We start from the raw sequence: 57,671 nt of genomic DNA on the forward strand, positions 1-57,671 counted from the left end.
AAAATGAGAGAAATAAGTCGTTATTTGTCATAAAAAAACCTCCGTATAGACAAGTATACACTGAAAATGAATATTTGTTGTGTAAATGAACATTGATATAATTTTCTAATAATTTATTATATTCTGTATAGAAAAAACAGCTTTTTTGAAGTAGTGTGGAGGGAAAGAAAAATGAGTGAACCAATTGTTGCGGCATTATTAATCATATTACTTATTGCGGTAGGAGAAGTTATATCAATTATGTCAAAAGCGAGAATCCCGATGTTATTAATTGTTTTCATGGGATATTTTATTTTATTATGGACAGGTATTTTTCCACCTGAGCTTATTGCCAACTCAGGATTAGGTGCTTTTGGAGCACTGATGATCGCACCGGTTATTGTTCATCTGGGGACGATGATTCCGCTTAGTGTCCTTAAAGGTCAGATAAAAGCAGTGTTTATCGCAATCATAGGAATTGTTTTTGCGGTTATTTTACTTATGATTGTAGCAGTTCCAATTATCGGTTATCCGGCAGTTGTTGCTGGAGCAGGACCTTTAACTGGAGGACTTATATCTGTTGTGGTGACAACGGAGAAGCTACAGGAGCTAGGACTTGTTAGTTTAATTGCAATTCCTGCACTTGTCGTTGGATTACAGAGTTTAATTGGTATGCCCCTTGCTGGAAACCTTTTGAGTCGATATGCAAAAAAACATCTTGCGACACTTGATTTTGCGAACGTTGTAGAAGCGAAAGAAAATGTAGTGGAAGAAACGAAAAAAACGTGGCTACCTGAAAAGTATCAAACTTCTGTTATTTTGCTCTTGCAATTGTTCATAGGTGGTGCCCTTGCCATTGGTTTAGGTAAGTTAACAGGGATTAACTACAGTATATGGGCATTATTAATTGGATTTATTGGCTCATATATTGGTTTTTACCAAAAAAATATGATGGAGCGCGCGAATTCATTTGGCATCAGTATAATGGGGATTATTCTAGTTGTTGTTGCATCGGCGAATAGTGTGACATTTGCATTATTTGTTGAGCATTTGCCAAGTGTCATTGTGATTCTTATTGTTGGTTCAATTGGAATTATCATTGGTGGCTATTTCGCATCAAAATGGGTCAAATGGGATCCACTAAAAGGAGTTCCGGTTGCATTAACAGCTATGTTTGGCTTTCCTGGTGATTATATTATTTGTGAAGAGGTAAGCAGAAGTGAAGGTAAGAATGAGCAGGAGCGTAAAGCGATATTAGATGAAATCCTAACACCAATGCTTGTCGGTGGATTTACGACTGTTACTGCTGCTTCGATTATCATTGCAAGTATACTTGTTCAAACACTTTAATTTATTATATGGGAGACGATTGTTTTGGAAAAGCTATATACATTACTAGATCAGGCATATGATGAAATGGTTGAAGTGCGCCGTTATTTGCATCAATATCCTGAATTATCATTTGAAGAAGTGGAAACACCAAAATATATTGCTGAATATCATAAAAAACTTGGACATGAAGTTCGTGTCGGAGTTGGTGGTAGAGGTGTTGTTGCTACGTTACGAGGCGGGAAACCAGGACAGACAGTTGCATTACGTGCAGATTTTGATGCCTTGCCAATCCATGAAGAAACAGACCTACCGTTTAAATCGACAGTAGACGGGGTTATGCACGCTTGTGGACATGATAGTCACACTGCAACGCTTTTAGTGCTCGCAAAAGTATTAAACTCTATGAAGGAAGAAATCTCAGGGAATGTCGTTTTCATTCACCAGCATGCAGAAGAAGTTTTGCCAGGTGGAGCAATTGCTATGATTGAGGATGGTTGTTTAGATGGGGTCGATGTCATCTTCGGTCAGCACATTTGGTCGCCAACTCCTGTTGGGACAATCGAGTATCGTACTGGCCCTTTAATGGCAGCGGCTGACTTTTTTAAAGTGAAAATTCAAGGTCGAGGCGGGCATGGCTCACAACCACATATGACAAAAGATAGTGTTGTAATTGGATCACAGCTTGTAAGCAATCTGCAGCAAATTGTTTCGCGAAGAGTCGATCCCCTTGATTCAGCGGTTCTTTCGATTGGTTCATTCGAGGCGAAAAATGCACCAAATGTCATTGCAGATACAGCAAAACTTGCTGGCACTGTGAGAACATTCAAAGAAAGCACTCGTGAATACGTAGAACAAGAGATTGAAAGAATTATAAAAGGAACATGTATGACAGGCGATGTGGAATATACATTTGAGTATCAAAAAGGCTACTCTGCTGTCATCAATCCGAAAGAAGAAATTGAATTTGTCATGGATCTAGCTAAATCCGTACCTGGTGTAACAGCTGTAAATGAATGTGAACCGCAAATGGGTGGAGAAGACTTCTGTTATTACTTGCAGCATGTTAAAGGGGCATTCTTCTTTACAGGTGCCCAAAACCCGGAGTGGGAAACAACATATCCTCATCATCATCCAAAGTTTAATATTGATGAAAAAGGAATGCTAATCGCTGCTAAAACATTAGGAGTTGCGACATTAACGTACTTGGAGAAAAATAAATAAGCAGAAATGACCTGACTCATTTTGTGGAAGGTAATTTTTTAAGAGTGTAAATAATCAAGTAAACATAATGAGGAAAATCATTATGTTTACTTGATATTTTTGTTTTTATCAATCTATTATTAATGGTTATAGACGAATTACTTATTCAAATAAAGGGGTTGTACCAACTTGGAAACATTATATCGTTTATTAGATGAAGCATACGACGAAATGGTAGAAATTAGACGTTATTTGCATCAATATCCGGAACTTTCGTTTGAAGAAGTGAAAACGGCTAAATACATTGTTGAATATCATGAAAAATTAGGTCATGAGATTCGCACTGGTGTAGGAGGAAATGGTGTTGTCGCTACCTTACGTGGTGGTAAACCGGGTCAGACGGTTGCCTTAAGAGCAGATTTTGATGCTCTACCGATTCACGAAGAGACTGACTTGCCGTATAAATCGACTGTAGACGGTGTCATGCACGCCTGTGGACATGATAGTCATACAGCAACGCTTCTCGTCCTCGCCAAAGTGTTAAACAGGATGAAGGATGAGATCGAAGGCAATGTCATCTTCATTCATCAACACGCTGAAGAGAAACCACCAGGTGGGGCGATTGGGATGATTGAAGACGGCTGTTTAGATGGAGTTGATGTAATTTTCGGTCAACACATTTGGTCGCCAGCACCTGTTGGGACGATTGAGTATCGCCCTGGTCCCTTAATGGCAGCCGGTGACGCCTTCAAAATAACGATTCAAGGTAGTGGCGGACATGGAGCACAACCGCATACGACAAAGGATAGTGTTGTAATTGGCGCACAGCTCGTTAGCAATCTGCAACAAATTGTTTCACGGAGAATTGATCCCCTTGATACAGCTGTTATCTCAATTGGTTCATTTGAAGCGGTAAATGCGCCGAACGTCATTGCCGATACTGCCATCCTTGAGGGGACAGTACGGACATTTAAAGAAAGCACCCGAAGCTATATTGCTGAAGAGATGGAGCGCGTTATAAAAGGAACATGTTTAGCTGGCGATGTGGAATACACCTACGAATACCAGAAGGCATACCCAGCAGTTATCAATCCAGTAGAAGAAATCGAATTTGTCATGGAGCTTGCTAAATCAGTACCTGGTGTAACAGCTGTAAAGAAAGTCGAACCGCAAATGGGTGGAGAAGATTTCGCCTTTTACTTACAACACATCAAAGGTGCATTTTTCTTTACAGGTGGTCAGAATCCAGAAGTGAACGCTATTTATCCTCATCATCATCCCAAATTTAATATTGATGAAAAAGGAATGTTAATCGCAGCCAAGACGTTGGGGGTCGCTACGTTAACGTATTTGGAGAAAAATAAATAATTGAATCGAGATGTACCGTAATTTGTGAATGCAGTACATGTATAAGAAACGAACATCAAAAAGGATGATGACCCGATTTTGTTCGTTTTTTTTACGGATTGAATAGCTTATCCGCTAGTTCAAAAAGCTATATTTGTATCCATTTTAAGAAAGAATTGATGCAAAAACTTTTTCAATAAGGATCCAAACGATTATAATTTAATGTGTATTGCTAAACGAACGACAGTACGAGAATATGACATTTGGGGGCATCTTGATGAAAAGGTTATTTTCGAAAATGGCAAAGAAAAAACGAAAAGTAGAATTTTGCCAAAAGAATTTGGATCGATTTTTAAAAGAAGAAGATGTTCCCTATTATGAGGAATTCTTTAAGAATCCTATCATTTCTTACAACGAATATCATTGCCAGAGTAAATGCGAAATTTGTACTAAACACCCATATGCAATGGTTAATGGACGAATGATAATCGCAAACTCGACCAAAGAGTTACTAGATAAGATGAGGGAGATTGTTTAATCATAGCTTCATTCTAGTATTTTTGAGAGTTTTTATAGACGGCGCTATAAAATCGTGTATAACTTAATAGATATTTTCTTATTATCATGATATATTTAGTGTGAATATTTAGAATTTTCAAGATTTTTTCGGTTTAAAGTAATATGATTAGGCTTAGTTATAAAAATACATAAAAAAATGAATGAAAGATCACAGAGAGAGATTTGTCATGTCATTTTTATTCATGGGAAGGTGTGTTGTGAGATGGGGAATAGTACAAACGAAACAGTATTTAAAGAAGTAATGGGAAATTACCCTACGGGTGTAACGGTTGTGACAACAGTTGATGAAAACGGAGTACCACTTGGATTAACAGTAAATTCATTTGCTTCCGTCTCATTAGATCCTCTACTAGTTTTATGGTCAATCGATAAAAGAGTGTCAACTTATGACATTTTTACAAAAACGGAAAAATTCGCTGTGCACGTATTAGCTAATGATCAAAGTGATATTTGTTCACTATTTGCAAGTAAAGGTACCGATCGTTTTAAAAATTGTGATTGGAAGCTATCTGAAAACAATCTTCCAATCATTGCAGGTGCTGCCGGAGTGATGCAATGTAAAACGTTCAAAACAATTGAAGCGGGAGATCATACGATTTTGATTGGCGAAATTGTTGATATTCAAAGCGAAAGCAAAGAGCCACTTCTATACCATAAAAGAAAGTTTGGGAAAATACCTGAAGAATTTTATATTTAATCTACTAAATACCTTTCCTTGTTTGAAATCTAGGAAAGGTATTTTTGTTTGCGTTTAGCGCACAATGACCAAAAATAGTGATCAAGGATGACAGTCATCTGATGGCTGCCCCTAAAGGTATTATAAATTAACAGCGAAAGTGTTAAACTGAAGAGACGTTTTGTTATATAATATGTAAGATGACTTAGAGATCTTTGACAACAACAACCAACTCAGTTATCTTTATCTTTTGTAAATATTAATTTAGTAGGTGAACGAATTTTATGGAAGAACAACAATTTCGCGTTTTATTATACTACCAATATGTCACGATAAATAATCCAGAAGAATATACAAAGGAACATCTAAAGTTCTGTACTAATCTTGGCTTAAAGGGAAGAATATTAGTTGCTGAAGAAGGAATTAATGGTACGGTGTCTGGAACGATTGAACAGACAAATAAATATATGAGTTATATGAAGGAAGATCCGCGTTTTAAAGATATGGTCTTTAAAATAGACGAAGCTGATCAACATGCATTTCAAAAAATGCATGTACGTTATAGACCTGAACTAGTCACTTTAAGATTAGAAGATGATGTAAATCCTTTGGAAGTAACCGGTGATTATTATTCTCCAAAAGAATTTTATGATGCGATGCAACAAGAAGATACTGTCATTATCGATGCAAGAAATGATTACGAATTTGATTTAGGCCATTTTCGTCATGCGATTAAGCCAGAAATAAAATCGTTTAAAGAATTACCACAATGGATCCAGAAAAACAGAGAAATGCTAGAGGGTAAAAAAATATTAACCTATTGTACAGGCGGGGTTCGTTGTGAAAAGTTTTCAGGCTGGTTACGAAATGAAGGATTTGAAGATGTTGCACAGCTTCACGGTGGAATCGTAACATATGGGAAAGATCCAGAAGTTCAAGGTGAACTGTGGGATGGCCAATGTTATGTATTCGATGAAAGAATTAGCGTTCCAATTAATAGAGTGAACGCAACTGTTGTAAGTAAAGATTATTTCACGGATGAGCCTTGTGAACGCTACATCAATTGCGCTAATCCTGAATGTGATAAACGAATGTTTTGTTCAGAAGAAAACGAGCATAAATACTTGCGTTCTTGTAGCCATGAGTGTAGAGTACATCCAAGAAACAAATATGTAGCTGAGTATGGATTGACAGAGGAACAAGTAAAGGAAAGATTGCTAGTAGTAAATACAACGAAGTAATGAACCGTGAAAATTGCCCTGAAAGGAGTTAAAAAATATCGGTATTGTAGTAGTTGAAATTTGCGATGGCAGTTTAATCAATTCCCTGGATATAGAGAAAATCATTGAGGGTAAATACCCTGATGTAGCTGTCATTAAAAATGATTGTCTGTCATTTTGTGGAATGTGTGCCAAATTGCCATATGCAATCGTAAATGGTAAACGTATTTTTGCAAAAACGACGGAAGAATGTTTAGAAAAAATAAAAGTAGAAATTGAAGCGGAATTGGCTTTTTATGCGTAAGCTATTGATTGGCAGAACACCCACGTCGTAAAATTTCGAATGTGGGTGTTCTTTTGATTCGTGCTTTTTGAAAAGCATGAAAATGAATGATGTCAAAATGATAAATCGTTTCATAAATTAAGATGACTTATGAATGAAATAAAAAGCTAATTAAATACATGGTATAATCAAACTTACTTTCTCGTTTAAAAGGATGAGCTGCTTTTTTACTTAAAGGGCAATAAGCCTTGTGCATTTTCAATATTACGTATAAGAGGTTGAATAAGGATGAAGGAAAATTTACTAATAATTAATGATTTAAAGAAATTTGTAAACCAAGAATCTATTTTGATATCTGAACCATTATCGAATCATACTTTTACTAAAACAGGTGGAGTCGGTGATATCTTTCTTAAACCAAAGAATATTTCTGAAGTTGAACAAATAGTTCGATATGCATCTTCAAACACGATTCCTTTAACTGTACTTGGGAACGGTTCGAATGTAATTATTCGTAATAAAGGTATTCGTGGAATCATTATGAGCTTAGTTCATCTTAATGACGTTAAGGTGGATGGAACTGTAATTAAGGCAGGAAGTGGAGCGGCACTTATCGATGTTTCAAGAACTGCGTTATCACATCATTTAACAGGGCTGGAATTCGCCTGTGGCATTCCCGGTACGATTGGTGGAGCTTTAGTCATGAATGCTGGTGCATATGGAGGAGAAATATCGTATGTATTAAAAAGTGCACAAGTTCTTACGAATTCTGGAGAATTGATTACGCTCGGTGAGCACGATTTTCAATTCGGATATAGAAGTAGTGTTTTTGCTAAAGAGAGTTATATTATTTTAGAAGCTACCTTCCAGCTTGAAAAATCAGACCATGCTAAAATAAAAGAAGAAATGGATCATTTTACAATGCTTAGAGAATCTAAACAACCGTTAGAATATCCATCCTGTGGCAGTGTTTTTAAACGTCCACCTAATCAATTCGCAGGTAAGTTGATTCAAGATAGTGATCTCCAGGGAACAAGAATTGGTGGGGCAGAGGTGTCAACGAAGCATGCTGGATTTATTGTCAATGTTGATCAGGCAACATCTTCAGACTATATCCAATTAATTCGTCACATCCAAGAGACCGTTAAGCGGAAATTCGATATTGAGTTGGAAACAGAGGTCAAAATAATCGGTGAAGAATAGTAGCGAGTTGTTATTTGCTTAACCGGTATAGTGAGTGCTTCTATTCAAGAAAACGTCAATGCATTCATTTATAATGAACAATCGATTGACTTTTTTGATAAGACTGATGCTGAAGGTCTGGTGTAAACATACACCATATCTTCAGCGTTTTTTATTGATCGCGTTTTCCTTGAAAAAATACATCAAACGATAGAAAGATTTTAAGCACGAAGACCTGTCTACTCTATTTTTCTTGCATCTCGAAGTTAGGGTTTTCCTGCATGGAAAGAATGGGATAAAAGAAGAGGAAGTTATTTCACGAACAAAGTAGTATATTAGATCTAATTTCAATAGGGTAGCAGGAATATAAAATTTAAAATTGAATTATATAGCATAAAAATTAATTTTTTAACATAAAAAAGTCTACAAAGGAAGTGTTAAAGGGAATGCTCAAATACCAAAGGAAAACCTTTCATTCCTTCTTTCATCTACAATCAATCGATCATGTCATGCTAGGTGAGGAAGAAGAACTACCTCTTCAAATAGACTTAACGATCAAAAATAATGAAATCGAACTTCCAGCAACCATCACACTTGATTATTTAGCACAACCGGTATTTTCGATTGAAATTGCCCCCTACATATCCGACTTTGAGCTGCTTTATACGGCAACGACGTGTATTGAAAAAATATCAACAGATGAAAAAGTAATTGAGCTCATGAATTCGAAACGAGTAAAGAAAAAGATTATAAAGCTGAATCAAAAGCTGAAGCAGAAAATCAGAAGCAATAACGAGAATAAAAGCAATATCGAACTATTTTTCGCAAATGTAAAATATAAAATCAATGATGAGTTTTATGGATCGACCGAGCAAATCGACATTATTAAAAACAACGTGAATGAACTATTTTCGAAAATGGATGATGTAAAACAATTGCTAGAACAAATAAATACGTATATTTCAGGTCTTATTGTCCAAGAAGAAACGAAAAGTCTTTACTTTTATTGCATCCAATCTTTCTATGAATGGATGTTTTATATCAAAAGGGAAAACTTTCCTCGTGTCACAGTTGCGGATATCAATGAATATTTAGACGTTTATCAGGCAACGGACTATTATAAAAACCTTGCCATTAAGCAAGTCCTAAAAATACAAGAGATTCGTAGAGAGCGGATTGATATCGGCGGGATTAAGTGGAATGAGGTTTCCAAACCCCCTCATTACTTTTATAAAGAAGCTCAATTACTTGAAGCAGAGATGAAGCTCTTAGACAACCTCGCTAGCCATAGAAGGCAAATTGAAGATTACAATAATTACTTGAGATCAACAGGAATGGAACCACATTCATACAGTCGATTGCGTGACCATATGAGAAACTGGATTTATTTTCGTCTTGCTGCAGAAACTATGCTCAAATCAAAGGAATTAATCGCGCTAAATTTTGAAGATATTGATCTAGATAACTTAAGAATTATCGCAAAAAAACGGAAAGGAAAACAAATTGTAGCGATAACAAAAGATACTGCTACATATCTAGTTAAATATCAAGAATTTAGAAAAGCATATGATGACAAAATTGAAGAAGAAAAATATTATTTTCGTTGGATGTATGGCTCGGTTTTAAAAGATAAGAGTAAAAAGGAAGAGGAGCTAGCGCGAATTAAACCTTTCTTTAATGATTATGAAAGAAAGGAATTCAGTCAACTAGACCATGAATTAGCAACAATCAATGGACAAATAGAATCATTGAGACAGTTATCAAAACGTGAGCAAACGAAGCAATCTCTTTCTTTAGGTGAATTAAGAACAGAACGGAAAGCATTAAATAATAAATTTGCGAAAAAATATGCAGAAGTGAAACGAAAATACAGTGAAAAAGCTGATCAAAGTATGAAAGAGGCTGTCTTTGTTTCTTCTCATTCCAAAAGGGTAAATAGTAATACAATGGAAAAAATATTAAGTAATCTAGATCTAACAACAGAAGGCTTAAGAATGACTAGATACACAAATTTAAAGCGCTTGCAGATAAACGAGCACGCATTAATGAAAACGATGGGATATGAAATTCGACAGAAAATCACAGAACTAATATATGAAAACACATTGAAAAGTATTGAGGAGACGAGAATTAACTACCTTGGTGAGAAGGAAGTTGATAAGAGAATTAAGGGAAAAATTGTGGATAATGTCTATCAGCATCATCTTGAACAATATCCAAAGATTAATAAATCCCGATTAAAACGTGAAGTAATTGAGAGATACAAAGATTACAGCTTTACAAGGCTAGCGCTTTTAAAGGGGGTATTCGAAAGATATTATATTCCATTAGCCATCGAATTAGAAATTCGGGAAAAAGAAGTGGGGAAAACAAATATGTAAAAATGAATTCTTGTTAGAGAATGAAAACAAGTTTAAACGATATTATACTAGTTGTTGAAATGGCCTCACGATTTTGTGATGGCCTTTTCAAATTGGCTATTTTTAAAAATATATAGCATAAAAAATAATTATAAATTTTTATGAAAAATACGTAATTAAAATAATAAATTTCCTATATGACCATTAAGTGTCAATCTAAAGACCTTAATAAAGCGATGATAACATCAGTTAATAATATAAAAAAATTCAAATTGATGTTGGAACAATAATAGTGTATGATGCATAGTATATAGTATAGTGTGTGACACATAGTATAAAGAGATGAGGTGAATCGATGAGTACTTTATTGAATTCATTAACGACGGAGTTGCGGCGGGGAACGTTGACACTAGCTGTTTTAAGTCAATTACGAACGCCACAATATGGATATTCACTTGTCCAGCTATTGGAGAAGTCGGGCATTACAATTGAGCAAAGCACATTATATCCATTGCTTCGCCGATTAGAAAAGCAAGAATTAGTAACAAGTAGTTGGGATACGTCTGAAAGCAGACCACGTAGATACTATGTGTTGAGTGAATACGGCATTGAGATTTTTCAGCAGTTGAAGAAAGAATGGGAAAAGACTTCCGAAGAGCTATACAATTTATTGAAAGGAGAGAGTGAGAATGAATTTGATTGAGGTTTATATCCAGGAAGTAACGCGCAGACTTCCTGAAAAAAATCGAGGTGATATTGCGTTAGAGCTACAGTCGACGATCGAGGATATGTTGCCAGAGAATTATTCGGAGCAAGACGTAAAGGCTGCTTTAGCACAGTTGGGTAGTCCTGCTATGCTAGCGAGTGGTTATCTAGATCGCCCGATGCATCTCATTGGCCCTCGATATTATGATGTCTATATGACGTTGTTAAAAATGATTTTACCGATTGCTGCTGCCATTGCACTCATTACAATGATTTCCATTAATGTCGTGGAATATGATGGGGAAGTAGCGGTTTTAGCTGTTATTATAACGATGATTGGAGAAGGAATCTGGGGAATTCTTAGTACTTCTGTACAAGTGTTTTTTTGGTTAACAATTATTTTTACTATTTTAGAACGTATTGATACTGGAAGAGAACAAACGCCATTAACGACAAATTTCAAAAAATGGTCCCCAGATGACTTGAAAAATATTCTATATATTCCAAAGAAAAAGGCAATCTCAAACGGGGAAGTCTTTGCGAGTTTACTATGGACGGCGATCTGGGCAACGATTTATTTTAATGCAGCTAATCTCTTAGGTGTGTACGAAAAAGGTAAAGAAGGCCTTATGTTTGTGCTTCCTACATTTAATCAAGAAGTATTGAATGCTTATTGGCCATTCGTTGTTGCTGTTACCGTTTTGGAAGTTGGTTTAGCCATTACGAAAATGATTTCAGGACGATGGACGAAAAAGCTTGCAATCTTCAATGTTGTTTATCAACTAGTGGTAGCCATTGTATTTATTATCATGATTAGTGATTTCAATCTATTCAATCCAGACTTTGTAGCTTACTTTTCAAATCTAACCTCTATCACAAATGAATTTCAAAAATGGATCCTTTGGGGAGCAATACCGTTATGGTTGATTTTTGCTGCCATTGATTCATATCAAGGCTTTCGTAAAGCGTCTGCGAAATAGTCGTCATTTACTAAAAGCATGACATAAAAGACGCGTAGTATGCGTCTTTTTGTGTGTCTGCTGTACTCTCGTGATGTGTGCTATCCTTTGATGCTACAACTATTTTAATAGAGATAGAGTCTAGCTTTTGTTATAATGCTTGAGGAAGTAAGATCGATAAGAAGGTGAAAACGATTAATATTATTGAAACTCGGGTAAGGGGCTTTATCGAAGACATTCAACACCCGAAACAAAAAAAGAAAATCAATCTTAATGAAATTGAACATCATATGAGGCAACAAATCGAAGCCTACTTTGATATGGGTGGGTATACTCTTTTCCACGCCGCAATCGAAAAGCTAGAGGAGGAAGGACAACTGACTCCTATTCAAAATAATCAACAAAATGGAAGAACACCAGCCCTTTCCTTATATTACTGGGTAAACATAAAAAAAGAAGAAACAAAATGGGACCGACTCGAGATGATGAAACGCAGCGATCTGTTTGATTTCTCTTACTATGAAAATAATCCCGAATGGCAGACAAAAGAAGAATGGAAACGAATTGAGAAGTTGTACCTTTTTCTCCAGTCTAATGAAGAAAGAAAAACTGTTTCATTAGAAGAAAGAAGTTTGGAACTATTTGGGCATGAAAAATTTCTTACTGATGACTCATTGTTTCCGGAGGGTAAGGGATTTCTAAAACGGATTGGTGTGTCAATTGATCAACTAAAAGGAACAAAATATGGAGAACCATTTGTCTATTGGACAAAGCAAGGAAAGGAAATAAACGACTTTCAACGAGTGTTAATTGTTGAGAATCTATCTTTTTTTCACACATGTGTGCAGTTACTTGAGTCCGATTCACTCGATTATGAACCTGATCTCATTATCTATGGTGAAGGTAAAAAGATTGAGCGGAGCTTTTCGTTTTTCTTTCGTCTTTTTCCAGCAAAACCATACTTGTTTTATTATTGTGGAGACATTGATGCGGAAGGCTATAGTATGTTGCTTCGTCTTATCGATAAATATAGCGATTGTAGTATCCATCCTGCATTGAAGATTTACCGAAAAATGCTTGATTGTGTTGAGCAGGCTAACAATCAAATCAATCAGGTGAAGAATGAGGAGCATCGTGATCGCTTCTTTAGCTGGTTTTCTGATGAAGAACAAGAAGTGCTACAACAACTATGGAAGGCGGAAAAACGCATTCCACAAGAAGTGCTGACCGTCGAAACATGGAGGAGATGGCTATGAACGAGTCATGGGAAGGATTCGCACAGCGAATGAAACGGTTAAATCCTCTATTTGAGCTCGGAAAAGGAATGGAAATTGGGGAATTAAAACCATATATTCAGACCATTCTCATGCACGTCCTACTGACAATTTTCTACCGTGAATTAAATGATGATGATAATCGAAAGAAGTCAGATATTATGTTTATGGTAGAAGATTCCATCAGGCAAATGAAACTAATGGGCGACCAAAAGCAGATTGAACGGATTACAACTGGTCTTTTGCATCAAGGAAAAGAGGAATTTAGTAAACCGTTTGAAGCTCTGTACTATAACGAAGTGAGACATTCATGGGAAACACAGACGTTTCGTTACGTCACAATGGATGAACAGTATACGAATCTCGAACTAGGTGGCTCGATTGTTTATAAGTTAACAGATGTTGCCCAAGAAATGATTTTCATGAGTCGTGAGATTGCAGAGGAGTTCTCCATTACAATTGAACAGCTTTATAGTATGCAGTTGATCAAAAACGGAAATTTCAAAAAAGCGACCCGAAATCTTGACCATCTCATATCACGTGTCAATCGCTTGATGACGAATGAGTATGCCTTCCAAAAAGAAATGATCAATAATCCGAAAATCCTTGTGATTGAACAAGAACGGCAAAGAGAAGATAATCGCGGGGAGATTGAGCAGCAATTCGAAGAAGAAAAAAGTCATTTTCGCACAATCAGCTCGATGATTGAAAAGGTAAGACGAACGGATGAAGAAGATGGATTTGTTCAAACAGAATTGATGCTCCTCCAAGAAAAAATCGAACACACTCGGCAAATACACGACCGTTTTGCTAAGCTTGTCATTCAAAATATATCCTATGAAATGAAGTTAAAAGCAGAGAATCCGTCGTTATTCTGGGAAAATAGCCTCGTTTCGTTCCGCGAACAGATTTACGAAAATTGGTTTATGAAGGAGGGTGTTCGAAACTTTTCGGTCGTTGAACGTATTATTGCACCACTTTTCTCCCCGAAAAATGACTTCATCTTACCACTAGATTGGATATGGGGAGAACAGGACTTGATTGAAAAACAAATTGTAGAGGAAGTAAACGAGGAAAACGAAGAAGAGGAAGTAATGGAAAGACGGATTACGGATTGGTCATCTGTCGTGAATGCGTGGAGTTATGTCTTTGAACATTTGCAGCAATTTGGCGAATTTTCTTTGGCTACGCTAGCGGAATTACCACTTGACGTCCAAGATCAATGGTTTGAAGAAAGTGAAACATTAGATTTATGGATGATGTTTGATAAAAAACCACTAAGCGTACAAGTAGCAAATCGAAAAGAAGAAGCATTGAGCGATGAAAGAGAACGTCTTCTCCATAAACTTATGAATGAATATCCGCAGTTTCAATCATTCGAAGGAACCAAAATCTATACAGAGTTTGACCATCGTGCAGACCCTATTATTTGGAACCGGACCAAAATAACACCCTTTAAAATATGTGTACAGGAGGGGAAATAGATGAACGCAGAAATCATCAAAAAAGCATCTGCCGTGTTCTTTGCCTTGTTGAAAGAAAATGTAATCGACGAATCTAGCGAACAATTCCATGCTTATTACGAGCCGGAAGTGAGACAGACAGTTCTGATGCTTGCGGACGAATCTGGTACATATATCATTGAATCACCAAAACGCATCCATCTTGTTGTACAGCCAACTGGATCGGTCTTTGCGACTAATTTTACTCACATGCGTGACAAGCACAAGCAGGTAGAAAGTAAGAAACACTTTCATCTTCTCAGTGTCATTGTAATGGCGTTTTTAGCAATGATTGATCGTAATCAAGCAGCGAAAATACGCACGAAACGAGAAGGGATCACATACTACGCACTTGAACGACAAGTGAACGAAGTTATTACAACATGGGCGGCCCTTTTAAAAGAGAAGCCAACATTTAGTGAAGAATACATGATTGATATGGATGAAATTGTGACTACTTGGACCTATATGGAGGTCGATACGGATGAGCCTGGTCATAAAAAAGGAAATAAACGAACACGGATTGGGCAAATTGCTAACGCTATGCGATTATTGGAAACAGAAGGAATGATTGTTGTCCTAGATCGAGACGATATACCGAAGGCCTTTCCGAAAACGGAACTATTTGAGCGGATCGAATACCTTTATCATGATTATGATCGTTATGAACAATTAAAAGAATTAATGACGACTAGGGGGGATGAGAATGCCGAAAATCCATCGCATTAGAATTGTTGGCTTGAAATACGACGGAATGCAAAAACAATATAGAGATACGATTTTTGATTTCCATAATGAACAAACTTCAACGAATGGACTTATCGCGATGATGAATGGTGGTGGGAAAGGGGTTTTCTTACAAACGATCTTTCAGGTATTAAAACCTGGGACTTCATGGGGAAAACAAAATAACCGTTATTACCAACAGTTCTTCTTCGATAAAAAAGAACAATTTGTCCCTTATACCTTTCATGTTCTAATTGAATGGGAGTTAGATGGATCAGATCATAGGCATCTTGTAACAGGCGGAATGTTTTCTGCTGAACAACGAATCTCTATGAATGAAGAAACACCAAATGACAATATATCACTAGAACGTGAAGCTAAAATCATTCCGAATATTACGTTTTATACTAGGGAGTTTGAACGGAAAAATGGTGTTGCCCTTGATCATATTCCTCTTTATGAAAATGGAGAAGTAGCTGATACAGAAGAACTAAAAGATTATTTGAAATGGAACGGGTATGATGTGTACCGTGACATGAAAAAACATTACCGCATTTTAGATACTTACGGCATCAGCAGAAAAGACTGGGATATTATGAAAGACATCAATAAAGATGAGGGTGGGGTGGGCAAATATTTTGAAGGTGCTGAAGATGATCATTCCCTTTTTCAAAAACGGATTATCCCAACAGTGAGCCAAGTTTTGCATCGCGCTGAACATCAAAAAAATGACCTCGTAGATATCTTTAAGAGCCAAGCAAGTATTGCAAAAGATCTCCCCGTCCTTTTAAAAAGAGAGCAAGCACACAGAGAATTTTTGGAGGATATTCTGCCATTTGAAGGACAAATTGCAATCGGTGTTGAGCACGAAGAAATTGTCCGAACGAGTACAAAAGAGGGGCAGCAACTTCTTGGTGCGTTAGAACATGTCATCGATATGGAAAAAGATGCACTGTTAGCGCTTGAAGAGGAACTAGAGAAGCTAGATGATCGTTTAAAACTCTTACGCTTTGAAAAAGACAACTTAGAGTATGCAAAAGCATACCGGGAAGTGAGCAAATGGGAAAAACAGCTTGCAGAGGATAAGGAAACGCATCAACAGCTACAAGAAAAGGTCAATGAAAAAAACGAATTGAGAGAAAAGGCAGCTTTTGCGCTTTTGCTGAAAGAATGGAGCGAAATCGAACAAACCATTGTGTCTCTTTCAGAACAAATCAAAAAATTAGAGCAAAACAGTGGGTTGGAACAAGTGAACCAACGCATGGAAGAAATAAAAATTGAGGCGACGAAGCAATGGGAAGAAGTATATCAAGCGCTAAAAGAAGAAAACAAGCAATATCAAGGATATAAACTGTTTATAGAAAACAGAAGAAGAGAGCTCACAACGCAAGATAAACAAAAAACAAAAGAAATCGCACAAACGAGTTCAGAAATAGACGTCTTGCATAGTCAGATCCATGCATTTGAAACGAAGAGAGATGGACTGATTACCCTTTTGGGTGACCGTATGACGTACGACTTAAAAGGATTTATTGAGAGTTTACAACAAAAATGCGAATCCTACCAAATTGAAATGGACAAGTTATCTCAAAGCGAAGAACAATCTCGGGAACTTCAAAACGCACGCTCCATGTCAATAGGGACGATCCGTCAATCTTTAAAGCAAATGGAGGAAAAGTGTAGCGAGTTCAAGGAGGCATATAAAAAGCAACAGCAAAAAGAAGAAAAACTACTTGATAAGCTTCGCTCGATACTAGATGATGCTGTAGGGCCATTCACACAAGCTCTTCTTTCGAAATATGCAACAGGTGTGGAGGAATTAGTAGCACAAAATCATGCGCAAAGTGAACAAATCAAAAAAGAACTGTGGGAAACACAGCTGGACCATTACTTAAATGATGAACAATTTTGGATTGCAAACCAGGATGTTAAGCAATTAAAAGAGTGGATTGACAAAAAAACGGGAATTGATGTTTTTTATGGTACTCAATTTCTCCAATCAATAAACGATGAAGAACGTTTGCGCTATTTAGATGCTTATCCATTGCTTCCATTCGGTCTTGTTGTGAGTCAAAGTCAGTGGCAAAAAATCAATCAGCAGGTTTTAGCAGGGCGACAATTCAAAAGTCCTGTGCCAATTTATATGAGAGAGAAAATGACGGGAGCGGAACAGCTTTCGTTCGTGGTGATCAACGGAGATGAACGTGGATTATTAACAGACAAAAACTCATTTATGAACTGGAAATCATCCATTGCCAAACAAATTGAAGAGAAAAAAGATACGTTAACTGAGTATGAAAAAACTGCAATTTCACTTCAACGTACCCTAAAAGAAATTGATCGAATCCAAGCAGGAGAAATGTGTATCGATATTGAGAAGGCTCTGGAACATGAAGGATCTACTATTCTCCTCACAAAAGCAGAACTAAAGCAGATAATAAAGGAAGAGCAAAAAGAAAAAGAAAATCAAATCCAATTGCGTGACCAAATGGATAAGGCAAAAGCCGTCATTGAAAAGTCGACAAAAGAATTAGAAACATTAATGGAGTTCGAACAAGAAGGAAACCATTATCAAGAAAATGTGCGAGTGAAAGATGAGAAAGAAAAGAAGAAAAATCACTTAATTTTGCAGCAACAAGAAATTGAAAAGGAACAACGCGACATTCAACAAATGCAAGACAAGTGGAATCAGACGTACCTTGAATGGAAACTATCTTTCGAACAAGACATCAAGGAAATTGCCCGATTTGTTGAACAGGCAGTGTTTCCAACAGATGAAAAAAGTGAAAGCAGTGATGAAGTACCGAGTTTATCACCACATCTACTTGATGACATCAAAGGTAGTGTTGAGGAATTAAAGCAGCTTCAAAAATCGAAGGAAGAACAAGCACAAGAGCTATTAGCGATCCAGGCTAGTCGTGAAGCTGAACTAAAACAACAGGTAAAACTGGAGAGGAAACTTCGCACTCAGAACAGTGATTGGAAGGAAATACCGATTGCTGAGGAGCCTATGCGTATTTTGGAAGAAATGCTACAAGCAGCCCAAAAGGAAGCGAAAGAATCGCAAAAAGCGGAACGAGAACAAGGTACAGCTGTGACTGTAGCAGAAACATCCTTAAAGCACGCGAACGACCAATGTGTAAAAGCAGAAAAGAAAGTAGCTAAGCATGAAAAACAAGCGGAAAAATGGGAAGAAATTGATCTTGATGTCAAAGAGGTAGAAATCAAGGATCGTACCAAATTAACTAAAGAGGAACTTAAAAAAACGGAAAAGCAACGAAAAGAAACGGAAACAAGCATATCAGGTTTCGAAGGCGATCTGTTAACATTGTCCGTTATCTTAAAGGAATCGGCCATTACGTTTACAACCTCTGACTTAGAACAGATAAAAAAACAAGGGAAAGCATGTATCTTGAATTGGTGTAACAAACACCAAAATTTACAAGAAGAAGGTCAGGACAAACACGCAAAACTCGAACAGTCATTACGGAATTTGAAGCAAAATATCGAAGGTAAGGACTGGGAATTGCGTTTTAAACATGAAGTGTTAACTACTCTTGATCACATGGATACCCGCCATTATGAGCATATACAAAACATCGTAAAAAACATGAAACGATTCTCAAAAAGTGGATTAGAGCAGTTGGACCGCGACAAAGAACGAGCTGAAAAAGCACAGGACTTCTGGACGAGTCGTGCGAGCATGAAAGTAATGAGTATTGCAGATGCCATTCGATCGATGATTGCAAAAATGAAAATTAAAAATGAACGAGGAGCGTTTCCTCTTGTTCAATTAAAAGAAGACTTCCTACCGAAAAAGGCAGAAGAAGTGGAACCATTATTGAAACAACATTTTGTAGCTGCAATTGATAAAATCACTCGTCAATTTGAGACAATCGATGACAACAACAAAGCATTAGAACAGGAAATCAAACAGTTAATCGGTGATGAACAAATTCTCTTTGTATCGCTTCGAAATCGTTATCCGGAGCTACTTGTGTATAATATGCGCACAGACAATGCTTTTATGTATGGCAGACCACAGAAAGAACATTATTCAACATGGCAAACAATTAACCAAGGCTCGAAAACAAAATCTGATGGCAGCGGGGGACAAAAGCTGTCCGCACGGATGGTTATGATGATGATGCTATTATCTGTTAAAAGTGAAACAGATAATAGCTGGGTTCCACTCGTTTGTGATAATCCATTCGGTCAAGCAGCATCAGCCCATGTACTTGACCCAATCTTCGCTGTCGCAGAAAAACTAAAGTTCCAACTTCTTGTGGTGACACCACCTGAACTTGTCAAAACGGAAATAAGCCAAAGATTTGACGCTTATTATAAACTGGACTTTATCCGTGAAAAAGGAAAAGAAATTGTTACCGATACAGTAGTACCCGCTTATCGTATTTATCAGGATGAAGAAGTTCTAATATAAACTGATTGCACCGATTTTCAACAAATCGGTGTTTTTGGTGCTTCTAGGGACCTTAATATGTATAAAATACATCAGAACAGTGGCAAAATAGGATATGTGAAATTCTTTTTAAGTGACTTTTTTAAATTATAATTGAATTTTTATTCGTATTGTTGTATAAATATAAATATGAATTAGAATTTCTATTTAGAAGGTGAAAAAAGTGAACTACCACATATCAGATAAATTACCGAAGTTTGAACAATTTGCCATTCTCCATGAAGCAAGTGGGTTAATAAAAAGTAAAAAAGGGAGCTACACTAAGGAACAGTTATTTCAAGCAGCAAAGAATAGCTGGTATCATATTTCTATTTATGACAATGATAAACTGATTGCATTTGGCCGAATGATTTCTGATGGTATTTATCAAGCGTTAATTTGTGATGTGATGGTAGATCCAGACTATCAAAAGCAAGGTTTAGGTAAACAAATTATTGAAGAACTCGTGACGAAATGTAAAACAAGTGGAATCCAATCAATTCAACTTTTTTCTGCGAAAGGAAAAAAGCAATTTTATCATAAATTAGGGTTTGAAGAGAGAGAATTAGATGCACCGGGAATGTCTCTGACAATCTGAAAAGCTCAGTGAATATACACACTCACTGAGCTTTTTGTTTTCCTTGCAAATATAGAAAATAGCGCATAAATAATAGTAGCTGTGGAAAAGATATAACGAGGTGATGACGGTGGATCGGTTCCAACAAGTATATGATCAGTATCGAAAACAAACAAATGAAATTGAAGTTAATGAAGCAAGCGGAATCAATCATCATCCAGATCAAGAGAAAATAGTAGCTGTTCGAAAAAATAATGATGGTGATTTGATTGCTTTTCAAACTGAATCAGGGCGAGAGCTGGATTATCTCGAAGCACTCACCGAAGCGAAGGCAGGTAAGCTTGCTCATGTCGATGTATTTCATAAATACGGTCGCGATATCTTACGCAGTGAACCAGACGGAATTAGAGAAAATAATTTAGATGCGTTACCAGAATTTTAAATGAAACGATAAGCTAATTCTACTAATGATTTTTCTTAGCGACTCATTCATAACATACATCGCCATTATTCAAAGTGGAGGCTGAGTAAGTATGGATGGGTTCCATTTTTTATCCTTCACAAATACGCATGATTAGGGATTAACTAAATGCAGAAAAATAGCATGATAACGTCAGAGAATCGTAATTATTTAAATGAAATGATAGAGAAATCGAATTGAAGGTCCTCTTTCTAATGGGTGTTTTTGCGACGGTAAGCGGCATTTTTTGGAGAAGGAGATTTCTTATTTAAAGCAAAAATACTTAATTTTGTTATTTATGGTCTATTTTCGCTGAAAGGATTGACTTTAATAAATAGTACGGTAAAATGTAAAGTTAATGTTAATTTTATATTGAATTCATTGACAAAAAAGAGGTGATATGAATTATGGAAATAGCAGAATATTGTGGAAAAACCGAATCTTCCATTCTCACTTTCATCATTTCCTTTACAGATGATATCCGTGAAAAAATTGCACAAAGGAAGCTGTTTTATAAAGAACAAATCGTACGCTATGTAAAAAAACATATCGATTTCTTCTTCAAAGCATATAAGTTAAAAGAAGCTCTATTGAAGAGTTATAAGCATGAAGTATTTAACACGATTATGTTTAGATTAAAGAATAATTTAAAGGAACATAGGGTCTTTCAATGTATATAAAAACGCGAGCACATCATATGAGAACGATCCTTTTTCTATCATATAGTAAAAGCAGGCGTTCTCTCTTTCTTTTTATCCCACATTTTCTTATACTTATCCCCCGCTAATGGCAGATTTGCAATATAAACGTTCCCTTTTTTATATAATTTTTCGGATGTATTTGATAGAATAATAGAATAGGAGTAAGGAGAATAGTGGCAATGTCTAAGGATATGCTAGCCCTTTTTTTATTGTATAGGAAGCTATAAAATTCTTGTACTGTGGATAAGCGCACGACATCCAGCTCCAGCGCTTTTGTTCTGAAGCGGTAGGTGATGATATGATTGCAAAAGCAGCTAAAGTATTGAAATGGATTGTTACTTGTCTCACGATTTTTTTTGTGGTTGTTGTAATAGGTATTGCTAGTTTAGAATTTTTGACACGTGAAGAAAATACTGAACCTGATCAAGGTGGATTATCTGCTGAAGTATTGGCCTATCAACCTCAAATTGAAACAGAATTACAAAAATATGGATTAGAAAATCTAACACCGATTCTTTTAGGTATTCTTCAACAAGAATCTGGTGGGGTCTTAAGCAAAGATATCTTTCAAGCATCTGAAAGTTTAGGGTTACCTCCTGATACGATTACCGACTCATTATATTCGATTCAAGTAGGGGTAGAATATTTTGCGAATAATTATGAAAGTGGAAAAGCACAAGGTGTTGACATAGAAAGTATTATCCAAAGCTACAATTTTGGTCGTGGTTATATCGATTTTTCTGCATCTAACGGTGGCGTTCATTCAGAAGAACTTGCAAAGGAATTTTCTAGCTTACAAATGGAAAAATACCCAGGACAATACACATGTGGTGGAGATACAAGTAACTTTCGCTATCCATACTGTTATGGTGATTGGAGTTATACAACCAAAGTATTTAGTTATATTCCTACAATTGGTTCACTAGCCACTGACACATCAAAAGAACATGAGCAATCTGGACTTTAATCGACGACGTGTAAATGTATGAAAGATATAGCAAATCGGAACATATAAATAAGATTAGAAACATAGTAAACGAGAGCATCTGTATGTCGGAAAACAGATGCTCTTTCAAGCAGATGGGGATTAGTGATCTTTCTTGCCACTGTGTTTGATTGGTAGATGCAATTCTTAAAGTAGATAAAGTGAGACTACCGTCAGAGCTTTTTATCCCCAAATTATCTTCTTTGTTGCTTTTGTATCTTGAAGTAGGGGTATATTGTCCATTAAGAACGAGGTATAAATGTCGATAAACATAATTCCTAAATATGAAAGCTTTAATTGGGACTAAAGATGAGAATGAAGGGAGATGGAGATGATGAGTGTACTAAAGGAATATATGGTTGTCGGATTAATGTATAAACTTTTTGTGCCGAGTGGATCGGAAAAAGATAGAAGTTTGCCGTTAGTTGTGATGCTCCATGGGTGTAAACAGAATCCTCTTCAATTTGCTGAAGAGACAAGAATGAATCAACTCGCGGAAAAGGAAAACTTTATTGTCCTCTATCCTGCGATGGATCGCTGGTTTAATCCTCTTTTTAACGATCCTGATAAAGTCAATATCGATGGATGCTGGAACTGGTTCTTAGATGAAAATCAGCATCGAGGAGAAGGGCTTCCTGAAAGTATAATTGAAGTGATCAATGATGCACAGGAAAATCTTGAAAACGATCATAACTTGTCTATTGATTGGAACAGAGTCTATGCAGCCGGCTTATCTGCAGGCGGAGCGATGGCCTGCATCCTCGGGGTAACTTATCCTGACATTTTTAGTGGAATTGCCGTATGTTCCGGATTACCTTACGATGCTGTAAATACGAATTTGTGGATGGAGCCATGGACTCGGACTGCCGAATATGCCTTGAAAAATGGGGTAACAGATCCCTATGAATGCGGAAACAAAGCGTTTGACGAAATGGAAAAAGCATTTAAGGAAACAGGAGTAAAAAGAAAAATACCTGTCATTGTTTTTCATGGCGTTTCTGATACGAGAGTCCATCCGATTAACGGGGAACAAGTTGTTACGCAATGGGCACAAACCAATTATCGGATTGAAGGTGGCCAAGGTAAAGTAGATGTTACACCATCTCTTATAAAAGCAGATAGGATCAAAAATGGAAGAAGTTATACTAAACATGTCTATCATGACAAAAACAATGTTCCGTTCATGGAATTTTGGCTAATCCATGGAATGAATCATACGTGGTCCGGTGGAAGAAAAAATGGAAAATTTACTGACCCACTTGGTCCAGATGCCACATCAATTATATGGGATTTCTTTAAGCGTGTATCGCTACCGTAATTAAGGGATGCCATTTTTAATGGTCAGCTAAGACAAGAGTAGGTCCTTTGATTCTTACTAGTTAAAGTCCCAATAAGGTAAAGCCATTGGGACTTTTTCGATTTTGCGTTGACTCTCTGATTCTGACACCTTGGAAACCAGTTCTGACAAGTTTTTTTCAATTGTTACGGGAAAATGAGTTTATAGCATTTACGATTCAAATTCAGCTTGCTAATCATTTTCACTCTTAATATATTGTGAAGGTGTTAACGATGTAAACTTCTTAAAAACTCTACTAAAATAATTTAGATCATTGAACCCTACCATAAATGCAATTTCTGTAATCGAACTATTTCCTCTTTGTAGATAGAGCTTTGCTTCTTCAACCCTCTTTTGATTAATGTAATCAATCATATTCATTTTCGTTTCATTCTTAAATTTCCTTGAGAGATGTGAAGGATTCACGTGGATTATAGCGGAAATTTCCTTTAGTGTTAATGACTCTTCTAAATTCAACTCAATATAGTTAACGGCCTTTTTCACAATAGGACTATAATTTTGTGTGGAAAATTGGTTTACAACATCGCAATATTCGTGAATCATGACGACACCTAATTTTTTAAAATGCGGTAGATTCGGTGCTCGTTCAATCAAAAGGGCAAATTTTTCTGATACGTTATGTATATGAATTGGATGAATTCCACCTTTTTCAGCGGCAAATCTACATAATGTGTTCAAGACCAATAATAAATTTTTAGCAGATCGAATTGGACTTTCAGGGATTCGATCGGAAAGATTTAAGACACTATTCGTTTCCTTTGATATACGAGCTATTTCCTCTTTGTCTCCCTTTGTTATAGCATTCATTAGTTTCTTTTCATAATGATACCGGAACTCGATAATGTCGTTACTCTCAGCAATCGTCGTTTTACGTTGTGCTTTGTTTTGTTGTTGTATGAGAATTTCAGAAGTTATTAATTGTGAATCAATATGATTATATGTGCACAGGTTAACTAACAATTCACCAATGCTGTTCGAATCGTTACTTCCAATAACGGATAATGATTTATAGAATTGTTGCAGCTGTTTTCTTTCACTAACAGGGAGCTTATTAGTAGAGATTATATCACTTATAAAATCAATAGTAGGAATACTCGATAGAAAAGGTCCAATTAAAATAAATCCATAAAAGGAGCTGTTTTTCCAAAGACCAGCTGCAATATATTCAAGACCATAAGAATTGATAAAGTAATAATAGTTAATAGAGAGATTTTTTCTTAACGTATTATTAATGTTCAGAAACTCATTGTCGAAGTTTTGTAATACAGCCGGAATGGTATGATTAACTAGTTGGAGAACAGCATTCCCATCCTTGTCAATTAACCTTACATCCATTTTAGTAACGGTATTTAAGATTATACATTTTTTATGAAAGCCATTAAAATCGAATTTATCTTTTTCTTTCATGAATTCACCATTCCTTCTTGTTTGTTTCCTATTATAACGGTTAATCGTTAATAAATTGCAATATATGTGCTAATTGAGTCGGATTTGTATGATGATTATTAGAAATAATATACTATACTTAAAAAGTATTCAAATGCTTTAAATAAAAAGGAAAAAAGTTTCTATACCATTTAGCGGTTTTGTTACGCTTAGGATCCGTATTTAATGCGAGTGATCAATTTAGGAGGTAGAAAAATGAGAAAGATAATAAACATTAATCAAGGATGGAAATTTATAAAGCAAGATGAAGTTAATGCAATGGCGAAAGTATTCGATGATGAAAAATGGGAAGTAGTTCAAGTACCTCATACGTGGAATGCGATTGATGGTGCTAATGGATTTGATTTTTATAAAGGTGCATGTTGGTATCGAAAAGAGTTTGTTTTAGATCGTTCGGCACAAGGAAACAAAGTATTTATTGAATTCGAAGGTTCTAACAGCATTACTGATGTCTATGTGAATGGTCACCATATGGGACAACATCGCGGTGGCTACTCGACGTTTAGATTTGATATTAGTGACGTTGTTGAGTTTGGCTCAAAAAACACATTATCTGTCAAAGTTGACAATACAGTTGTTGATGATGTCTATCCACAAATGGCCGATTTTACATTTTATGGTGGGATCTATCGTGATGTAAACATTGTGATTGCTAATCATGTTCATTTTGATTTAATGGACTATGGTTCACAAGGAATCTATATCGTTCAAGAGGAAGTTTCAAATGAAAAAGCAAATGTAACAATTAAATCAAGGCTAGTTAATGACGAAGCGGAAGAGAAAAAAGTAAGACTTTGGGCAGATCTAGTGGATGCAGAAGGCAAAAATGTAGCATACGCGGCGAAAGAAATCGTACTAGCTGCTGGTGAAACGAAAGAAGTAGAGATGCCAATTGTTATAAAAGACCCAACACTGTGGAATGGCATAAAAAACCCTTATATGTATGTAGCGAACGTGTCTTTACAGAGCTATAACGATACAGTTGATGAGCTTACAATTCCTTTCGGCGTAAGATATTTTGAAGTAGATGCGGATAAAGGATTCTTCTTAAATGGTGAACATCTTGCTCTAAATGGTGTTTCAAGACATCAAGATAGAAAAGATATGGGCTGGGCGATTACGGAAAAAGAGCAAGAGGAAGATATGGAATTAATTAAAGAAGTTGGCGCAACTTCAATTCGATTAGCTCACTATCAACATAACCAATATTTCTATGATTTATGTGATAAAGAAGGGATGGTTATTTGGGCTGAAATTCCGTTTATTTCAGTCATGTCAAAAACTGAATTAGAAGGAATAAATGCAAAACAACAAATGATGGAATTAATTAAACAAAACTTTAATCATCCATCTATCATATTCTGGGGTGTTCAAAATGAAATCCAAATTAGTGGCGAAAGACCAGAGCTAAGAAAACTTGTCAAAGAATTAAATGAATTAACGAAAAAAGAAGATCCTTCAAGATTAACAACAATGGCAAATGTTATGTTTGTGAAAGATGAAGATGAATATAACTATATGACAGATACTGTTGGCTATAACAAATATTTTGGTTGGTATAATGGGGAAGCGGAAGATTTTGCTGGGTGGCTTGATGGCTTCCATAAGACAAATCCTAAGGTGAAATTAAGTATTTCAGAATACGGTGCGGAAGGTATTATTCAATATCATAGTAATGATCCAAAAGTGAAAGACTATACGGAGGAATATCATGCACTCTATCATGAAAAAGTGTGGAACATTTTTTCAAAACGACCGTTCCTTTGGGCAACATATGTATGGAATATGTTTGATTTCGGGGCAAATATACGCGATGAAGGCGGCGTAAAAGGAAGAAATAATAAAGGCTTAATCACTTACGATCGAAAGATTAAAAAGGATGCTTTTTATATGTATAAAGCAAATTGGTCAGATGAAAAATTTGTCCATATCACGAGCAAACGATTTGTTGACCGAGCGGATGCTGAAATCAATGTGAAAATATATTCTAACTGTGATGAAGTCACACTTTATGTAAATGATTCTGAGGTCGTAACTAAAACGAGTGATGATCGAGTCTTTACTTTTGAACATATTGCGTTAAAGGATGGCGTAAATGAAGTCAAAGCGATTGGGAACCATGAAGGTGATATTTTTACAGATGTAGCTAGATTCAATAAGGTGAAAGAACCGAATGAAAGCTATAAAGCTCCTGAAGACGAAGGTGGTCCAGTAGCAAACTGGTTTGAAATGCCAGACCTAGATGACGTAGTAGTTGAAGAGCTGACGATTACTGATGATGTGTACTCAACACGTTGTACCTTTGGGCAACTTTTCGAAAATGAAGAATCTAAATCGGTGCTTAAAAAGTATTTAGGTAATATGGAAGAACACCCAATGTTCGGAATGGCACAAGGATTTATCGTTGAGGATATGGCTCAAATCGCACCTGAACAATTTAATGCAAAATTGTTGTATACACTTAATAAAGAATTAACGAAAATAAGAAAATCATAAGTGATGAGGAAGGGGCTGTTTTATTCAAACAGCCCCTTTATTTTCATACATCAGAATTTGTAAGTTTTGGCTTTGAGAAATGCCAAACAAAAACGTTTAGAAAATAATTTTTCTGAGCGTTGATTTTAATCTCTCACTAATCTAGTTAAAACACCTATTACCTTGACTGAATCAGATTATCACCCGGCTTTTATTGCATCTCCTAGATGAAGGTTGATTCCTCTTTAAGAAAGGGAGAAAATCGCAGACTTTTTGTGATTAGGTAAATTTCTTTTTATTTTCAATCATGTATTGAAATCCATATAAGAAAAAAGCTTTGTAAAAGAAATAGAAGAAAAATTGAACATTATTTATTCTAACCAATTTAATAACTTTTAATTTTTTCATTAAACTCATAAGAATAAAAGCAAAAAAAGCATGGGAAATCGCATTAAGTAAGAGGAACTGTTTGAAATTTCCATAAGACCACTTTAATACCCACATCGAAAATGCAAAAAACGGACCAACATTAAAAGGCAATTCCCCTGTAACATATGATTTTGGCTTATTATAAAAAGGCCACCATCTTCGTTTTTTTCCAATTTGAACATTAAAAGCTTCTAAACAAAGAACAAGCAACGTTGCGGGTAGGAATTTTTTAATATTATGCCAGCCAAAAAAAGATAATGATAACCATGAAAATACAATCATTGCAAAATTAAGCAACCACTGATTTTTTAAAGACATAATGATTTAATCCCCTCTTTTACCATAGAGTTTCCTTTGTATTATCAACTATTCATTTAGTGTCAGTTCATTTCATGATCACATTAGTATAAGAAAAAACAGCCTTTTTTAAATTAATTCCATTTTTTGTTGACATTGATATTCATTATCAATTAAAATAATAGTGGACAGATGATAATCATTTTCATTTGTATGCAAATGTCTAGGAATATGTAGGAAACTGTTCGTCCCCATTTTCGCTAAAAGTTTTATTCCATTCTAAACGGGCATTAAAACACTTGTTAATGAGCGAAATCCAAAAAGTTTAGGAAATGAGCGAAGTGAGGACAGAAAGTTAAATAATAAAGAATAAGTATCAAATAATACAGGTAATACTTGCACTTGCCATTGAATGAAAAAAATAAGGGGGAGAAAACAATCATATTCATAACCTGTGAACAGTGCGGCTTTATTAAGGATGAAGAAATGGTTGATCAGCAAATTTCTTACGAATGTCCATGTTGTGGTTTATATGAAATAGAAGTAAGTGAGAACTAATTAATTAAATTTTGGAGGAGATACTTATGAAATCATTACTTATCGTAGGTGCAGATCATTTAGGAGTTATTACAGAAAAATTATCATCTGTTGGGTTTGATAAAATCTTACATATTAACGGAAGAAAAGCGCAAATGGTGAAGAGAGGTATACCAGAGAATATTAACTGTATTCTTATCTTAACGGATTTTGTTAATCATAATCTATCTACTGTCATAAAACAGCGCGCTAAAAATCAATCGATCCCGATCTTATATGCTAAGCGTTCTTGGAGTTCGATTAATAATGCCCTTAAGGGAGTAGTATAGTAGCGGATTCCTTTCTTTCTTTTTTTTTTTTTTTTTTGAGAATGATTATCATTATTGTTTTTAAGTAATCGATCGAAAAGGAAGGGAAAACCTGTTTCACTTGTAAAGTTAAGAGATATATTTAACAATAATTTCTAAAAGTTGGCCATCAAAAGGAGAGAAGAGTATGTTTCGACATTTTATCGCATTAAAAACGTTTGTACATCAAATTGACTGTTTTTGTCCAGATGGTGAACACGCGGATTATATTACAATTAACAAAGGTGATGTTATCGAGGTTACGAAAGAGCGCAATTTTACTGAGGGAAGCGGATGGTATTTTTTAATTGGAATCAATGATCAATGTTTCTTCTATATAGCTATTGAAGAAATGGAGCAATATGTTGCGAAAGAACGAGTAATATCGATAGTAGACATTAATCTGAAGATGAACTATTTACAATTTAAGATTAATCAATCGCTTGATTCATTAGATGAAGCATCATTTGTGAATTATACAAACCAATTAAATGAAGTAAGTGATTTAAAGGAGACATTGGATCAGTATTTATATACTGTATCCGTATAATGTCAAAAGCTTAAATGAAGTTAGCCTTTTCAGTGAAGATATTTTTTCATCCGAGTGTTTATACGACCGCTCATCTAGAAACCAACAAAAAAGCCTGCCAAAAGCCTTCCATTTACAAAGGTTTTTGACAGGTTTCATTTTTGGATTAAATTTTCATTACTCCACCAGTGTTTGCTGATGTAACTAGCTTAGAGTAACGTGCTAAGTAACCTTTTTTAACTTTAGGTTCGAAGCCTTTCCAGTTAGCTCTACGTTTTTCAAATTCTTCATCTGAAATTTCTAGTTGAATTGTACGATTATTTAAGTCAAGTTCAATAATGTCACCATTTTCAACAAATGCGATCGGACCGCCTTCTGCTGCTTCTGGAGAAATATGACCGATTGAAATACCTCTAGATGCACCTGAGAAACGTCCATCGGTAATTAAACCAACCTTCGCTCCAAGACCTCTACCAACAATTTGTGAAGTAGGGGCAAGCATTTCTGGCATACCTGGTCCGCCTTTAGGACCTTCATAGCGGATGACTACTACGTCACCTTCTTTTACTTTTCCAGTAATAATTCCAGATAGAGCTTCTTCCTGAGAATCGAAGCAAATCGCAGGTCCTCTATGGTAACCGCCAACTGCTGGATCAACAGCTCCAACTTTAATAACCGAACCATCTGGCGCTAAGTTACCGAATAATACAGCAAGGCCACCTTGCTCAGAATGAGGATTGTCTAATGGACGGATAACATTCTTGTCTAAAATTTCTGCACCAGCAACATTTTCGCGTAATGTTTTACCAGATACAGTTAGGCAATCACCATTGATTGCACCCGGCTTTTTAAGAACCTCATTGATGATGGCACTTACGCCACCAGCGTTATGAACATCTTCAATGTGATAATCTGATGCCGGAGCGATTTTTGCAAGATGTGGTACACGACTTGCAATATCATTGATGCGTTCTAATGAATACTCAATTTCAGCTTCATGTGCTAGTGCAAGTGTATGAAGTACTGTGTTTGTTGAACCACCCATCGCCATGTCCAAAGCAAATGCGTTATCAATCGCATCGATGGTAACGATATCACGTGGCTTAATATCCTTCTCAATAAGCTCCATAAGTTGCGTAGCTGAGCGTTTAACAAACTCTTTACGTTCCGGAGCAACAGCTAAAATTGTACCATTTCCAGGAAGGGCAAGACCAAGACCTTCTGCCAAGCAGTTCATTGAGTTTGCAGTAAACATACCAGAACAAGACCCGCATGTAGGACAAGCAAATTGCTCAATTTCCTGTAATTTTGCTTCATCAATTTTACCAGCTTGGTAGGCTCCAACCCCTTCAAAAACAGAGTTTAAGTTAAGTGGGTTACCATCTTTATCAACACCGGCTTTCATTGGACCGCCACTCACAAAAATTGCTGGAATGTTAACACGAAGTGCTGCCATCATCATCCCAGGTGTAATTTTGTCACAGTTTGGAATACAAACCATTCCATCAAACCAGTGTGCTGATACAACTGTTTCAATAGAATCAGCAATGATTTCACGGCTCGGTAATGAATATCTCATTCCGATATGCCCCATCGCAATCCCATCATCAACACCAATTGTGTTCATTTCAAACGGTACACCACCAGCTTCACGGATCGCGTCTTTCACAATTTTACCGAACTCTTGTAAATGTACATGTCCAGGAACAATATCAATATATGAATTTACAACCGCAATAAACGGTTTGCCAAAATCTTCTTCTTTTACACCAGCAGCACGAAGTAAACTTCTATGTGGTGCACGGTCAATTCCTTCTTTAATCATATTACTACGTTGTTCAGCCAAGATAAATCCCTCCAAATTAACAGTCACATTAAAACTCTTCTGAAAATTTTAATATTTCTTATTGTAACATTATTTTTTATATTATCAAAGGTTAAACAACTTTGCTTTTTTCAAATAATCTATTTATTTTACCGGAAAAATAGTTAGCTTTTATGCTTGAAAGAAGGATACAGCTCTTAAATTAAGCGGAAGCCAATCGCTTCAAAAGAATTATACGATTAATTGATTGCTTAAAACTAGTATAGAATAGAGGAAATTTAGCCATTCATTGGGAATATTGTCATATGAATAGAAGGAGAACTATTACCTAGTTATGAAGCGGAATTTGTAGAAAAAAGAAGAGGAATTCTGATTGGATACTTACATCGTCCTTCAAATATTACAATTTTGGAATAATGTATAGTATATTTAATAGGAAGTGAAAAGAAATGATTGCACTTTTAAACCATCGATTATGCAAAAAAACACCTAGATTTTAGCAATGGATTCAATTATGAGACCGTTTTTCAATAGGCTAACGTTCGTTCGGGTTATCAAAGAATAACGTAAGCGATTATACTAGACTTAGTCGAGCATGGATCAAGATATGTTCGGCTTTTTTGATATCCTGCTCCAAACGTTTCTTTTTATATAAACAATAAGGAGACCGCATACTAGATAGACAAGGAGATGCACTCAACGATGATACAGATTTTAATTGCTGATGACGATGCTCATATTCGTGAATTATTGCAGCATACACTTCGAACCGAGGGATATGTCGTTTTTGAAGCAGCTGATGGCGAGGAAGCATCATTGTTACTTACAAAAACACAGATTCATTTAGCTGTTGTCGATGTGATGATGCCAAACAAAGATGGTTATCAACTTTGTGAAGAAATAAGAAATTATTATGATTTTCCGATTATTTTGTTAACAGCTAAAGATCAGCTTTTAGATAAGGAAAAAGGCTTCTCAGTTGGAACGGATGATTATTTGACAAAGCCTTTTGAACCGAAAGAATTATTGTTTCGAATAAAAGCATTACTAAGGCGCTATCAAATGGTGAACGTAGAAAAGATTAGGCTTAACGAAACGATCATTGATCGGAAAAGCTATGAAGTCCAAAGTCAAGGTAAAGTGTTTATGTTACCAATGAAAGAGTTTGAATTACTCTCTCAGCTCGCCAGTTATCCAGAGCGAATTTTCACGCGGGAAGAGTTGATTCATCTTATTTGGGGATCAGATTTTACTGGTGATGATCGGACGATAGATGTTCATATCAAACGATTGCGTGAGCGTTTTTCTGATCGAGCTGACGATTTTATCATTAAAACAATTCGAGGCGTCGGCTATAAACTGGAGGTCACTAAGAAGTGAAAACTCTTTATTTACGCATTGTAGTTACCACGATCATTGTGATGATTGTAAGCAGTGTCGTGGCCTTTATCTTTTCAAATAGCTATTATCAAATCAGTTTAAAACCGTTTAACGATCAGAAAGTAACACAAATGGTCAAAAATATTGTGGACTTTTATGAAAAGAATCCGAATGTACCGATGGATGATTATTTGGATCATATCGCAGCCTTAGGGTATCAGATTTATTTAGTTGATCAACAAGGACATGGTTCGTTTTATGGTGGGGCATTTAGAAATAAAGAGGTAGATCGAAACATTATAGAGGATGTTTTAAATGGGAATGTCTATCATGGCATCTCCGAATTCCCATCAAAAGCCTTCATTACTGGCTTTTTTGATAATGTGCTCACGAACACGATTGGTATGTCGATAACGGTTGACGGAGAACCATTTGCGCTTTTCGTTCGACCAAATATTAACCAACAATTCGGGGAAATGAGGATCTTTTTTTCTGTCCTTCTCATTTTGACTATTTTGTTAAGTATTCTATTTGTTGCGGTTAGCACCCGTTATCTTGTAAAACCGATTGTCAACTTGACGGAAGCGACGAAAAGAATATCACAAGGAAAATATAATTTTCACCTAAATGTAAAAAGACGTGATGAAATCGGAACATTGGCCGAAAACTTCTCAAAAATGGCAACAAGCATCGAACAGCTTGAAGAAATGCGTCAGGAATTTGTTTCGAACGTTTCACATGAAATTCAATCACCACTAGCTTCGATCCAGGGATTTTCACAAACCTTACAGGCGAAAAATTTAACTGAAGACGAGCAAAAACATTATCTTTCCATTATTGAGGACGAAAGTAGACGACTTTCACAGTTAAGTAAGCAACTACTAACACTAGCCTCCTTAGATAAAGAAGAGATGAATGTAGAGAAAAGCACGTTTGATGTGGCGGCTCAAATGAAACAAGTCGTATTTATGACAGAATGGAGCTGGCGTGAAAAAGAGCTAGCGATTGATATGGACCTTCCTTCAATCCTTCTTCATGCTGATCAAAAATTACTGCATCAAGTATGGACAAATCTGTTGACGAACAGTATAAAATATACCGAAAATGGTGGTTCCATTTCCGTTCGTATGACAAAACATGCTAAAGAATGTCACATCGAGATACAGGATACAGGAATCGGTATTGCAGCAACTGATCTTCCTCATATCTTTGACCGTTTTTACAAAGCAGACAAATCTAGAAATCGAAAAGAAGGCAGCAGTGGATTAGGTCTTGCCATTACGAAAAAAATTATTGACCTCCACGATGGAAAAATTCATGTTGAAAGCCAATTAGGGAAGGGAACTGTTTTTCACGTCTATCTTCCTACAATGTAATGTTCTGTTCATCTTCCGTTCATATTCAAATCTTATACTTTAACCATAATAAAAAGAATGAATTGACCGTTTTACCACGGACGTTGATTCATACCTTTCTTATTATTCAATAGAAAAGATTGAAGGTTATATTTTAAGAAATGGAGATGGAATGAATATGTTTCTAGCTTTACGTGAAATGAAGCACGCGAGATTGCGTTACGTATTAATAGGCTTAATCATGATTTTAATTGCATGGCTCGTCCTATTTGTCTCAGGTTTAGCAAAAGGGTTAGCTTCTGATAATGCTTCTGCAATTCAACATTTGAATACAGGTTATTTAGTTCTTCAAAACGAATCTGATAATCGATTAAATCGTTCAATCTTATTGGAGGATACATTGAATGACGTTCATCGCTTTGTCTCTGACGAAGTAGCGACACCACTAGGTATCCGAATGACAACAGTCACTACAACGAATGAATCAGCTAAAAAAGTGGATACCGCTTATTTAGCAATTGATGTGAATGGTAAGCTCGCACCTGACGTAGTAGATGGAAAAATGATGACGAATGAAGCTGCGAATGAAGTCGTTGTGGATACCTCCTTAAAAGATGAAGGATTTAGATTAGGCGATTATGTAAAAGATCAAGCTTCAGGAACAGAATTTAAAATTGTTGGGTTCACAGAAGGTCAATCCTATAGCCATGCACCAGTTATCTTTATGAATTTCAATGATTGGGCTGCCATTAACGAATCGAATCATCTGCGCAAGCCATTTTTTAATGCGATTGCCTTGGATATAACTGAAGATATGGCCCAGAAAATTGACAATGATGTAAGTGGGATTGAGGTAATCAGCAAAGAGCAAGCATTAAAGGGTATTCCTGGTTACCAGGAAGAACAAAGCTCACTACTCATGATGATTGCCTTTCTATTTGTCATTTCAGCATTTGTTTTAGCTGTTTTCTTCTATGTCATAACGATTCAAAAAATGAATCAATTTGGTGTTTTAAAGGCCATTGGTGCAAAATCAAGTTATTTGGCACGTAACATTATGTTTCAGGTCATGGGACTTACCATTGTGAGCTTGATCATCAGTATTGCACTCACTTATGGAGTAGCGTCCATTTTGCCAAGCAGTATGCCATTTGAACTAAGCATCGAATTAGTTCTAGGTAGTTCATTATTATTTATCGTTGTTTCGTTGGTTGGTTCGTTATTATCTTTATACCGTGTGGTAAAAATTGATGCAGTTGAAGCGATTGGGAGGGCTGCATAATGAGCACTAAACTTATCCTAGATAAGATAAATAAGGAATTTGGTGATGGGGATACATCAGTGAAAGTGCTTGAACAAGTTTCATTACAGGTTAAAGCGGGGGAACTTGTCGCAGTCGTCGGTCCTTCAGGGGCGGGGAAAAGTACATTTCTTTCAATTGCTGGGGCATTACTATCTCCATCAAGCGGACGGATTATCCTTGACAATCTAGACATTACAAATCTATCTGCCAAAAAAATGAATCAGATTAGATTGGAAAAAATCGGCTTTATCTTTCAATCGTCGAATTTAATTCCATATTTAACCGTTCGCGATCAATTACTCCTTATATCTGAATTATCAGGAACAAAGAATAAAAAGGCTGAAATAAAAGCGGGCGAACTTCTCGAACGGCTTGGATTAAGCCATCGAAAAAATCATTACCCTGAGAGTCTATCAGGTGGAGAGCGCCAACGGGTTGCGATCGCACGGGCTTGGATGAATGATCCAGAAATCATTCTTGCAGACGAACCAACAGCAAGTCTTGATTCTGAACGGGGGCGCTCTGTCGTCCAAATGCTAGCCGATGAGGTAAAACTACGAGAGAAGGCTGCCATCATGGTCACCCACGATAAAAGAATGCTAGATTTATGTGATCGTGTTGTCTATATTGAAGATGGCAAGTTATCAGAACAACCAAACATTTCGTAGGAGCAGTTTTTATAGTCGAACTTCTTAGTCTTGAGAAGATTCGGCTTTTTTGTTTCAGTTATCTTTTGAAAAATTTTTAATCATGTTTTCGACAAAAATATAGAAATCGCCATTCTTTTTGATTATTTTTACAAAAAGAATGGCGTACTCGGGGACAGAAATAGTTATTCAGCTTAGCTTGACGGCGATGTGGTGGTACATTTACTGAGCACTTCTTACTTTCGTTTTTGTAATACTACGGCGTTCATCTAAACTAACCGGTACATCTCCGTCAATTGTAATTCTACGAACAACTCTTTGTGCATCCCCATAGTCATTTACTGCATAATGCTGTGTTGCACGATTATCCCAAATAACGACATCTCCAGTACTCCATCGCCAGCGTACGGTATTTTCTAATTGTGTAACATGTTCTTGTAGGACAGAAAACAGTTGATATGAATCGGAGGAAGAAAGACCGATAAATTTTTTCACGAAATGACCTAGTAGAAGGTGACGCTCGAAAGTTTCAGGGTGTACATGGACAACTGGATGTTCGGTTTCATATAAAGTGGATGTAAATACGTTATTATAGTGATTTACGGATTCAGAAGAAATTTCGCTGCGTTTTGCTGCATAATCATAATCATTTGAATGTAGTGCCCATAATTGATCAGCAAGACTTCGTAACTCAGCTGGCAGGTTTTCATAAGCAGTGGCTGTATTCGCCCAAACGGTATCACCTCCAACCTCAGGTATCACAACTCCCCGCAAAATCGAGAATTTTGGATATGCGGCTTCAAACGTAACATCTGTATGCCATGAGTTGGCTCGACCACCATGATCTGAATTCAATTCCAAGATATAATTTGATCCGTTCTTAACTGGAACAGTTGGATGAACAACTGGATTTCCAAGTAATCGTGCAAAAGCTTCTTGTTCTTTATCATCTAGATGATTCTGATTCTTGAAGAAAATAACTTTATGCTTTAGTAGTGCGTCGCGAATGGATTTTACTGTGTTAGCATCAAGATTCCCAGAAAGGTTAACACCCGATATTTCCGCACCAATCCGTGCAGCAACTGGTTTTACAACAATTTCTGATTCATTTTGAATTTGTTTGACATCACTCATATTATTGCCTCCTTGTTTGATCCGTTTTAGCGAGCACTAATAATGAACCGATAGTACGAAAGAAAGCCAGAGCATAATCGCTCTGGCTTCCAGGTGACTGGTCAGCTTCTTAATGAATCCAAAATCAGACAATTCTTATCGGTTTAGTGAAATTTTAAAATAATTAGAAGAGTATGTCAATCATTTGTTGAATTTTTTGCTATTTTTTTCTTCTAAAAAAGGGAAGATGTTTGATATTGTTTAGTAAGTAGGAATAGTACTTTTTCAAAACATATAATTGAAAATTGATCGGGGAATTTTTATTTAACTAAATTTTCTGTTGACTATAATTAAAAGACTTGATAATCTAATATTCAAATACTTAGTAATTCAATAGGAAATGTTGGTTCATTGACCGGACAACCGGAGACTTTTCTTTCTTTTTAAGAGATGTCTCCGGTTTTTTTGTATATGAACTTGCTGACCAGTCCACTGGAGGCCTTTGTAGCAAGCGTTATGCGTTTGTTGTAAAGGTTTTTTTCTGTTGAAAGGAAGATGGAGGGGAAGGATTTGAAGAACTTGAAGAGTTGGCGAGTAACTGGAATTTTACTAACTGCTATCTTATCGGTCGTTTTATTGGCTGGATGTCAGGAAAAGAAAACTGTAGCGAAAGGAGAAGGGGAGTATGAAACTCTGAATTTAAAATATGAGGGTAGTGTTGGGACCGTTACTTATCCAGAGTTAGCACAAGATTTAGGATATCTTGATCCTATTAAATTAGAGTGGATTGGAAATACAATCAGTGGACCAGCGTCGATTCAAAATGCTGCGACGGGCGAAACAGATTTTGGCGGTGCCTTTAACGGCGCAATTGCCAAATTGATAGCTAGCGGGGCACCCATTAAATCGGTCATTGGTTATTATGGCAGTGATGAAGATACATTTAGTGGATTTTATGTATTGGATGGCAGTCCGATAAAAGATGCTCGAGATTTAATCGGTAAAAAAGTTGGTATGAACACAATGGGAGCACATCATGAATTCGTTTTAAAAGAATATTTATGGAGAAATGGGCTGACTGAAGAGGAGATAAAGCAAGTGACTTTAGTTGTTGTGCCACCTGTGAATACAGAACAATCACTTCGACAGAAGCAAATTGATGTGGCTGTTTTAGGTGGAATGTTGCGCGATCGAGCATTGGAAAAAGGGGGAATTAGTAAGCTTTTTAGTGATTATGATTTGTTTGATTCCTTTACAGCAGGGAGTCTAGTCTTTACTGAGAAATTTATTAAAGAAAATCCGAATACGGTGAACAAGTTTGTAGAAGCAACAGCAAAAGCCATAGAATGGACCCGGACAACGCCTAGGGAAGAAGTCATTGCTCGGTTTGAAGCGATTATTGAGAAAAGAGGTCGCAAGGAGGATACAGAAACAATTCGATATTGGAAAAGTCCAGGTATAGCAGAGAAGGGTGGCTTTATTCAAGAATCAGAATTCCAAGTATGGGTCGACTGGTTAGAGAAAAGTGGGGAGTTTACAGAAGGGCAAGTAAAATTGACTGATTTATATACGAATGAATTTAATCCTTATAAAGAAGAGATTGATAAAAAATAATGAGGTGAGCATATGACGGACAAAATTCAGTTTGATCATGTAAGTAAGGTTTTTAAAATAAGAGATTCAGATCAAAGAAAGGGAGCGGTTAAAGAGTTTACGGCCATTAAAAATGTTCATTTTTCCGTAAAAAGTGGCGAGTTTCTGTCATTAGTAGGGCCATCAGGATGCGGAAAATCTACGTTGCTTGATCTTTTAGGTGGTTTAACAGAACCAACCTCGGGACAAATTTTACTGGATGGAAAACCGATAGAGGGTCCTGGTTTAGATCGCGGGATTGTCTTTCAACAGTATGCGTTGTTTCCTTGGAAAACAGCGAAAGGAAATATTGAGTTTGGTTTGGAGTCAAAAGGGATACCAAAGAAGGAACGGTCAGAAATTGCCCGTCACTTTTTATCGCTCGTTGGATTATCAGGATTCGAGGAACGTTATCCGCACGAACTTTCAGGTGGAATGAAGCAACGGGTTGCTATAGCTCGGAGTTTGGCTTTTGACCCGGACGTTTTATTAATGGATGAGCCGTTCGCTGCATTAGATGCTCAAACACGGGAAACGTTGCAATCAGAATTGCTTCAAATCTGGGAACAAACAAAAAAGACCATTGTTTTCATTACACATGGAATCGATGAGGCAGTGTATTTAGGACAACGTGTCGCGGTGATGACTTCTCGCCCAGGAACCATCAAACAAATTATGGATAATCAGCTCCATTCAAGCAGTCAGGAAGAAGATTTACGCTCTACAACAGAATTTGCAAAGGCTCGTCACCAGATTTGGGATTTGCTTCGTGAAGAAGTAAGTAAAGCTCAAACGTTTGAGAAGAAGGATCAATCTGCTTGAAAAATTGAATCATACTTTAAAAGAGGTGAAAATATGGCTAGTTTTGATAAATCTGTAACAATTCCCATGCAAACATCGCAAAGAGTTCGTTTTTCTTTTCACTGGACACAAAAGTTTGTGAAACAAACGGCAGTCATTTTTCTTTTACTCGTGCTCTGGGAGGTAGCTCCTAGAATCGAGTTAGTGGACATAACTTTCTTCCCACCTTTTTCAACAGTAGTAGAAGGTTGGTGGGGGTTAGTGATTTCAGGTGAATTGTATGCCCATTTCCAAGCAAGTATTATCCGTTCGCTTATTGGATTTGGATTGGCCATCCTCATTGCGATTCCTTTGGGTCTTGTCATTGGCTGGTATCCGTTCGCAAATGAACTGTTAAACCCAGTGTTAGAGTTGTTTCGAAATACAGCTGCATTGGCTCTATTGCCTGTCTTTATATTACTTCTAGGTATTGGGGAGACATCCAAAGTTTCCATTGTTTTATTTGCATGTATTTTTCCGATTCTTTTAAATACGATTAACGCCGTTAGAAATGTTGATCCATTGCTAATAAAATCAGCCAAATCAATGGGGTTACCATCCTACAAGTTGTTTTATAAAGTCATTTTGCCTGCTTCAATTCCGACTATTTTTACAGGAATACGTATGGCAGGTACATCCTCTATTCTTGTGTTAATTGCTGCCGAAATGGTTGGAGCCAAGGAAGGGTTGGGCTATTTAATTAATTATGCTCAGATGAATTTCCAAATCCCTCAAATGTATGCAGGTATAATGACAATTTCTATTTTAGGTTTTGTACTAAATTTTATGTTAGTTTCATTAGAAAGAAAATTCTCAAGCTGGAAGACAAATCCTAACGAAAAATAAAGAAAGAAGGTAATCAAATGACTAAAGTGAAGCAGGAAATGAAATTAGGAGCATTTTTTATGATACCGGGGCATCATGTCGCAGCTTGGAGACATCCGAAAGCAGAAGCTCATCATGTGATGACATTTGATTTTATCAAAAGGCTAGCTCAAACAGCTGAGCGTGGTAAGTTTGATATGATATTTCTTGCGGACGGTTATGCGGTGAGAGCAAAAAATCAAAAGGTATTAGAGCAAACTGTGAATACTTTATTTGAACCATTTACACTTTTATCTGCACTTTCCGCGGTCACGAAGCATGTCGGGCTTGCAGGGACGGTTTCGACTACCTATAATGAGCCATTTAATGTGGCGCGTAAGTTTGCATCTCTTGATCATCTGAGTACTGGTCGTGCGGCGTGGAATGTGGTGACATCAAATACGGAAGCGGAGGCGCGCAACTTTAACCAAGATCATCACTTACTTCATTCGAAGCGTTATGAACGTGCTGAAGAGTTTGTTGATGTTGTCACGAAACTTTGGGATAGTTGGGAAGATGAAGCTCTAGTTTTTGATAAAGAGTCGTCGCAATTTGCGGATTCTTCCAAAATACATTCGGTTAATCATAAAGGAGAATGGTTTTCCGTTGAAGGACCGTTAAATGTCTCTCGTCCAGTGCAAGGACATCCTGTTGTGATCCAGGCTGGTTCGTCTGAAGCAGGGAAGGAGCTTGCGGCACGTACTGCTGAAGTCATTTTCACCGCTTGGCAAACACTTGAAGAAGCTCAAGCATTTTATGCCGATGTTAAAGGAAGAATGGCGAAATATGGGCGATCTCCAGATGAGTTGAAAATCATGCCTGGTGTCTTTCCAGTCATTGGTAGAACGGAGGAAGAAGCAGAAGAGGATAAGGTGTTGCTTGCGGAGCTCATCCCAGAGGAGGCGGGGATTTCCCTCTTATCAGGAATGATAAGTGTTGATTTATCAGACTACCCAATGGATGGGCCATTACCGGATCTGCTCGAATTGGATCAGGTAAACGGTGGGAAGAGTCGCTTCAAGTTATTGAAGGATCTTGCTGATCGCGAAGGGTTGACGATTCGTAAATTGTATCAATGGATTGCTGGTGCTCGTGGGCATAGAGAAATTAAAGGTACCCCTGAGCAAATTGCGGATCAGATGCAGGAATGGTTTGAAAATGAGGCAGCAGATGGATTCAATATAATGCCTCCTTATTTACCAGGTGGCTTGGATGATTTCGTTGACCAGGTCATTCCAGTGCTACAACAACGTGGATTGTTCCGTACAGAGTACACTGGTAGCACCTTACGCGAGAATTTAGGATTGAAACGACCAGCGAACACTCTAATTAATAAAGTAAAAGAAACAATTTAAACAATGGGTTTTGTATTTAAATCTATTAAGTAGATTACAAGTTAGTTTAAAGAATATCATATTAAACTCGTACAATAGTTCAAGAGTGAGTCCCCCAATAAGTGATAAAGCTCGCCTCGATAAATAAGATTTTATCTGTAAACAAACTTTTTAAAAATGTAAATGAATTGTAACAATTCAAACGGTCATAAAGGTGGTATAATCATCCGTGTTAGCAATAACAATATTCCTACTAGTTGCAACTTTGACTAAAAATAGGGATATAAAATTATCATTCAATTGGGGGAGACTTATTTAATGTGGGTAATTACTGTCTATTCGGAAGGAAATGCTAAAATGTTTGAATTTGATACGGAAAAGGAAGCAAGAATGGCTTTCGAGAATATTCAAGGTTGTAAGATTCTTTCTGAGGTTGTCTACTTTAATGATCCTTGTTTTTCTTTAGTTGCTGGTTAAGTTCTTCTTTATGATAATCAAGGATTAATAGGGCTGAAACCAAGAAGTAAACTTTTACCCAAATATTAAACAGTCTAAAAGAATCCATTTAGCACTCATTCGATGACTTCGGTTTTTGTTCCGGAGTCATTTTATTTTCTTTGATATCGTTGGTGATCATTACATCAAGAATGAATCGATCATTCATCTTATTAGCTCTTCAAGTGTTCTTTCCTTTTTATCTCCTCCATTTTTATAAACTTTCTCCTTTGCAAGAAATAAAAATATAAAAGAGATTTTCATCTTATCTTAGAATTTATCAAAAAAACACAGTTTAATCATTTAAATTACCAAATAAAATTAGAAAAAACCCCAGTTCTAGTGGAACGGGGTTTTTTAAGTTGGATAATATAAGATCATACTTAATCGAGCTAATGTTTCCCCTGAGTTATGATAGGTATGTGGTCTGTCAGCTTTGAATTTGATAGAATCACCATTTTTAAGTGTATATTCATTATTATTTACACTTACAGTTAGTTCACCTTCAAAAACAGTTATGAACTCTTCAGTTCCTTCTCTGTGCGAATCAGAACTTAGGATTCCACTTTTTTCTATCTCGACTGAATAAACTTCAAAACGCTTATTATCTTCAAAGGGAAAGTAGGGATAGACTCGATATTTCCCATTGTCTTCAGATAATGTTTGAATTTCATTTCTTAAAACAACTATTGTATCCGGCTGCGGATTATTTATTAATGAAGTAAAAGAAATCTTTAATCCATTGGCTATTTTCCAAATAGTTGTAATTGTAGGACTCGATTCCCCTCTTTCAATTTGGCCTATCATCGTTTTACTTACCCCAGTTAATTCTGCAACCTTTTCAAGACTTAATTTCTTACTTTCTCTTAAGGCCTTTAAATTCTTTGCAATAATAAGATTGATTTCCTCCATAAACACACCCCTCATTTACAATATAACGTCTGTATTGTACAATAAAAAGTAAGACGTTATAATGCTCTTTTTAGTCATTATAACATACATAAAAGTGGGGGAGTCCATCATGCCTTTATTATCGTTTTTGCTATATGTTTTTGTTACAAGTTTTACACCAGGTCCCAATAATATTATGGCAATGTTATTTGCTAATAAATACGGGTTAAAAAAGACAATTAGATTTTGTTTAGGAGTAGGTGCAGGTTTCTTTGTAATAATGTTATTGTGTAGTTATTTTAATCTATTGCTTGAAGATTTCATTCCAAAAATAGAATTTATTATGACTATCCTAGGTACAATCTATATGTTGTATCTGGCTATGAAAATTATTACTAGTAAAAATATTGATAAGGACAATAGTAGGGACAAGAATAACAGTTTTTTAACAGGTATGCTTTTACAATTCATAAATCCGAAAGGTATATTATATGGAATAACTGCGATATCAACCTTCATCCTTCCGTATCACACTTCGAATTTCAGCTTACTATTTTATTCATTATTTCTGGCTTTTGTTGGTTTTTTGAGTACTTTTTGTTGGAGTCTATTTGGTTCGACTTTTCAGACGTTCTTATCAACGTATAGAAGTCAGTTTAATGTAATTATGGCTTTGTTATTAGTATATAGTGCAATTTCGATTCTTGTAGAATAAAACAGGCTTCTTGTTAAACTACCATGAAGATAAACTTTAGTAACTTAGGGAAAAAGGCAATACTAAAGGAGATGTATCTTATTCATTACCTTTTAAGATGATGGAAATAAGGAGAGAAAAATGAGATTATTAGATCAATGAATGGAAAACTCGAAGTATTGGCTTCGTTGTGAAATGGGACTTATCTAATTAGAAGGCAAAGAATATTTCCTTGAGATGCAGAATAGAGTAACTTTTATACTTAACTTTATGACCGATAAAAATGATGACATTTTGATTGTCGCTGTGGACGAAACCAATAGATAACGCAGGAGGTATTTTTAGTGGAAATAGGTGTAAGTACGTTTGTAGAAACAACACCGGATGTTGAAACCGGTGAGGTGATCAGTCATGCACAACGAATACGTGAAGTTATTGAGGAAATTGTACTGGCTGATCAGGTAGGATTAGATGTTTTTGGTGTGGGAGAACATCATCGCAAAGATTATGCGGCGTCTTCTCCAGCCGTTATACTGGCTGCAGCTGCATCACAGACGAAACGGATAAGACTGACAAGTGCGGTTACGGTGCTTTCTTCTGCTGATCCAGTACGAGTGTTTCAGGATTTTTCTACGCTCGACGGAATCTCGAATGGTCGAGCAGAGATCATGGCTGGTCGGGGATCTTTTATTGAATCCTTTCCGTTGTTTGGACAGGATTTAAAAGACTACGATGAGTTGTTTGAAGAGAAACTGGAGTTGTTGTTAAAAATACGAGAGTCTGAGAATGTGACCTGGAAAGGCGGGCACCGGCCAGCCATTCAAAATCGTGGTGTGTATCCGCGACCAGAACAAAATCCTTTACCCGTTTGGATTGGCAGTGGCGGTAATTCTGATTCAGTGATCAGAGCAGGCCTCCTTGGACTTCCGCTCGTTCTAGCGATTATCGGTGGTAGCCCACTACAATTTGAGCCGCTCGTGCAGCTTTATAAGAAAGCAGTCAATCACGCAGGCCACGATATTACGAAATTACCAGTTGCTTCGCATTCGCATGGTTTCGTTGCAGAGACTACGCAAATAGCTGCAGACAAATTTTTCCCATCGACCCAACAAGCAATGAACACGCTAGGACGTGAGCGTGGGTGGGGGCAATATACCCGTTCAAGTTTTGATGCAGCCCGTAGCTTTGAGGGCGCATTGTACGTCGGCGATCCGAAGACAGTTGCTGAGAAAATCATTCACCTTCGTAAGAATGTAGGCATAACACGCTTTATGCTGCACGTACCGGTCGGCACAATGCCTCATGATGATGTGATGAAAGCCATTGAACTGTTAGGAAAAGAAGTAGCACCAATGGTCCGAGAGGAAATTTCCAGATGGGAAGAAGAGAGCAAAGGATAGTAGAAAGCAAAAGATTAAATGAGCGATAGGATGATGTGGGATGGAGGATTTTTGAAGCTGTTACTGGGGTAAATAGTGAATTTCCGCTAAGATAGATGGTGTTTAACATTTATTTATAATTTAATTTTTATAGGTGCTAAATAATAAAATGACGTGTAGGTTACTGCATGTCATTTTGTTATTTTATGGGGGATTTTCTAGCTTCTTTTGATTAAGGTGATATTTGTTAATTTTTATAAAATCAATGCACTATGGTTAATCACCCAAGGAGTTCAATTGTGCCCGAGAACCAGTAAAAAAAGCGAATACGGTAACGGAAAGGCTCCTAATGCTCCCATGGATCAGTTAAAAAGAAAACTCAGGTAACGAAAAGCTTCCGAAAGTCCCCTAGTGCGGTTCGCCGACACTACACTGATATCTAAACGCCAATACTTTCTTCATTAATATGTCAGTGGACATCGATATGGTTTCTTTCATTGAGGTTAGTAATATCGCAGTGTATACTTAACTAGTAAACTCTTTCTACAAGAATAGGGGGAATAGTAGTGGGATTGACACCAAAGGCGATTTTTTTAGATATGGATGGGACAATATTAAATCATCAAAATAAGGTGAGTATTCGTACAAAAGAAATTATTGATAACTTACGAAACGAGGGTATATTCGTTTTTATAGCTACAGGTAGAGCTGTTGAGGAAATAGCGGGGTTAGTGCCTGAAGGCTTTCAAGTAGATGGGGTAATTACTTCAAATGGTATGGCGGGTTATGTAGGGAATAAAGAAGTATTTAAACATTCACTAGAGCTTGAATTGGTGGAAACCATTATTGAAAAGGCAAGAGAAAACAAAGTGTACTATGAGCTTTTTCCATATGGAACATCACGAGTTATATTAAATCAAGATAAACAATATGTAGAAAATGAAATTAGAGATCCAAAGCCAGACGGTGTTGAGATGAATGAGTGGCTTTCACGTAAAGATGCACTGAAAGGAAAAATTGCGTGGATCGATAATATCGAGGGTAATGAATTTTCAAAGTTTTATTTTTTTGCTAGAACAAAAGAACATATAAATAGATGGAAAGCCGAGCTTGAACAATTAAAGCAAGAAAAGGACTTCACTACCTCTACATCATCTGATATTAATGTTGAAGTGATGGTTGCGAACGTGAACAAAGCAACAGGGATCAAACAGATGCTAAAGTATTTTAATTTGTCTGAGGAGGAAACTCTGGCAATTGGTGATAGTAATAATGATATACAAATGTTACAGTTTGTTAGTCATGCCGTGGCAATGAAAAATGCATCAGATCACATTAAAGATATCGCCGATGACATAACGGAACTCACTTGTGATGAAGACGGGGTATACCATTATCTTAAATCGAACATTTTGGCAGTGAAAATTTAGCCGTACAAAATTCAATTTAACAAAAGCTAATAATAACCTCGATGGATTCAGCCATTCGAGGTTTTTTTCATGACAAAACAAACAAATTCGGGTCGGATATAATTCGCTATCCAAGATTCCTAACGATGATTCTACAAGGGTTTAACAGTGAAGACAATCCAACATTGACAGTTTATTTTATTGAAACTTTATGTTATACAATCCGTATTAGTAATGAATTGAAATTATTTCGTTAGGCTTACAGTATTAAGGAATGTAGTAGCGCTTAATTTTGTGAAACTACGCGATTGGTAGTTCCTTTAGAGATTGGATGATTCCAATGTGGTTAACTGCCTATAAATGTCGAAGAAAGGATTGGCTCGATGAGTATATTACAAAGATTTAAAGCGATTATGTCAAGTAATCTTCATGACTTATTAGATAAGACCAAGAATAATGAAAAGACGATTGATCAATATGTACGAACAATTCAACTTGACTTAGGTAAAGTGAAATCTGAGAAGGCTACGATGATTGCAGAAGAACAAAGAGCAAAAAGAGCTTTAGATGAATGCAAAGCGGAAATGAATAAAATGGAAAAATACGCAATGAAGTCAATTGAATCAGGCAATGAAGAGAATGCCAGAAAATTTCTCGAGAAAAAAGCTGTGTTAGGAGCGAATGCATCCACATTAGAAGTGAAATATAACGAGGCTACTATTAATATGGATCAAATGCGACAAATGCATAATAAACTGATTGCTGACTTACGAGAGTTAGAAGCACGGGGAAACATGATCAAAGCTAAGGCGTCAATGACCAAAATCCAAGAGAAAATGAATGAAATCAACGGACCATCAATTGGAAATTATTCAATCTCGAATTTTGGGAAAATGGAAGAAGAGGTAGACCGAGCTTTTGAAGAAGCCAATGCCAAAGCAGAGTTAAACAAAAACCCTCTGGATAACATAAAAGATCTATCAGTAAAATATGATGAGTGTACAGTGGATGATGAGTTAGCTGCCCTTAAGGAGCAACTAAAAAAGAACGAATAACAGATTGATCAAGGGAGGTGGAAGAGGATGGTCATCCAATATAAATGCCCAAATTGTGGAGATGATATGGCCTTTGATAGTGAATCTGGCAAATTATCATGCCATAGTTGCGGAAGAAAAGATAATATTGAAAGTTTTAAAGATGAATTTATCGTGACCACCTTTTCAGAGGATGAAGCAAAAGAGTACATCTGCAATAATTGTGGAGCTGTGGTCATTACAGATACCGATACAACGGCAACCTCGTGCAGCTTTTGTGGAGCAGGAGTTGTTCTCGGGGATAGGTTATCCGGCGCTTTAGCCCCAGCAAAAGTTATTCCTTTTACAGTTAGTAAAGAAGAAGCGATGGATGCTTTTCGAAAATGGTGTAAAAATGGTCGATTAACTCCAAGAGGATTTATGACTGCTGATCGAATCAAAGGAATAACTGGTATTTATGTTCCGTTTTGGATGTACGATTTGGAGAGCGCAGCGAAAATTAATGCAGTAGGTACAAAGGTTCGTACATATACGCAAGGAGAATACATTTATACAGAGACGAGTTATTATGATGTATATCGTGATATCAAAATGAATTATGTAAAAGTACCTGTTGATGCCTCTGAAAAAATGAACGATGAAATGATGGATAAATTAGAGCCATATGATTATAGGAGTTTAAAAAATTTTAAAACCCCTTATCTTGCTGGGTATTTTGCAGAAAAATATAACTATAATGATGACGAGTTGCTCTCTCGTGTCAAATCAAAAGTAAACTCGTATATCAATTCTTACATAAGCTCGACGATAACTGGTTATGCATCTGTTCAATATAAAAATCAAGATATTGAGACAAAGAAAAAGCATAGTTATTATGTACTTCTTCCAATTTGGATGATTTATTATGATTATGATAAACATGAACATACTTTTGCCATGAACGGTCAGACGGGTAAAGTCGTAGGGAAACCTCCTATTAGCTTCGGTAAGATTGCAGCGTGGTTTGGGGGAGTTGCCAGTAGCACATTTATCGTACTAAAACTTGTCTCATACCTTCTTGGAGGTGGACTATGGTGAGAAGGGAAAGCTGTTTCAAAGTAATTCTCATATTTTTTGTCTTATCTCTTTTTCTACCGCTTTTCTTGAATAGTGATGTTGCAGCTTCTGACACAAAGCAAAACATTTATGATTTTGCATCTCTTTTGGCTGATGAAGAAGTGGCGGAACTCGAGGATTTGGCAAATAAATATGGGGCAAAGCGTGAAACATCCTTTATTATCCTAACGACCAATGATACTGGAGGCAAGGATATAGTAGACTATATGGAAGATTTTTATGATGAGAAAGCGCTGGGGTATGATAAACCTCATGGTAACACGGCAATTCTGACAATCGATATGAAAAATAGAGACGTGTATTTGGCTGGTTTTTATAAAGCTGAAGAATATTTGGATGATAGTAGACTTGATCTTATTCGTGAAAAAATCACTCCGGATTTATCGGATGGAAACTATTATGATGCATTCCATACCTTTATTGAAACCTCTTCAAAGTATATGGGGATTAGGCCAGGAGTAAATCCCGATAATCCTTTGTTTAACCTTTGGTTTCAAACTTTAATTTCTCTTGGAATTGCCGGTATTGTTGTTGGTTTGATGTTGTACAGCTCTGGTGGAAAAATTACGGTTAATGATCGTACATACATGGATGCCGGTAGTTCGAAGGTGTTAGATAGAAGAGATGCCTATTTAAGAACTACTGTAACGAAACAGAGAAAACCATCGAATAATAATAACAACGGTGGTGGAGGTGGTGGTGGTGTTTCAAGAGGAGGCCACTCACATAGTGGAAGTCGGGGCGGTTTCTAGATTGTCTTCATAAAATATATCTATAAAATAATGGAAAAACGACTTGGAAAAGTAGGAAACATGGGGCGGAGCACGATCAAAGTAAATGCTTGAAGTTATTGTATCTCTCGCTAGCTGCCAATGGGGATAAAGAAAAGCGCACTGATGGCTGTCCCACATATTTTTTTGAATGAAAGGATTTGAATTTAAGATGGTGTTTTTTAGAGGGCAATTTGCCAATGTAGTGGAATGGGAAGAATTCAGAGACGATATGATTTTTTGGAAGTGGAGTAACCGCGAAATCAAAAAAGGGAGCAAACTGATTATCCGCCCAGGACAGGATGCGATCTTTTTAAATAACGGTAAAATCGAAGGGGTTTTTCATGATGATGGTGAATACAACGTCGAATCCCAGATTACCCCATTTTTATCGACGTTAAAAGGCTTTAAGTTTGGTTTTAACAGTGGGATGAGGGTGGAAGTATTATTTGTTAATACGAAGGAGTTTGTCGTTAAATGGGGAACGAAAAATGCGATTAACATCCCGACCCCTGAACTTCCTGGGGGCATGCCTATTCGTGCAAATGGTACGTTTCAATTTAAAGTCAATGACTATATAGCTTTAATTGATAAAATTGCCGGAGTGAAAAACAGTTATCTTGTAGAGGATGTAAAAATAAGGATTACTGCAATTCTCGATCAGCTCTTAATGAAATGGATTAGCCAAGAAGGAAAAAATATGTTTAATCTCCAAGCAAATTCATTTGAAATTGCGAACGGGATTAGAGACGATCTTGATATGCAAATCATCGATAGTGGCATGACGATTACAGGATTTACGATCATGAGCTTCAACTATCCAAAAGAAATTCAAGAAATGATTACAAAAAATGCATCCCATGGAATGATAGGAGATCTTGGAAGGTATCAACAGGTTTCTATGACAGATGGAATTGCTTCTGGGAAAGTTAAAGGCGGAGGCGCCGCTTCAGATATGGCTGGAATGATGATGGGAATGAATATGGCCAATGAAATGATGAAAAATATGAAGCAAAACCAAGAGGAAAGTACATCCAAGCAAGAAACTCAAGCAGTGACTACGAATCAGAAAAAGCCAAATTTCTGTCCTAACTGTGGCGAAAAAACAAGCGGTGCAAATTTCTGCTCTAATTGTGGGCAAAAATTAGTTTAAACTGATTAATGCCTTTGATCAATCGTTTTTGGCTGGCCAATAGTTAGTATAAAGGGTTTTCTTTTTAGAGTAGAAAAACAAAATAACGATACCAATGTTATGAATTTTCGATACAAAAAGGCAGGGCAATGCTAAATTGATTTTGCTCCTGCTTTTGTAAATACATAGACGCATGTAAAGAAACTTAGGAATATTGATGATACATATGTGGTGCCTGATTTTTAAATTTAGGCAACAGATTGTTCAACTCTTCTTAAGAACAAAACCCCTTTATCACAGTAGAATGTGGTGAAGAGGCTTTGCGTATGCTTATAAAATCTTAATACAAGGAACTTCATTCACCATTTAGTGAAAATTGGGTTGCACCAGGCGCCCAAAGACGATGTCATATTTAATTAATTAGGTATTCGATGATTAATGTGTTATGCTGTATCTAACCATTTAATACTTGTAGCAAGTTGTTTCCCCCCACTTATTAATAAGTGGGGTTTTTATGTTTTATGTTTTTTGGGACAAAAAAAGGACTCTAGATTAGAGTCCTTTAATTAATTACGCTTTGTTTACGTTAATAGCTTGAAGTCCACGTTGACCTTGTTCTGTGTCAAATGTAACTTTTTGGCCTTCGTCTAAAGATTTAAATCCTTCACCTTGGATAGCTGAGAAATGTACGAATACATCTTCTCCACCTTCAACTTCGATGAAACCGAAACCTTTATCTGCGTTAAACCATTTTACTGTACCTTGTTGCATGTGTATTTCCTCCTGCGTGGATATATTCCACAATTTATTACTATAGTTGCTCAATTATATATCAAAGGCGAACAGTTTATATCACTTATTCTTTCCTTGCATACCGAACAAAAATAATTCTTCTTAAGATTAACAGATAATATTTGGAAAAGCAAATATTAATAAGTGATATGAAATTTTAATATGAAAAATCTCTACGAAAAGAAGGGATTATGAGTATTTATTAACTGAAAAATGCCATGGGGAAAAGGGAGAGATAACCTAAAACCCTTATTTATTTGTATCAATAAGAAAATGCACAAAATACTACTTTTTTATGCATCCGTTAGGCTTCTTCAGAAGCTGAAAATGTTGATTCTTCAATGATTTATAAAAATCATTCATAATCGATAAAAAACGAGACAAAGCCAATCCCTTGATAGATAAGGGATTGACGTTTTTGCAAACTTTAAATAGTTGCGATTATCTTAACTAGATTTGTATAAATTATTCATTTGATACTTTAGGGTCTTGTTCAACGAACTGGCAGTTTAGTTGCTGTGGAAGCAGAACGTTTTTTTTCTTATTTTCCCAACTACTAATAACAAAAGTGGCAGGAAAAAACAAATCGTTAAGGAAGAAGGTGTCAACGTTTTTGCAAGAAATTGATGTAAATGTACAATATTTGGATGCATAAAGATAGAAAAGTAATTCAAGATAAGGTAATTGAATTAATTAAGTAAATATCCAAAAGGAAAGTGTTCCATTATTTTATCTGTACAAATTCTCTTGAAATTGATATCATGTTAGAAAATATAACATCAATTTGTTAGGAGAATTAACATGGAATTTCGTGATGAATTAAATCGACACTTGAACATTTCTTCAGAGGAAATCATTATGATTTTGCAAAATATAAAAATAATAAACGAACAGGAAGTTAAAGAGATTAAAAGTAAAATTAATAGGTATGAAGATAAGAGAAGGGCAGAAGAAGCATTTTATCAATCGTTATCACCTGTACGGAAATTTTTTGCAAGTCGTCCGCCCAGCCATCATCAAGCAGTTGAATATATTGTTCATGTAAAAGAAAGACTTAAACAAATAGATCGAATAAAACTACGTATATTCGAATTAGATCAAGTGATAGAAAGATGTAAAGAAAGAACCTTTGAAAAAGAGATTGAGTTATCTAGCTTAATGGTCGAAGAAATGATCAAGTATAGGGAAAGTGGAGGATTAGCATAGCATGACTATTGAAACACTTAATTCCGGAATGGATACCATTTGGGTTGTCTTGACCGCTGCAATGATCATTCTTATGGAGGGTGGTTTCGCACTATTAGAAGCAGGGTTTGTAAGGCATAAGAATAATGTAAACATCATTATGAAAGTATTTGTCGATATCACAATAGGCGTACTTTGTTTCTACTTAATAGGCTTTGGTTTTATGTATGGAAGTGATTTATTGGGATTAATCGGTACAAACGGATTTATGCTGAAAGGAGATCTTTCTCATTTAGATCTTTCCATTTCTTTAGATACCTTCTGGTTATTTCAAGGAGCATTTGTCATTGCGGTTATTTCAATTGTATCAGGTGCTGTAGCCGAGCGGATAAATTTTCGTGCCTACATCCTTTATGCGGTTGTGATGACAGCTTTTATTTATCCAATTGCGGGGCATTGGGTTTGGGGCGGTGGATGGATTAGTAAGTTAGGGATGTTGGATTTTGCCGGATCTGCCGTTATACATGCATTAGGAGGTTTTTCTGCATTAGCTGCTGCGATATTTATCGGTCCACGAAAAGGTAAATTCACACCGCAAGGTACAAGTACAATCGCCTTGCCAAGCAACCTCCCGTTAGCCTCAGTAGGCGCTTTTCTACTTTGGTTTGGATGGTTTGGCTTTAATGCTGGAAGTACATTGAGTGCTACGGATGTAAGAATTGGACATATAGCAGTTGTTACCATGCTGTCAGCTGCTTCAGGTGGGGCTGCGACATTGCTTTATACACTGTTTCGATATAAACGCTCTGATGCACCAGCTGTCATTAATGGTTCTTTAGCAGGATTAGTTGGAATAACTGCAGGCTGTGCCTTTGTAAGTGATGAAGTTGCCATCCTAATTGGAGCGGTATCTGGTTTGCTTATGTTATTTGCAACGAATTGGTTGGAATCAAGACGAATTGATGATCCTGTTGGAGCTTTTCCAGTTCATGCTGTTTCCGGGATTTGGGGGACGATAGCTGTAGGGTTATTCTCAACAGATGTTGGACTTTTTTATACTGGAAATTGGCATCTATTAGGTGTTCAACTTTTAGGATTGGTTGTCTTATGTATTTGGGGGTTTGTCCTTACTTGGATTGGGTTATCACTCATCCGAATATGGATACCGGTCCGTTCAACTGAAGAAGAGGAAGAAATGGGCTTAGATATAAGTTATCACGGTGTCCTTGCTGCATATCAGGAAAATGAGTTTATCAATTACCAAGACCATTATACGGAGTTTAATAAGAAAGATGATTAAAGAGGTTATATATGAAATAAACCTTTTATCGTAAAATTGAAGAGACATGACGAAAGTTTCATATGCATTAGGATACGATCGCACTAAAAAGCACCTGCTAATTTCGATCAGAATCTTATTTAAAGGAAATATGAAAGCACTTTCCAGTTAAAAAATTGATAGAATCTAATAGGAGCATATATATGTTCGATTTGCTAATATATCTGAAAATTCAAAGAATTCGAGGCTTAATTAATCTCATGAATTAAGCCTCGAATTCTTTCCTTTATTGCTGGAAAAAGTCAATTTATGCGCTTGCCCAGGAAATTTACATCACGAAAAGTGCTACTACTTAGATAAATTTTATCTATTAAACATTAACTGTCACTGTGAAATGGATGCTTATATGGATTTTAAAATGCTAGGATAAGCTGGAAAGAGATTGGTGATAAAATCCATATGACGAGACAGGAGGTAAGAAACCGAATTTGATTTCTATGTAATTCTACAATCTCTTCACTATTCTTTATCATGTTTAGAAAGTGATGATGGAATAACTTATTAGGAAGGCTGAATAGAACAGTTACTAAAAAACTATTTTATTTGTATGGACCTAACTTTATAGCCAGTTATCACGATTGCCTCTCCAATTGACTGGAAAAGGATGTTACATCTTAAAGCTCGGAAGATAAATGGTCTCTTAAGTTATTTTTAAACAAACGTTTAATTAAGTCGATACTTCCACAAAAACAATCAGAATTAATGATGTATTAGTAAGAAGATGTTCAGATGATACATGTTTTTGAAATTTTTTATTTTTTCACTCAATACTATAGGAATAAAACAATATACTATTGCTTGTAATTAATCAATAAAGAGAGAACCGTTAACTATAAACAGTAGATGCTAATTTTAATATACTCCATTGAAATAAAGAATTATATCAATAATCCGAATGATTTTTCTATTTTTTTACTTTTACCTTAATATTCTCATAAATATTCCCCTATAATACGATCTTATAGGTTTTGGAGTAAATTGATATGTACATCAGTGATAAGGGTATATTTGGTTTAAGTCATCACATCCAAAATCATTGTTAAAAAATAAAGACTATGAGGTGTATGATGAAAGCATTTGACCATGTCCAAAGTGAAAATGTGAATTTACTATTGGAAATATATAATCTTAAACTGTTGTAAGCGAATTGTATTCTAAAAAGGTCCAATTAATGGTGATTATATAACATTTTTAATTAAGTTAGATTTACTTATAAAAATGAATATGTTAAACGATGATCTATCGAAATGCGAAAACAAAATGGGTTTTCAGCGCCATAAGTCTATGATTATGGTTTGACAGTCCGATAAATTGATCGAATGTTAGACGTTGAAGCAAATTGTGAATTTAAAAGCAATCCCGTAAGCAGGGGAGGGTGTTCATAATATTCCTGTCGACAAATGTACAGAGCACGATATTATTTTTTTAATACATCTGGTGCTAATGCTTACGCTGCAAAATGAAATGTTGATTACCACTTTAATGGCTCATCTCGTAACCTTTATGCAAGTGTGCCTTGGACAATGACGCTAGTTGGAAATGTCGAGCAAGTTGACATAAAACAAATGACCAAAAATGAAGACAGACAAATAATATATCCACTTAGTAAATAAATTCCCTCCAAGATAAATAATAAATCCATCAATGAAAATATAGAGTATAATAATAAAAGAATCTAAGGTAACAGGAGTGCAGATAGATGGATAAACAAAATAGCAAGTACAGATGGATCGTCTTTGCCACAGTACTATTCACTTATTTAATTATTGTAAGTCAAAGAACTGCACCAGGATTAATTTCGGACCAATTAATGAAAGATTTTAAAGTGACAGCTTCAACGATTGGTTTACTGTCTAGTATTCAATTTTTTGCATATGCTGGTTTGCAAGTTCCAATCGGAATTTTGTCTGATCGGTTTGGACCTAATATCTTTCTAATTGTTGGAACGCTACTTACTGGTTTAGGTACGGTAATTTATAGTCTTGCTCCGAATGAATCTGTTTTACTTTTTGCAAGATTAATAGTAGGTGCGGGAGATGCGACAATTTGGGTGAATTTAGTTTTAATTTTAAGCCAATGGTTTAAAGGAAATGAATTTATTAAATTACTTGGTATGGCAGGAATGACTGGGAGCCTCGGGTTCCTGATGGCAACAGTCCCTTTTTCAATCTGGATTTCCTTAACGGGCTGGAGAGCTTCATTTTTTACAATGGGAATCATTTTATGCCTTTGTGGAAGCCTTCTTTATTTTGTCCTTGTTGGAAATCCAAAACGTTTGATGAAAAACAAAGCTGTAACCAATTTACCTACTAAAAAAATAGAGAAAAATCGCGAGCGAACGCTTGTTATTTTGCAGCGGATTTTTTCTAATCGCCAAGCTTGGGCAGCATTTTTATGTCACTTTGGCGCTGTAGGTACGTATGTAGGCTTCATCGGTTCATGGGCAGTGCCTTTTGGGATGAATGTATATGAAATGACTCTTTCTGTTGCGAGTCAATTCATTATGATCGGTCTAATAGGGGCCATCATTGGTGCTCCATTAACAAGTTGGATTTCAAGTCGGATGAATTCGATCAAAAAACCGTATATAGTTGTCCATATCATCCTTTTTTTGAGTTGGGCTGCTTTTCTTTTATTTGGCGGGAAGCCACCCGTATTTATCTTAACGATCCTTTTTATCGTGATCGGCTATGGAAATGGTGCAAGTGCCTTAACATTTGCTGTTGTTCGCAAGTCATTTGATGTGAAAGAGGTCGGGGTTGCTTCGGGCTTTGCGAATATGGGTGGGTTTTTAAGTGCCGTCCTACTACCGAGCATTTTCGGGAAAGTATTGGATCATTTTCATACAGCAGAAAGTAGTGTCGGATATCAATACGGTTTTATTATCCCAGTCGTCTTTTCCATTATTGGTTTAATTGGAGGAATCCTCATCAAGGAACAGCCACAAGAAGTAACACAAACAAAGGAACTGAGTGTTTAGTCATATGGATTTGACTCCATCTAACTAGCAAGCCACAGGGGAATTTCGTTTAGTAGAGTAATTTCCGAAAAATTAGTCTAATGCCTTGCATTTACAATGTTGATTATCGTTTAGTTGGTGAAAGCAAAAACCACCTTAAGATGTTCCCTCATGTGTAGACTATATGAAAAAATCCATACTGAGAACAAATGAGGGATTAATTGCACTTAATCTCTGAAGTATGGTGGAGTCTTATGACA

The 57,671-nt window shown here is 36.3% G+C and carries 50 protein-coding genes (1 of these 50 only partly in view); 43 read left to right on the forward strand and 7 right to left on the reverse strand.

The genetic code is table 11. The annotated features are described in order from the left end of the window. Nucleotides 1–31, reverse strand: the 5' end (the start) of a protein-coding gene (locus tag K9V48_RS04330) for a helix-turn-helix domain-containing protein (RefSeq protein WP_224137269.1). It extends 2,096 nt beyond the left edge of the window; the window shows 31 of its 2,127 coding nt (coding positions 1–31); the start codon lies at nucleotides 29–31; its stop codon lies beyond the left edge, outside the window. Between the two features lie 140 nt (nucleotides 32–171). On the opposite strand from K9V48_RS04330, the gene K9V48_RS04335 reads away from it, so the two are divergent. The 20 genes from K9V48_RS04335 to K9V48_RS04430 all read left to right on the forward strand — a co-directional run bounded on the left by K9V48_RS04335 (nucleotide 172) and on the right by K9V48_RS04430 (nucleotide 23,824). Next, complete coding sequence (locus tag K9V48_RS04335; protein WP_224137271.1) at nucleotides 172–1,329, forward strand: hypothetical protein; 1,158 nt, start codon at nucleotides 172–174, stop codon at nucleotides 1,327–1,329. Nucleotides 1,330–1,353: 24 nt separating this feature from the next. Beyond that, a complete protein-coding gene (locus K9V48_RS04340) occupies nucleotides 1,354–2,532 on the forward strand; it encodes a M20 family metallopeptidase (RefSeq protein WP_308012497.1) in 1,179 nt (392 codons plus the stop codon). Between the two features lie 168 nt (nucleotides 2,533–2,700). Further along, nucleotides 2,701–3,879 (forward strand): M20 family metallopeptidase, encoded by a 1,179-nt coding sequence (locus K9V48_RS04345; protein ID WP_308012498.1) that lies wholly within the window; start codon nucleotides 2,701–2,703, stop codon nucleotides 3,877–3,879. Nucleotides 3,880–4,135: 256 nt separating this feature from the next. Further along, a complete protein-coding gene (locus K9V48_RS04350) occupies nucleotides 4,136–4,396 on the forward strand; it encodes a DUF1450 domain-containing protein (RefSeq protein ID WP_224137272.1) in 261 nt (86 codons plus the stop codon). Nucleotides 4,397–4,639: 243 nt separating this feature from the next. Further along, entirely contained in the window at nucleotides 4,640–5,134 is a 495-nt protein-coding gene (locus K9V48_RS04355; RefSeq protein WP_224137274.1) for a flavin reductase family protein, read from the forward strand. Between the two features lie 263 nt (nucleotides 5,135–5,397). Next, complete coding sequence (trhO, locus tag K9V48_RS04360; protein WP_224137276.1) at nucleotides 5,398–6,354, forward strand: oxygen-dependent tRNA uridine(34) hydroxylase TrhO; 957 nt, start codon at nucleotides 5,398–5,400, stop codon at nucleotides 6,352–6,354. Nucleotides 6,355–6,391: 37 nt separating this feature from the next. After that, entirely contained in the window at nucleotides 6,392–6,637 is a 246-nt protein-coding gene (locus tag K9V48_RS04365; RefSeq protein ID WP_111615418.1) for a YuzB family protein, read from the forward strand. 267 nt (nucleotides 6,638–6,904) lie between these two features. Further along, nucleotides 6,905–7,819, forward strand: a complete 915-nt coding sequence (murB, locus tag K9V48_RS04370) for a UDP-N-acetylmuramate dehydrogenase (RefSeq protein ID WP_224137277.1) — start codon at nucleotides 6,905–6,907, stop codon at nucleotides 7,817–7,819. Between the two features lie 425 nt (nucleotides 7,820–8,244). Next, on the forward strand, nucleotides 8,245–10,179 hold the full coding sequence (locus K9V48_RS04375; RefSeq protein ID WP_224137279.1) for a site-specific integrase: 1,935 nt from the start codon (nucleotides 8,245–8,247) through the stop codon (nucleotides 10,177–10,179). 334 nt (nucleotides 10,180–10,513) lie between these two features. Further along, entirely contained in the window at nucleotides 10,514–10,861 is a 348-nt protein-coding gene (locus K9V48_RS04380) for a PadR family transcriptional regulator (protein ID WP_224137281.1), read from the forward strand. Beyond that, nucleotides 10,848–11,843: an HAAS signaling domain-containing protein gene (locus K9V48_RS04385; RefSeq protein ID WP_224137282.1), complete on the forward strand. Its 996-nt coding sequence runs from the start codon at nucleotides 10,848–10,850 to the stop codon at nucleotides 11,841–11,843. Before K9V48_RS04380 ends, K9V48_RS04385 begins: the two co-directional genes overlap by 14 nt. A gap of 164 nt (nucleotides 11,844–12,007) precedes the next feature. Continuing rightward, complete coding sequence (locus K9V48_RS04390) at nucleotides 12,008–13,078, forward strand: Wadjet anti-phage system protein JetD domain-containing protein (RefSeq protein WP_224137283.1); 1,071 nt, start codon at nucleotides 12,008–12,010, stop codon at nucleotides 13,076–13,078. After that, entirely contained in the window at nucleotides 13,075–14,580 is a 1,506-nt protein-coding gene (locus K9V48_RS04395; RefSeq protein ID WP_224137284.1) for a hypothetical protein, read from the forward strand. Before K9V48_RS04390 ends, K9V48_RS04395 begins: the two co-directional genes overlap by 4 nt. Beyond that, complete coding sequence (locus K9V48_RS04400) at nucleotides 14,581–15,327, forward strand: DUF6063 family protein (RefSeq protein ID WP_224137286.1); 747 nt, start codon at nucleotides 14,581–14,583, stop codon at nucleotides 15,325–15,327. Then, nucleotides 15,305–19,765 (forward strand): coiled-coil domain-containing protein, encoded by a 4,461-nt coding sequence (locus K9V48_RS04405; protein ID WP_224137287.1) that lies wholly within the window; start codon nucleotides 15,305–15,307, stop codon nucleotides 19,763–19,765. The genes K9V48_RS04400 and K9V48_RS04405 overlap by 23 nt, the downstream gene beginning before the upstream one ends. A gap of 202 nt (nucleotides 19,766–19,967) precedes the next feature. Then, the gene (locus K9V48_RS04410) at nucleotides 19,968–20,381 is read left to right on the forward strand and encodes a GNAT family N-acetyltransferase (protein WP_224137288.1); all 414 of its coding nucleotides are present in this window, start codon (nucleotides 19,968–19,970) and stop codon (nucleotides 20,379–20,381) included. A 103-nt stretch (nucleotides 20,382–20,484) separates the two neighbouring features. Beyond that, a complete protein-coding gene (locus K9V48_RS04415) occupies nucleotides 20,485–20,802 on the forward strand; it encodes a DUF3892 domain-containing protein (protein WP_224137289.1) in 318 nt (105 codons plus the stop codon). Nucleotides 20,803–21,227: 425 nt separating this feature from the next. Beyond that, complete coding sequence (locus K9V48_RS04420) at nucleotides 21,228–21,500, forward strand: hypothetical protein (RefSeq protein WP_224137290.1); 273 nt, start codon at nucleotides 21,228–21,230, stop codon at nucleotides 21,498–21,500. Between the two features lie 319 nt (nucleotides 21,501–21,819). Next, nucleotides 21,820–22,488, forward strand: a complete 669-nt coding sequence (locus tag K9V48_RS04425; protein WP_224137291.1) for a lysozyme family protein — start codon at nucleotides 21,820–21,822, stop codon at nucleotides 22,486–22,488. Between the two features lie 352 nt (nucleotides 22,489–22,840). Beyond that, nucleotides 22,841–23,824, forward strand: coding sequence for an extracellular catalytic domain type 1 short-chain-length polyhydroxyalkanoate depolymerase (locus K9V48_RS04430; protein WP_224137292.1), 984 nt, complete (start codon nucleotides 22,841–22,843; stop codon nucleotides 23,822–23,824). Nucleotides 23,825–24,034: 210 nt separating this feature from the next. Here the strand turns inward: K9V48_RS04430 and K9V48_RS04435 are convergent, their stop codons facing one another. Next, nucleotides 24,035–25,270 carry a helix-turn-helix domain-containing protein gene (locus K9V48_RS04435; protein WP_224137293.1) on the reverse strand — a complete coding sequence of 412 codons (1,236 nt, stop codon included), beginning with the start codon at nucleotides 25,268–25,270 and terminating at the stop codon, nucleotides 24,035–24,037. A gap of 234 nt (nucleotides 25,271–25,504) precedes the next feature. Between K9V48_RS04435 and K9V48_RS04440 the strand changes: the two genes are divergently transcribed. Continuing rightward, complete coding sequence (locus K9V48_RS04440; RefSeq protein WP_224137294.1) at nucleotides 25,505–27,805, forward strand: glycoside hydrolase family 2 protein; 2,301 nt, start codon at nucleotides 25,505–25,507, stop codon at nucleotides 27,803–27,805. A 258-nt stretch (nucleotides 27,806–28,063) separates the two neighbouring features. Here the strand turns inward: K9V48_RS04440 and K9V48_RS04445 are convergent, their stop codons facing one another. Then, complete coding sequence (locus K9V48_RS04445; RefSeq protein WP_224137295.1) at nucleotides 28,064–28,531, reverse strand: hypothetical protein; 468 nt, start codon at nucleotides 28,529–28,531, stop codon at nucleotides 28,064–28,066. A 563-nt stretch (nucleotides 28,532–29,094) separates the two neighbouring features. On the opposite strand from K9V48_RS04445, the gene K9V48_RS04450 reads away from it, so the two are divergent. Next, the gene (locus tag K9V48_RS04450) at nucleotides 29,095–29,376 is read left to right on the forward strand and encodes a DUF2325 domain-containing protein (RefSeq protein ID WP_224137296.1); all 282 of its coding nucleotides are present in this window, start codon (nucleotides 29,095–29,097) and stop codon (nucleotides 29,374–29,376) included. Between the two features lie 166 nt (nucleotides 29,377–29,542). Then, nucleotides 29,543–29,944: a hypothetical protein gene (locus tag K9V48_RS04455; protein ID WP_224137297.1), complete on the forward strand. Its 402-nt coding sequence runs from the start codon at nucleotides 29,543–29,545 to the stop codon at nucleotides 29,942–29,944. 145 nt (nucleotides 29,945–30,089) lie between these two features. Here K9V48_RS04455 and ilvD read toward each other — a convergent pair whose 3' ends face one another. After that, nucleotides 30,090–31,772: a dihydroxy-acid dehydratase gene (gene ilvD, locus K9V48_RS04460; RefSeq protein ID WP_308012501.1), complete on the reverse strand. Its 1,683-nt coding sequence runs from the start codon at nucleotides 31,770–31,772 to the stop codon at nucleotides 30,090–30,092. 678 nt (nucleotides 31,773–32,450) lie between these two features. Between ilvD and K9V48_RS04465 the strand changes: the two genes are divergently transcribed. From K9V48_RS04465 to K9V48_RS04480, 4 genes are all read left to right on the forward strand, one after another. After that, nucleotides 32,451–33,128, forward strand: coding sequence for a response regulator transcription factor (locus K9V48_RS04465; protein WP_224137298.1), 678 nt, complete (start codon nucleotides 32,451–32,453; stop codon nucleotides 33,126–33,128). Further along, a complete protein-coding gene (locus K9V48_RS04470; protein WP_224137299.1) occupies nucleotides 33,125–34,504 on the forward strand; it encodes a sensor histidine kinase in 1,380 nt (459 codons plus the stop codon). The genes K9V48_RS04465 and K9V48_RS04470 overlap by 4 nt, the downstream gene beginning before the upstream one ends. 157 nt (nucleotides 34,505–34,661) lie before the next feature. Continuing rightward, nucleotides 34,662–35,765 (forward strand): ABC transporter permease, encoded by a 1,104-nt coding sequence (locus K9V48_RS04475; RefSeq protein WP_224137352.1) that lies wholly within the window; start codon nucleotides 34,662–34,664, stop codon nucleotides 35,763–35,765. Next, complete coding sequence (locus tag K9V48_RS04480; RefSeq protein ID WP_263432718.1) at nucleotides 35,765–36,454, forward strand: ABC transporter ATP-binding protein; 690 nt, start codon at nucleotides 35,765–35,767, stop codon at nucleotides 36,452–36,454. The genes K9V48_RS04475 and K9V48_RS04480 overlap by 1 nt, the downstream gene beginning before the upstream one ends. 201 nt (nucleotides 36,455–36,655) lie before the next feature. On the opposite strand, the gene K9V48_RS04485 is transcribed toward K9V48_RS04480, so the two are convergent. Further along, entirely contained in the window at nucleotides 36,656–37,567 is a 912-nt protein-coding gene (locus K9V48_RS04485) for a TauD/TfdA dioxygenase family protein (RefSeq protein ID WP_224137300.1), read from the reverse strand. 534 nt (nucleotides 37,568–38,101) lie between these two features. Between K9V48_RS04485 and K9V48_RS04490 the strand changes: the two genes are divergently transcribed. The 5 genes from K9V48_RS04490 to K9V48_RS04510 all read left to right on the forward strand — a co-directional run bounded on the left by K9V48_RS04490 (nucleotide 38,102) and on the right by K9V48_RS04510 (nucleotide 42,693). Further along, nucleotides 38,102–39,160, forward strand: a complete 1,059-nt coding sequence (locus tag K9V48_RS04490) for an ABC transporter substrate-binding protein (protein ID WP_438803865.1) — start codon at nucleotides 38,102–38,104, stop codon at nucleotides 39,158–39,160. Between the two features lie 12 nt (nucleotides 39,161–39,172). After that, nucleotides 39,173–40,000, forward strand: coding sequence for an ABC transporter ATP-binding protein (locus K9V48_RS04495; RefSeq protein ID WP_224137302.1), 828 nt, complete (start codon nucleotides 39,173–39,175; stop codon nucleotides 39,998–40,000). A 33-nt stretch (nucleotides 40,001–40,033) separates the two neighbouring features. After that, on the forward strand, nucleotides 40,034–40,864 hold the full coding sequence (locus K9V48_RS04500; protein WP_224137303.1) for an ABC transporter permease: 831 nt from the start codon (nucleotides 40,034–40,036) through the stop codon (nucleotides 40,862–40,864). 17 nt (nucleotides 40,865–40,881) lie between these two features. Further along, on the forward strand, nucleotides 40,882–42,237 hold the full coding sequence (locus K9V48_RS04505; RefSeq protein WP_224137304.1) for an LLM class flavin-dependent oxidoreductase: 1,356 nt from the start codon (nucleotides 40,882–40,884) through the stop codon (nucleotides 42,235–42,237). Between the two features lie 297 nt (nucleotides 42,238–42,534). Further along, nucleotides 42,535–42,693: a hypothetical protein gene (locus K9V48_RS04510; protein WP_181455751.1), complete on the forward strand. Its 159-nt coding sequence runs from the start codon at nucleotides 42,535–42,537 to the stop codon at nucleotides 42,691–42,693. A 375-nt stretch (nucleotides 42,694–43,068) separates the two neighbouring features. On the opposite strand, the gene K9V48_RS04515 is transcribed toward K9V48_RS04510, so the two are convergent. After that, on the reverse strand, nucleotides 43,069–43,623 hold the full coding sequence (locus K9V48_RS04515; RefSeq protein ID WP_224137305.1) for a helix-turn-helix domain-containing protein: 555 nt from the start codon (nucleotides 43,621–43,623) through the stop codon (nucleotides 43,069–43,071). Nucleotides 43,624–43,732: 109 nt separating this feature from the next. Here K9V48_RS04515 and K9V48_RS04520 point away from each other — a divergent pair, with 109 nt between their 5' ends. The 7 genes from K9V48_RS04520 to K9V48_RS04550 all read left to right on the forward strand — a co-directional run bounded on the left by K9V48_RS04520 (nucleotide 43,733) and on the right by K9V48_RS04550 (nucleotide 51,157). Further along, a complete protein-coding gene (locus K9V48_RS04520; RefSeq protein ID WP_224137307.1) occupies nucleotides 43,733–44,317 on the forward strand; it encodes a LysE family transporter in 585 nt (194 codons plus the stop codon). A gap of 323 nt (nucleotides 44,318–44,640) precedes the next feature. Further along, complete coding sequence (locus tag K9V48_RS04525; RefSeq protein ID WP_224137308.1) at nucleotides 44,641–45,696, forward strand: LLM class flavin-dependent oxidoreductase; 1,056 nt, start codon at nucleotides 44,641–44,643, stop codon at nucleotides 45,694–45,696. Between the two features lie 545 nt (nucleotides 45,697–46,241). Next, the gene (locus tag K9V48_RS04530) at nucleotides 46,242–47,105 is read left to right on the forward strand and encodes an HAD family hydrolase (RefSeq protein ID WP_224137309.1); all 864 of its coding nucleotides are present in this window, start codon (nucleotides 46,242–46,244) and stop codon (nucleotides 47,103–47,105) included. A gap of 362 nt (nucleotides 47,106–47,467) precedes the next feature. Continuing rightward, nucleotides 47,468–48,139, forward strand: coding sequence for a PspA/IM30 family protein (locus K9V48_RS04535; protein WP_224137310.1), 672 nt, complete (start codon nucleotides 47,468–47,470; stop codon nucleotides 48,137–48,139). A 27-nt stretch (nucleotides 48,140–48,166) separates the two neighbouring features. Next, nucleotides 48,167–49,195 carry a TFIIB-type zinc ribbon-containing protein gene (locus K9V48_RS04540; protein WP_224137311.1) on the forward strand — a complete coding sequence of 343 codons (1,029 nt, stop codon included), beginning with the start codon at nucleotides 48,167–48,169 and terminating at the stop codon, nucleotides 49,193–49,195. Beyond that, a complete protein-coding gene (locus K9V48_RS04545; protein WP_224137312.1) occupies nucleotides 49,189–49,986 on the forward strand; it encodes a TPM domain-containing protein in 798 nt (265 codons plus the stop codon). The genes K9V48_RS04540 and K9V48_RS04545 overlap by 7 nt, the downstream gene beginning before the upstream one ends. A 190-nt stretch (nucleotides 49,987–50,176) precedes the next feature. Further along, a complete protein-coding gene (locus K9V48_RS04550; protein ID WP_224137313.1) occupies nucleotides 50,177–51,157 on the forward strand; it encodes an SPFH domain-containing protein in 981 nt (326 codons plus the stop codon). 549 nt (nucleotides 51,158–51,706) lie between these two features. On the opposite strand, the gene K9V48_RS04555 is transcribed toward K9V48_RS04550, so the two are convergent. Further along, nucleotides 51,707–51,907, reverse strand: coding sequence for a cold-shock protein (locus tag K9V48_RS04555; protein WP_111614797.1), 201 nt, complete (start codon nucleotides 51,905–51,907; stop codon nucleotides 51,707–51,709). An 822-nt stretch (nucleotides 51,908–52,729) separates the two neighbouring features. Here K9V48_RS04555 and K9V48_RS04560 point away from each other — a divergent pair. The 4 genes from K9V48_RS04560 (at nucleotide 52,730) to K9V48_RS04575 (ending at nucleotide 57,432) form a co-directional block, all read left to right on the forward strand. After that, entirely contained in the window at nucleotides 52,730–53,134 is a 405-nt protein-coding gene (locus tag K9V48_RS04560) for a hypothetical protein (RefSeq protein WP_224137314.1), read from the forward strand. Nucleotide 53,135: 1 nt separating this feature from the next. Continuing rightward, entirely contained in the window at nucleotides 53,136–54,413 is a 1,278-nt protein-coding gene (locus K9V48_RS04565) for an ammonium transporter (protein WP_224137315.1), read from the forward strand. A gap of 405 nt (nucleotides 54,414–54,818) precedes the next feature. After that, entirely contained in the window at nucleotides 54,819–54,884 is a 66-nt protein-coding gene (locus tag K9V48_RS04570; RefSeq protein WP_410429660.1) for a hypothetical protein, read from the forward strand. Nucleotides 54,885–56,151: 1,267 nt separating this feature from the next. Beyond that, nucleotides 56,152–57,432, forward strand: coding sequence for an MFS transporter (locus K9V48_RS04575; RefSeq protein WP_224137316.1), 1,281 nt, complete (start codon nucleotides 56,152–56,154; stop codon nucleotides 57,430–57,432). Nucleotides 57,433–57,671 lie beyond the last annotated feature (239 nt).

It is taken from the genome of Metabacillus rhizolycopersici (assembly GCF_020075705.1).

Excerpts from the sequence above, each read along its gene's own strand:
- K9V48_RS04480 (WP_263432718.1), top strand. The coding sequence starts at position 35,765 with ATGAGCACTAAACTTATCCTAGATAAGATAAATAAGGAATTTGGTGAT.
- K9V48_RS04335 (WP_224137271.1), top strand. The coding sequence starts at position 172 with ATGAGTGAACCAATTGTTGCGGCATTATTAATCATATTACTTATTGCG.
- K9V48_RS04500 (WP_224137303.1), top strand. The coding sequence starts at position 40,034 with ATGGCTAGTTTTGATAAATCTGTAACAATTCCCATGCAAACATCGCAA.
- K9V48_RS04475 (WP_224137352.1), top strand. The coding sequence starts at position 34,662 with ATGTTTCTAGCTTTACGTGAAATGAAGCACGCGAGATTGCGTTACGTA.
- K9V48_RS04385 (WP_224137282.1), top strand. The coding sequence starts at position 10,848 with ATGAATTTGATTGAGGTTTATATCCAGGAAGTAACGCGCAGACTTCCT.
- K9V48_RS04545 (WP_224137312.1), top strand. The coding sequence starts at position 49,189 with ATGGTGAGAAGGGAAAGCTGTTTCAAAGTAATTCTCATATTTTTTGTC.
- K9V48_RS04505 (WP_224137304.1), top strand. The coding sequence starts at position 40,882 with ATGACTAAAGTGAAGCAGGAAATGAAATTAGGAGCATTTTTTATGATA.
- K9V48_RS04435 (WP_224137293.1), bottom strand. The coding sequence starts at position 25,270 with ATGAAAGAAAAAGATAAATTCGATTTTAATGGCTTTCATAAAAAATGT.
- K9V48_RS04535 (WP_224137310.1), top strand. The coding sequence starts at position 47,468 with ATGAGTATATTACAAAGATTTAAAGCGATTATGTCAAGTAATCTTCAT.
- K9V48_RS04510 (WP_181455751.1), top strand. The coding sequence starts at position 42,535 with ATGTGGGTAATTACTGTCTATTCGGAAGGAAATGCTAAAATGTTTGAA.
- K9V48_RS04550 (WP_224137313.1), top strand. The coding sequence starts at position 50,177 with ATGGTGTTTTTTAGAGGGCAATTTGCCAATGTAGTGGAATGGGAAGAA.
- K9V48_RS04445 (WP_224137295.1), bottom strand. The coding sequence starts at position 28,531 with ATGTCTTTAAAAAATCAGTGGTTGCTTAATTTTGCAATGATTGTATTT.
- K9V48_RS04485 (WP_224137300.1), bottom strand. The coding sequence starts at position 37,567 with ATGAGTGATGTCAAACAAATTCAAAATGAATCAGAAATTGTTGTAAAA.
- K9V48_RS04440 (WP_224137294.1), top strand. The coding sequence starts at position 25,505 with ATGAGAAAGATAATAAACATTAATCAAGGATGGAAATTTATAAAGCAA.
- trhO (WP_224137276.1), top strand. The coding sequence starts at position 5,398 with ATGGAAGAACAACAATTTCGCGTTTTATTATACTACCAATATGTCACG.
- K9V48_RS04540 (WP_224137311.1), top strand. The coding sequence starts at position 48,167 with ATGGTCATCCAATATAAATGCCCAAATTGTGGAGATGATATGGCCTTT.
- K9V48_RS04405 (WP_224137287.1), top strand. The coding sequence starts at position 15,305 with ATGCCGAAAATCCATCGCATTAGAATTGTTGGCTTGAAATACGACGGA.
- K9V48_RS04395 (WP_224137284.1), top strand. The coding sequence starts at position 13,075 with ATGAACGAGTCATGGGAAGGATTCGCACAGCGAATGAAACGGTTAAAT.
- K9V48_RS04415 (WP_224137289.1), top strand. The coding sequence starts at position 20,485 with ATGACGGTGGATCGGTTCCAACAAGTATATGATCAGTATCGAAAACAA.
- K9V48_RS04465 (WP_224137298.1), top strand. The coding sequence starts at position 32,451 with ATGATACAGATTTTAATTGCTGATGACGATGCTCATATTCGTGAATTA.
- K9V48_RS04455 (WP_224137297.1), top strand. The coding sequence starts at position 29,543 with ATGTTTCGACATTTTATCGCATTAAAAACGTTTGTACATCAAATTGAC.
- K9V48_RS04490 (WP_438803865.1), top strand. The coding sequence starts at position 38,102 with ATGGAGGGGAAGGATTTGAAGAACTTGAAGAGTTGGCGAGTAACTGGA.
- K9V48_RS04520 (WP_224137307.1), top strand. The coding sequence starts at position 43,733 with ATGCCTTTATTATCGTTTTTGCTATATGTTTTTGTTACAAGTTTTACA.
- K9V48_RS04355 (WP_224137274.1), top strand. The coding sequence starts at position 4,640 with ATGGGGAATAGTACAAACGAAACAGTATTTAAAGAAGTAATGGGAAAT.
- K9V48_RS04375 (WP_224137279.1), top strand. The coding sequence starts at position 8,245 with ATGCTCAAATACCAAAGGAAAACCTTTCATTCCTTCTTTCATCTACAA.
- K9V48_RS04560 (WP_224137314.1), top strand. The coding sequence starts at position 52,730 with ATGGAATTTCGTGATGAATTAAATCGACACTTGAACATTTCTTCAGAG.
- K9V48_RS04425 (WP_224137291.1), top strand. The coding sequence starts at position 21,820 with ATGATTGCAAAAGCAGCTAAAGTATTGAAATGGATTGTTACTTGTCTC.
- K9V48_RS04380 (WP_224137281.1), top strand. The coding sequence starts at position 10,514 with ATGAGTACTTTATTGAATTCATTAACGACGGAGTTGCGGCGGGGAACG.
- K9V48_RS04350 (WP_224137272.1), top strand. The coding sequence starts at position 4,136 with ATGAAAAGGTTATTTTCGAAAATGGCAAAGAAAAAACGAAAAGTAGAA.
- K9V48_RS04565 (WP_224137315.1), top strand. The coding sequence starts at position 53,136 with ATGACTATTGAAACACTTAATTCCGGAATGGATACCATTTGGGTTGTC.
- murB (WP_224137277.1), top strand. The coding sequence starts at position 6,905 with ATGAAGGAAAATTTACTAATAATTAATGATTTAAAGAAATTTGTAAAC.
- K9V48_RS04555 (WP_111614797.1), bottom strand. The coding sequence starts at position 51,907 with ATGCAACAAGGTACAGTAAAATGGTTTAACGCAGATAAAGGTTTCGGT.
- K9V48_RS04495 (WP_224137302.1), top strand. The coding sequence starts at position 39,173 with ATGACGGACAAAATTCAGTTTGATCATGTAAGTAAGGTTTTTAAAATA.
- K9V48_RS04515 (WP_224137305.1), bottom strand. The coding sequence starts at position 43,623 with ATGGAGGAAATCAATCTTATTATTGCAAAGAATTTAAAGGCCTTAAGA.
- K9V48_RS04575 (WP_224137316.1), top strand. The coding sequence starts at position 56,152 with ATGGATAAACAAAATAGCAAGTACAGATGGATCGTCTTTGCCACAGTA.
- K9V48_RS04420 (WP_224137290.1), top strand. The coding sequence starts at position 21,228 with ATGGAAATAGCAGAATATTGTGGAAAAACCGAATCTTCCATTCTCACT.
- K9V48_RS04400 (WP_224137286.1), top strand. The coding sequence starts at position 14,581 with ATGAACGCAGAAATCATCAAAAAAGCATCTGCCGTGTTCTTTGCCTTG.
- K9V48_RS04430 (WP_224137292.1), top strand. The coding sequence starts at position 22,841 with ATGAGTGTACTAAAGGAATATATGGTTGTCGGATTAATGTATAAACTT.
- K9V48_RS04450 (WP_224137296.1), top strand. The coding sequence starts at position 29,095 with ATGAAATCATTACTTATCGTAGGTGCAGATCATTTAGGAGTTATTACA.